Annotated in this window: 69 protein-coding genes, 16 tRNA genes, 1 other RNA gene and 1 pseudogene (1 of these 87 cut by a window edge); 42 read left to right on the top strand and 45 right to left on the bottom strand. The window is 15.5% G+C overall.

What is annotated here, in order from left to right:
* Positions 1–293: 293 nt before the first annotated feature.
* Positions 294–722 (top strand): annotated as a pseudogene (locus MP021_RS00805) (pseudouridine synthase); the annotation flags it as partial.
* A gap of 198 nt (positions 723–920) precedes the next feature.
* Here the strand turns inward: MP021_RS00805 and MP021_RS00070 are convergent.
* Together MP021_RS00070 and MP021_RS00075 are read right to left on the bottom strand one after the other, a co-directional pair.
* Positions 921–1,005: transfer RNA gene (locus tag MP021_RS00070), tRNA-Ser, on the bottom strand.
* Complete coding sequence (locus tag MP021_RS00075) at positions 967–1,632, bottom strand: PP-loop family protein (protein ID WP_259286570.1); 666 nt, start codon at positions 1,630–1,632, stop codon at positions 967–969. Before MP021_RS00075 ends, MP021_RS00070 begins: the two co-directional genes overlap by 39 nt.
* Positions 1,633–1,635: 3 nt before the next feature.
* On the opposite strand from MP021_RS00075, the gene MP021_RS00080 reads away from it, so the two are divergent.
* Positions 1,636–1,842, top strand: a complete 207-nt coding sequence (locus tag MP021_RS00080; protein WP_259286571.1) for a hypothetical protein — start codon at positions 1,636–1,638, stop codon at positions 1,840–1,842.
* On the opposite strand, the gene MP021_RS00085 is transcribed toward MP021_RS00080, so the two are convergent.
* The 4 genes from MP021_RS00085 to MP021_RS00100 all read right to left on the bottom strand — a co-directional run bounded on the left by MP021_RS00085 (position 1,795) and on the right by MP021_RS00100 (position 4,745).
* A complete protein-coding gene (locus MP021_RS00085; protein WP_259286572.1) occupies positions 1,795–2,997 on the bottom strand; it encodes a c-type cytochrome in 1,203 nt (400 codons plus the stop codon). The two genes, MP021_RS00080 and MP021_RS00085, sit on opposite strands and share 48 nt — an antisense overlap.
* Position 2,998: 1 nt before the next feature.
* Positions 2,999–3,271 (bottom strand): hypothetical protein, encoded by a 273-nt coding sequence (locus MP021_RS00090; RefSeq protein ID WP_259286573.1) that lies wholly within the window; start codon positions 3,269–3,271, stop codon positions 2,999–3,001.
* 126 nt (positions 3,272–3,397) lie between these two features.
* Positions 3,398–3,739, bottom strand: coding sequence for a hypothetical protein (locus tag MP021_RS00095; RefSeq protein ID WP_259286574.1), 342 nt, complete (start codon positions 3,737–3,739; stop codon positions 3,398–3,400).
* Positions 3,717–4,745 (bottom strand): PCRF domain-containing protein, encoded by a 1,029-nt coding sequence (locus MP021_RS00100; protein ID WP_320412284.1) that lies wholly within the window; start codon positions 4,743–4,745, stop codon positions 3,717–3,719. The genes MP021_RS00095 and MP021_RS00100 overlap by 23 nt, the downstream gene beginning before the upstream one ends.
* Here MP021_RS00100 and MP021_RS00105 point away from each other — a divergent pair.
* Together MP021_RS00105 and MP021_RS00110 are read left to right on the top strand one after the other, a co-directional pair.
* Positions 4,708–4,779 (top strand) — tRNA-Lys (locus MP021_RS00105). The genes MP021_RS00100 and MP021_RS00105 overlap by 38 nt on opposite strands.
* Positions 4,780–4,803: 24 nt before the next feature.
* The gene (locus MP021_RS00110) at positions 4,804–5,349 is read left to right on the top strand and encodes an RsmD family RNA methyltransferase (protein WP_259286617.1); all 546 of its coding nucleotides are present in this window, start codon (positions 4,804–4,806) and stop codon (positions 5,347–5,349) included.
* Here the strand turns inward: MP021_RS00110 and MP021_RS00115 are convergent.
* The 3 genes from MP021_RS00115 to MP021_RS00125 all read right to left on the bottom strand — a co-directional run bounded on the left by MP021_RS00115 (position 5,336) and on the right by MP021_RS00125 (position 6,725).
* On the bottom strand, positions 5,336–6,400 hold the full coding sequence (locus MP021_RS00115; RefSeq protein ID WP_259286575.1) for an aminotransferase class I/II-fold pyridoxal phosphate-dependent enzyme: 1,065 nt from the start codon (positions 6,398–6,400) through the stop codon (positions 5,336–5,338). The genes MP021_RS00110 and MP021_RS00115 overlap by 14 nt on opposite strands.
* Complete coding sequence (locus MP021_RS00120; protein WP_259286576.1) at positions 6,393–6,650, bottom strand: 50S ribosomal protein L25; 258 nt, start codon at positions 6,648–6,650, stop codon at positions 6,393–6,395. Before MP021_RS00120 ends, MP021_RS00115 begins: the two co-directional genes overlap by 8 nt.
* 3 nt (positions 6,651–6,653) lie before the next feature.
* Positions 6,654–6,725: transfer RNA gene (locus MP021_RS00125), tRNA-Gln, on the bottom strand.
* Between the two features lie 288 nt (positions 6,726–7,013).
* Between MP021_RS00125 and MP021_RS00130 the strand changes: the two genes are divergently transcribed.
* Together MP021_RS00130 and MP021_RS00135 are read left to right on the top strand one after the other, a co-directional pair.
* On the top strand, positions 7,014–8,639 hold the full coding sequence (locus MP021_RS00130; protein ID WP_259286577.1) for an amino acid--tRNA ligase-related protein: 1,626 nt from the start codon (positions 7,014–7,016) through the stop codon (positions 8,637–8,639).
* 5 nt (positions 8,640–8,644) lie between these two features.
* Positions 8,645–8,718 (top strand) — tRNA-Met (locus tag MP021_RS00135).
* A 14-nt stretch (positions 8,719–8,732) separates the two neighbouring features.
* On the opposite strand, the gene MP021_RS00140 is transcribed toward MP021_RS00135, so the two are convergent.
* Positions 8,733–8,819: transfer RNA gene (locus MP021_RS00140), tRNA-Ser, on the bottom strand.
* A 3-nt stretch (positions 8,820–8,822) separates the two neighbouring features.
* A tRNA-Arg gene (locus tag MP021_RS00145) sits at positions 8,823–8,895 on the bottom strand.
* A gap of 7 nt (positions 8,896–8,902) precedes the next feature.
* On the opposite strand from MP021_RS00145, the gene MP021_RS00150 reads away from it, so the two are divergent.
* The 4 genes from MP021_RS00150 (at position 8,903) to MP021_RS00160 (ending at position 12,046) form a co-directional block, all read left to right on the top strand.
* Positions 8,903–10,078, top strand: a complete 1,176-nt coding sequence (locus MP021_RS00150) for an aminotransferase class V-fold PLP-dependent enzyme (RefSeq protein ID WP_259286578.1) — start codon at positions 8,903–8,905, stop codon at positions 10,076–10,078.
* A gap of 3 nt (positions 10,079–10,081) precedes the next feature.
* Positions 10,082–10,483: an iron-sulfur cluster assembly scaffold protein gene (locus tag MP021_RS00810; RefSeq protein ID WP_414646678.1), complete on the top strand. Its 402-nt coding sequence runs from the start codon at positions 10,082–10,084 to the stop codon at positions 10,481–10,483.
* Positions 10,484–10,489: 6 nt separating this feature from the next.
* Entirely contained in the window at positions 10,490–10,762 is a 273-nt protein-coding gene (locus MP021_RS00155) for a 2Fe-2S iron-sulfur cluster-binding protein (protein WP_259286579.1), read from the top strand.
* A gap of 231 nt (positions 10,763–10,993) precedes the next feature.
* Positions 10,994–12,046 carry a S1 RNA-binding domain-containing protein gene (locus MP021_RS00160; RefSeq protein WP_259286580.1) on the top strand — a complete coding sequence of 351 codons (1,053 nt, stop codon included), beginning with the start codon at positions 10,994–10,996 and terminating at the stop codon, positions 12,044–12,046.
* A 25-nt stretch (positions 12,047–12,071) separates the two neighbouring features.
* On the opposite strand, the gene MP021_RS00165 is transcribed toward MP021_RS00160, so the two are convergent.
* Positions 12,072–13,352 carry a glutamate--tRNA ligase family protein gene (locus MP021_RS00165; RefSeq protein ID WP_259286581.1) on the bottom strand — a complete coding sequence of 427 codons (1,281 nt, stop codon included), beginning with the start codon at positions 13,350–13,352 and terminating at the stop codon, positions 12,072–12,074.
* A gap of 104 nt (positions 13,353–13,456) precedes the next feature.
* On the opposite strand from MP021_RS00165, the gene MP021_RS00170 reads away from it, so the two are divergent.
* From MP021_RS00170 to MP021_RS00185, 4 genes are read left to right on the top strand one after another with little or no spacing between them, the layout of a single operon-like run.
* The gene (locus MP021_RS00170) at positions 13,457–15,037 is read left to right on the top strand and encodes a nitrite/sulfite reductase (RefSeq protein ID WP_259286582.1); all 1,581 of its coding nucleotides are present in this window, start codon (positions 13,457–13,459) and stop codon (positions 15,035–15,037) included.
* Between the two features lie 11 nt (positions 15,038–15,048).
* Positions 15,049–15,417, top strand: a complete 369-nt coding sequence (locus MP021_RS00175) for a hypothetical protein (protein ID WP_259286583.1) — start codon at positions 15,049–15,051, stop codon at positions 15,415–15,417.
* Between the two features lie 5 nt (positions 15,418–15,422).
* Positions 15,423–16,127 carry a phosphoadenosine phosphosulfate reductase domain-containing protein gene (locus MP021_RS00180; RefSeq protein WP_259286584.1) on the top strand — a complete coding sequence of 235 codons (705 nt, stop codon included), beginning with the start codon at positions 15,423–15,425 and terminating at the stop codon, positions 16,125–16,127.
* Positions 16,109–16,870, top strand: coding sequence for a hypothetical protein (locus tag MP021_RS00185; RefSeq protein WP_259286585.1), 762 nt, complete (start codon positions 16,109–16,111; stop codon positions 16,868–16,870). The genes MP021_RS00180 and MP021_RS00185 overlap by 19 nt, the downstream gene beginning before the upstream one ends.
* Positions 16,871–16,874: 4 nt before the next feature.
* On the opposite strand, the gene MP021_RS00190 is transcribed toward MP021_RS00185, so the two are convergent.
* Positions 16,875–17,207: a hypothetical protein gene (locus MP021_RS00190; protein WP_259286586.1), complete on the bottom strand. Its 333-nt coding sequence runs from the start codon at positions 17,205–17,207 to the stop codon at positions 16,875–16,877.
* 3 nt (positions 17,208–17,210) lie between these two features.
* On the opposite strand from MP021_RS00190, the gene MP021_RS00195 reads away from it, so the two are divergent.
* A complete protein-coding gene (locus MP021_RS00195) occupies positions 17,211–18,470 on the top strand; it encodes a radical SAM protein (protein ID WP_259286587.1) in 1,260 nt (419 codons plus the stop codon).
* A gap of 22 nt (positions 18,471–18,492) precedes the next feature.
* Positions 18,493–18,906 (top strand): rRNA maturation RNAse YbeY, encoded by a 414-nt coding sequence (locus tag MP021_RS00200; protein WP_259286588.1) that lies wholly within the window; start codon positions 18,493–18,495, stop codon positions 18,904–18,906.
* Here the strand turns inward: MP021_RS00200 and MP021_RS00205 are convergent.
* Together MP021_RS00205 and MP021_RS00210 are read right to left on the bottom strand one after the other, a co-directional pair.
* Positions 18,895–18,967, bottom strand: a tRNA-Thr gene (locus MP021_RS00205). The genes MP021_RS00200 and MP021_RS00205 overlap by 12 nt on opposite strands.
* On the bottom strand, positions 18,958–21,576 hold the full coding sequence (locus tag MP021_RS00210) for a class I tRNA ligase family protein (RefSeq protein ID WP_259286589.1): 2,619 nt from the start codon (positions 21,574–21,576) through the stop codon (positions 18,958–18,960). Before MP021_RS00210 ends, MP021_RS00205 begins: the two co-directional genes overlap by 10 nt.
* Here MP021_RS00210 and MP021_RS00215 point away from each other — a divergent pair.
* Complete coding sequence (locus tag MP021_RS00215; RefSeq protein WP_259286590.1) at positions 21,551–22,642, top strand: mechanosensitive ion channel family protein; 1,092 nt, start codon at positions 21,551–21,553, stop codon at positions 22,640–22,642. The genes MP021_RS00210 and MP021_RS00215 overlap by 26 nt on opposite strands.
* 14 nt (positions 22,643–22,656) lie before the next feature.
* Here MP021_RS00215 and MP021_RS00220 read toward each other — a convergent pair whose 3' ends face one another.
* Genes MP021_RS00220 through MP021_RS00230 form a run of 3 tightly spaced genes read right to left on the bottom strand, consistent with a single transcriptional unit; the run spans position 22,657 to position 23,322 of the window.
* Positions 22,657–22,809, bottom strand: coding sequence for a 50S ribosomal protein L33 (locus tag MP021_RS00220; RefSeq protein WP_259286591.1), 153 nt, complete (start codon positions 22,807–22,809; stop codon positions 22,657–22,659).
* Positions 22,809–22,955: a large ribosomal subunit protein bL28 gene (locus MP021_RS00225; protein WP_259286592.1), complete on the bottom strand. Its 147-nt coding sequence runs from the start codon at positions 22,953–22,955 to the stop codon at positions 22,809–22,811. Before MP021_RS00225 ends, MP021_RS00220 begins: the two co-directional genes overlap by 1 nt.
* Before the next feature lies 1 nt (position 22,956).
* A complete protein-coding gene (locus MP021_RS00230) occupies positions 22,957–23,322 on the bottom strand; it encodes an SsrA-binding protein (RefSeq protein WP_259286593.1) in 366 nt (121 codons plus the stop codon).
* An 18-nt stretch (positions 23,323–23,340) separates the two neighbouring features.
* Here MP021_RS00230 and MP021_RS00235 point away from each other — a divergent pair.
* The 4 genes from MP021_RS00235 (at position 23,341) to MP021_RS00250 (ending at position 25,790) form a co-directional block, all read left to right on the top strand.
* Positions 23,341–23,412 (top strand) — tRNA-Ile (locus MP021_RS00235).
* 5 nt (positions 23,413–23,417) lie between these two features.
* A tRNA-Gly gene (locus MP021_RS00240) sits at positions 23,418–23,490 on the top strand.
* Between the two features lie 133 nt (positions 23,491–23,623).
* The gene (locus tag MP021_RS00245) at positions 23,624–24,205 is read left to right on the top strand and encodes an ATP-dependent Clp protease proteolytic subunit (protein ID WP_259286594.1); all 582 of its coding nucleotides are present in this window, start codon (positions 23,624–23,626) and stop codon (positions 24,203–24,205) included.
* Positions 24,198–25,790, top strand: a complete 1,593-nt coding sequence (locus MP021_RS00250; protein ID WP_259286595.1) for an AAA family ATPase — start codon at positions 24,198–24,200, stop codon at positions 25,788–25,790. The genes MP021_RS00245 and MP021_RS00250 overlap by 8 nt, the downstream gene beginning before the upstream one ends.
* 183 nt (positions 25,791–25,973) lie before the next feature.
* On the opposite strand, the gene MP021_RS00255 is transcribed toward MP021_RS00250, so the two are convergent.
* Positions 25,974–26,216 (bottom strand): hypothetical protein, encoded by a 243-nt coding sequence (locus tag MP021_RS00255; RefSeq protein ID WP_259286596.1) that lies wholly within the window; start codon positions 26,214–26,216, stop codon positions 25,974–25,976.
* Positions 26,217–26,283: 67 nt separating this feature from the next.
* On the opposite strand from MP021_RS00255, the gene MP021_RS00260 reads away from it, so the two are divergent.
* The 11 genes from MP021_RS00260 to MP021_RS00310 all read left to right on the top strand — a co-directional run bounded on the left by MP021_RS00260 (position 26,284) and on the right by MP021_RS00310 (position 36,211).
* A tRNA-Val gene (locus MP021_RS00260) sits at positions 26,284–26,355 on the top strand.
* Positions 26,356–26,381: 26 nt separating this feature from the next.
* Entirely contained in the window at positions 26,382–28,535 is a 2,154-nt protein-coding gene (locus MP021_RS00265; RefSeq protein WP_259286597.1) for a class I tRNA ligase family protein, read from the top strand.
* Positions 28,536–28,596: 61 nt separating this feature from the next.
* Positions 28,597–29,382, top strand: coding sequence for a methylenetetrahydrofolate reductase (locus MP021_RS00270; protein WP_320412285.1), 786 nt, complete (start codon positions 28,597–28,599; stop codon positions 29,380–29,382).
* 3 nt (positions 29,383–29,385) lie between these two features.
* Complete coding sequence (locus MP021_RS00275; protein ID WP_259286598.1) at positions 29,386–29,601, top strand: hypothetical protein; 216 nt, start codon at positions 29,386–29,388, stop codon at positions 29,599–29,601.
* The gene (locus tag MP021_RS00280; protein ID WP_259286599.1) at positions 29,602–29,832 is read left to right on the top strand and encodes a cold-shock protein; all 231 of its coding nucleotides are present in this window, start codon (positions 29,602–29,604) and stop codon (positions 29,830–29,832) included.
* Between the two features lie 22 nt (positions 29,833–29,854).
* Positions 29,855–30,044: a transfer-messenger RNA gene (ssrA, locus tag MP021_RS00285) on the top strand.
* Between the two features lie 257 nt (positions 30,045–30,301).
* Positions 30,302–30,373: transfer RNA gene (locus tag MP021_RS00290), tRNA-His, on the top strand.
* Between the two features lie 25 nt (positions 30,374–30,398).
* Complete coding sequence (gene metE / locus MP021_RS00295; RefSeq protein WP_259286600.1) at positions 30,399–32,696, top strand: 5-methyltetrahydropteroyltriglutamate--homocysteine S-methyltransferase; 2,298 nt, start codon at positions 30,399–30,401, stop codon at positions 32,694–32,696.
* Positions 32,697–35,726 carry a DNA polymerase III subunit alpha gene (gene dnaE, locus MP021_RS00300; protein ID WP_259286601.1) on the top strand — a complete coding sequence of 1,010 codons (3,030 nt, stop codon included), beginning with the start codon at positions 32,697–32,699 and terminating at the stop codon, positions 35,724–35,726.
* A complete protein-coding gene (gene rpsP / locus MP021_RS00305; RefSeq protein WP_259286602.1) occupies positions 35,704–35,943 on the top strand; it encodes a 30S ribosomal protein S16 in 240 nt (79 codons plus the stop codon). The genes dnaE and rpsP overlap by 23 nt, the downstream gene beginning before the upstream one ends.
* Positions 35,918–36,211 (top strand): 50S ribosomal protein L19, encoded by a 294-nt coding sequence (locus MP021_RS00310; protein ID WP_259286603.1) that lies wholly within the window; start codon positions 35,918–35,920, stop codon positions 36,209–36,211. The genes rpsP and MP021_RS00310 overlap by 26 nt, the downstream gene beginning before the upstream one ends.
* Positions 36,212–36,225: 14 nt before the next feature.
* On the opposite strand, the gene MP021_RS00315 is transcribed toward MP021_RS00310, so the two are convergent.
* Both MP021_RS00315 and MP021_RS00320 read right to left on the bottom strand, forming a co-directional pair.
* Entirely contained in the window at positions 36,226–36,471 is a 246-nt protein-coding gene (locus MP021_RS00315) for a c-type cytochrome (RefSeq protein WP_259286604.1), read from the bottom strand.
* On the bottom strand, positions 36,462–36,758 hold the full coding sequence (locus tag MP021_RS00320; RefSeq protein ID WP_259286605.1) for a hypothetical protein: 297 nt from the start codon (positions 36,756–36,758) through the stop codon (positions 36,462–36,464). Before MP021_RS00320 ends, MP021_RS00315 begins: the two co-directional genes overlap by 10 nt.
* Before the next feature lie 28 nt (positions 36,759–36,786).
* On the opposite strand from MP021_RS00320, the gene MP021_RS00325 reads away from it, so the two are divergent.
* Complete coding sequence (locus MP021_RS00325; RefSeq protein WP_259286606.1) at positions 36,787–37,059, top strand: hypothetical protein; 273 nt, start codon at positions 36,787–36,789, stop codon at positions 37,057–37,059.
* Here MP021_RS00325 and MP021_RS00330 read toward each other — a convergent pair.
* From MP021_RS00330 to MP021_RS00345, 4 genes are all read right to left on the bottom strand, one after another.
* Positions 37,057–37,129: transfer RNA gene (locus tag MP021_RS00330), tRNA-Ile, on the bottom strand. The two genes, MP021_RS00325 and MP021_RS00330, sit on opposite strands and share 3 nt — an antisense overlap.
* A 15-nt stretch (positions 37,130–37,144) precedes the next feature.
* A complete protein-coding gene (locus MP021_RS00335) occupies positions 37,145–38,893 on the bottom strand; it encodes a sigma-70 family RNA polymerase sigma factor (protein WP_259286607.1) in 1,749 nt (582 codons plus the stop codon).
* Positions 38,893–39,684, bottom strand: coding sequence for a GTP cyclohydrolase, FolE2/MptA family (locus MP021_RS00340; protein WP_259286608.1), 792 nt, complete (start codon positions 39,682–39,684; stop codon positions 38,893–38,895). The genes MP021_RS00335 and MP021_RS00340 overlap by 1 nt, the downstream gene beginning before the upstream one ends.
* 1,038 nt (positions 39,685–40,722) lie before the next feature.
* Positions 40,723–40,796 (bottom strand) — tRNA-Pro (locus tag MP021_RS00345).
* 175 nt (positions 40,797–40,971) lie between these two features.
* Between MP021_RS00345 and fdxA the strand changes: the two genes are divergently transcribed.
* Together fdxA and MP021_RS00355 are read left to right on the top strand one after the other, a co-directional pair.
* Complete coding sequence (gene fdxA / locus MP021_RS00350) at positions 40,972–41,292, top strand: ferredoxin FdxA (RefSeq protein ID WP_259286609.1); 321 nt, start codon at positions 40,972–40,974, stop codon at positions 41,290–41,292.
* A 4-nt stretch (positions 41,293–41,296) separates the two neighbouring features.
* Positions 41,297–41,369: transfer RNA gene (locus MP021_RS00355), tRNA-Asn, on the top strand.
* Positions 41,370–41,384: 15 nt separating this feature from the next.
* Here the strand turns inward: MP021_RS00355 and MP021_RS00360 are convergent.
* From MP021_RS00360 to MP021_RS00390, 7 genes are all read right to left on the bottom strand, one after another.
* Positions 41,385–41,469 (bottom strand) — tRNA-Leu (locus tag MP021_RS00360).
* Positions 41,470–41,496: 27 nt separating this feature from the next.
* Positions 41,497–42,453 (bottom strand): GTPase, encoded by a 957-nt coding sequence (locus tag MP021_RS00365; RefSeq protein WP_259286610.1) that lies wholly within the window; start codon positions 42,451–42,453, stop codon positions 41,497–41,499.
* On the bottom strand, positions 42,443–42,688 hold the full coding sequence (locus MP021_RS00370) for a 50S ribosomal protein L27 (protein WP_259286611.1): 246 nt from the start codon (positions 42,686–42,688) through the stop codon (positions 42,443–42,445). Before MP021_RS00370 ends, MP021_RS00365 begins: the two co-directional genes overlap by 11 nt.
* A complete protein-coding gene (rplU, locus tag MP021_RS00375) occupies positions 42,657–43,025 on the bottom strand; it encodes a 50S ribosomal protein L21 (protein WP_259286612.1) in 369 nt (122 codons plus the stop codon). The genes MP021_RS00370 and rplU overlap by 32 nt, the downstream gene beginning before the upstream one ends.
* Positions 43,025–43,333 (bottom strand): cytochrome c biogenesis protein CcsA, encoded by a 309-nt coding sequence (gene ccsA / locus MP021_RS00380; protein WP_259286613.1) that lies wholly within the window; start codon positions 43,331–43,333, stop codon positions 43,025–43,027. The genes rplU and ccsA overlap by 1 nt, the downstream gene beginning before the upstream one ends.
* Positions 43,334–43,605: 272 nt before the next feature.
* Complete coding sequence (locus MP021_RS00385; protein WP_259286614.1) at positions 43,606–43,917, bottom strand: hypothetical protein; 312 nt, start codon at positions 43,915–43,917, stop codon at positions 43,606–43,608.
* On the bottom strand, positions 43,910–45,331 hold the full coding sequence (locus MP021_RS00390; RefSeq protein ID WP_259286615.1) for a hypothetical protein: 1,422 nt from the start codon (positions 45,329–45,331) through the stop codon (positions 43,910–43,912). Before MP021_RS00390 ends, MP021_RS00385 begins: the two co-directional genes overlap by 8 nt.
* 11 nt (positions 45,332–45,342) lie before the next feature.
* Here MP021_RS00390 and rpsB point away from each other — a divergent pair, with 11 nt between their 5' ends.
* Positions 45,343–46,017, top strand: coding sequence for a 30S ribosomal protein S2 (gene rpsB / locus MP021_RS00395; RefSeq protein ID WP_259286490.1), 675 nt, complete (start codon positions 45,343–45,345; stop codon positions 46,015–46,017).
* Positions 46,010–46,534, top strand: a complete 525-nt coding sequence (locus MP021_RS00400; protein ID WP_259286491.1) for a ribosome recycling factor — start codon at positions 46,010–46,012, stop codon at positions 46,532–46,534. The genes rpsB and MP021_RS00400 overlap by 8 nt, the downstream gene beginning before the upstream one ends.
* Here the strand turns inward: MP021_RS00400 and MP021_RS00405 are convergent.
* From MP021_RS00405 to MP021_RS00420, 4 genes are read right to left on the bottom strand one after another with little or no spacing between them, the layout of a single operon-like run.
* Positions 46,518–46,958 carry a hypothetical protein gene (locus MP021_RS00405; RefSeq protein ID WP_259286492.1) on the bottom strand — a complete coding sequence of 147 codons (441 nt, stop codon included), beginning with the start codon at positions 46,956–46,958 and terminating at the stop codon, positions 46,518–46,520. The genes MP021_RS00400 and MP021_RS00405 overlap by 17 nt on opposite strands.
* Positions 46,945–47,067 (bottom strand): hypothetical protein, encoded by a 123-nt coding sequence (locus tag MP021_RS00410; RefSeq protein ID WP_259286493.1) that lies wholly within the window; start codon positions 47,065–47,067, stop codon positions 46,945–46,947. Before MP021_RS00410 ends, MP021_RS00405 begins: the two co-directional genes overlap by 14 nt.
* Positions 47,058–48,455 carry a cbb3-type cytochrome c oxidase subunit I gene (locus tag MP021_RS00415; RefSeq protein WP_259286494.1) on the bottom strand — a complete coding sequence of 466 codons (1,398 nt, stop codon included), beginning with the start codon at positions 48,453–48,455 and terminating at the stop codon, positions 47,058–47,060. Before MP021_RS00415 ends, MP021_RS00410 begins: the two co-directional genes overlap by 10 nt.
* Before the next feature lie 6 nt (positions 48,456–48,461).
* Positions 48,462–49,205, bottom strand: coding sequence for a cupredoxin domain-containing protein (locus MP021_RS00420; RefSeq protein WP_259286495.1), 744 nt, complete (start codon positions 49,203–49,205; stop codon positions 48,462–48,464).
* 6 nt (positions 49,206–49,211) lie between these two features.
* On the opposite strand from MP021_RS00420, the gene MP021_RS00425 reads away from it, so the two are divergent.
* Complete coding sequence (locus MP021_RS00425) at positions 49,212–49,889, top strand: 2,3-bisphosphoglycerate-dependent phosphoglycerate mutase (protein WP_259286496.1); 678 nt, start codon at positions 49,212–49,214, stop codon at positions 49,887–49,889.
* A gap of 61 nt (positions 49,890–49,950) precedes the next feature.
* Positions 49,951–51,570 (top strand): chaperonin GroEL, encoded by a 1,620-nt coding sequence (groL, locus tag MP021_RS00430; RefSeq protein WP_259286619.1) that lies wholly within the window; start codon positions 49,951–49,953, stop codon positions 51,568–51,570.
* A gap of 2 nt (positions 51,571–51,572) precedes the next feature.
* On the opposite strand, the gene MP021_RS00435 is transcribed toward groL, so the two are convergent.
* The gene (locus tag MP021_RS00435) at positions 51,573–52,832 is read right to left on the bottom strand and encodes a GTPase (RefSeq protein ID WP_259286497.1); all 1,260 of its coding nucleotides are present in this window, start codon (positions 52,830–52,832) and stop codon (positions 51,573–51,575) included.
* Positions 52,833–52,844: 12 nt separating this feature from the next.
* Here MP021_RS00435 and ssb point away from each other — a divergent pair, with 12 nt between their 5' ends.
* Positions 52,845–53,318: a single-stranded DNA-binding protein gene (gene ssb / locus MP021_RS00440; protein ID WP_259286498.1), complete on the top strand. Its 474-nt coding sequence runs from the start codon at positions 52,845–52,847 to the stop codon at positions 53,316–53,318.
* A gap of 6 nt (positions 53,319–53,324) precedes the next feature.
* On the opposite strand, the gene MP021_RS00445 is transcribed toward ssb, so the two are convergent.
* Positions 53,325–53,409, bottom strand: a tRNA-Leu gene (locus MP021_RS00445).
* Entirely contained in the window at positions 53,389–53,667 is a 279-nt protein-coding gene (rpsO, locus tag MP021_RS00450) for a 30S ribosomal protein S15 (protein ID WP_259286499.1), read from the bottom strand. Before rpsO ends, MP021_RS00445 begins: the two co-directional genes overlap by 21 nt.
* A gap of 12 nt (positions 53,668–53,679) precedes the next feature.
* On the opposite strand from rpsO, the gene MP021_RS00455 reads away from it, so the two are divergent.
* Positions 53,680–53,994 (top strand): thioredoxin domain-containing protein, encoded by a 315-nt coding sequence (locus MP021_RS00455; RefSeq protein ID WP_259286500.1) that lies wholly within the window; start codon positions 53,680–53,682, stop codon positions 53,992–53,994.
* Entirely contained in the window at positions 53,994–54,209 is a 216-nt protein-coding gene (locus MP021_RS00460; RefSeq protein WP_259286501.1) for a hypothetical protein, read from the top strand. Before MP021_RS00455 ends, MP021_RS00460 begins: the two co-directional genes overlap by 1 nt.
* Here the strand turns inward: MP021_RS00460 and dnaB are convergent.
* The 6 genes in view from dnaB to MP021_RS00490 are tightly spaced (at most 17 nt apart) and all read right to left on the bottom strand, a layout consistent with a single transcriptional unit that may run on beyond the window.
* On the bottom strand, positions 54,206–55,516 hold the full coding sequence (dnaB, locus tag MP021_RS00465) for a replicative DNA helicase (RefSeq protein ID WP_259286502.1): 1,311 nt from the start codon (positions 55,514–55,516) through the stop codon (positions 54,206–54,208). The genes MP021_RS00460 and dnaB overlap by 4 nt on opposite strands.
* Positions 55,517–55,533: 17 nt before the next feature.
* Positions 55,534–55,929, bottom strand: a complete 396-nt coding sequence (locus tag MP021_RS00470) for a hypothetical protein (protein WP_259286503.1) — start codon at positions 55,927–55,929, stop codon at positions 55,534–55,536.
* On the bottom strand, positions 55,923–56,168 hold the full coding sequence (locus tag MP021_RS00475; RefSeq protein WP_259286504.1) for a hypothetical protein: 246 nt from the start codon (positions 56,166–56,168) through the stop codon (positions 55,923–55,925). The genes MP021_RS00470 and MP021_RS00475 overlap by 7 nt, the downstream gene beginning before the upstream one ends.
* A complete protein-coding gene (locus tag MP021_RS00480) occupies positions 56,152–56,502 on the bottom strand; it encodes a 30S ribosomal protein S6 (RefSeq protein ID WP_259286505.1) in 351 nt (116 codons plus the stop codon). The genes MP021_RS00475 and MP021_RS00480 overlap by 17 nt, the downstream gene beginning before the upstream one ends.
* A gap of 4 nt (positions 56,503–56,506) precedes the next feature.
* Complete coding sequence (rplQ, locus tag MP021_RS00485) at positions 56,507–56,857, bottom strand: 50S ribosomal protein L17 (RefSeq protein ID WP_259286506.1); 351 nt, start codon at positions 56,855–56,857, stop codon at positions 56,507–56,509.
* Positions 56,858–56,865: 8 nt separating this feature from the next.
* Positions 56,866–57,671, bottom strand: partial view of a DNA-directed RNA polymerase subunit alpha gene (locus MP021_RS00490; RefSeq protein WP_259286507.1) — the 3' portion only. 118 nt of this gene lie beyond the right edge of the window; 806 of the gene's 924 nt are visible here — the last part of the coding sequence; the start codon falls outside the window, past its right edge; it ends in the stop codon at positions 56,866–56,868.

The raw sequence follows: 57,671 nt of genomic DNA on the forward strand, positions 1-57,671 counted from the left end.
CCACTTGTAGTTCAAGCGATATTTTTAAAATTTTTTTTAAATATAGTTTTATTTTTTTTTTTTTTAAAAAAATTTTTTTAAATTTTGATTTAATTTATATTTTATATAAGTACTTTTTTTATTTTTCTTCTATTAATATTAAATATAAAGTTTTTTATAATCTTATTTTAGGATTTTATTTTAATAATATTTTTATAAAAATATTTTTTTATAAAAACATAACAAATAAAACCTTTTTAGGTTTTTTTTTATATTATATTCCCATTTATTATGAAAATAATTTTTTTTTTATATTAAATAAACCCTTTAATTTAATTATTCATAATTTAAAAAAATATTTAAATAATTATTTAATAAATAATTTATTGTATTATTATGGAAAAAAAATATTTTATATTTTTAGAATGGGTTTAGTTAATAGGTTGGATAGAAATACAAGCGGGATTATTGTTGTTTCTAAAAATTTTTCATTTTATATTAATTATATTGTTCAAATCTTTTACAATTTAATATTTAAAAACTATATTATTTTTTTGTTTGGAAGGGTGGAGAATTTTAATATTTATACTTATTTTTTTTTTAAATTTTATAACTTAAAGAATTTTAATAATAATCAAATATCAATTTCATCATTTTTTAGTTTTAAAACATTTAATATATTTGATTATTATTTAACTGTTTTAAAATGTAGGATTTTTTCAGGAAGAATACATCAAATACGTATACACCTTAATTATATTAAAAAATATATAATTTGTGATGATATATATAATAGTTTTTTTAATTACTTTTTTTTAAATTATATATCTAGACACTCAATACATCTTTATTATTTAAGTTTTTTTTTTTTAAATTTTAATATTATATTATTAAATAATTTATATTTTGATATGTTTAATTTTTTAAAAATTTTAAATACCAAGAGATGGAGGGATTCGAACCCTCGATTCATTTCTGAATTTTCCCTTAGCAGGGGAATACTTTAAACCTCTCAGTCACATCTCTATATATAAATTTTATTATATTTTTTGAAAAATTCTTTATATTTAATTTTAAATTATTCATAATGTTTATTCTTATTTTATTTCTTTTATTTTTAAATTTTATATTTTCTTTCTCTTCTAAAAAATAATATTTTTTTTTTATAATTAATTTTTTTATGTATTTTTTTTTTATTTTTAGCATTGGTTTTATTTTTTTTAAATTTATATAATTTTTATTATTTTTTATTTTTAAAAGTTTTTTTTTTAAAATTATTTGTATTATAAAATTTTCTATAACCTCATTTTTATTTTGAAATACTCATATATTTTTTACTTTTTTTTTTTTAATTATTTTTTTTATTTTTTTATATCTTTTTACTCTTAAGTATTTTTCTATATTTTTAATTTTTTTTATTTTTGTTTTTATTAAATTACTATTTTTTATTTTTTTTATTTTATTTTCTATTTTATTTAAATTATGGTTTATATTTATTGTTTTTATATTTTTAATCATTTTTTTTATTTCTCTATAATTTAAATTTGAATCACTACCCATGCTTAAAGAAATTATTAATTTTTTTTTGTTATTTATTTTAAGTTTATTGTATATTTTATAATATATTTTATTTTTTTTTTTTATTTTATACATCAAATGGATAAGAGATTATTATATAAAAAATCTTTAAAATCTAAATTTAAAACTTTTTATAAAAAAATAAAAAATTATTATTTAAAATATGATAAAATTTTATTTTTAAATAAAATTGATATTATAGGAAAAAAAATTTTTAAATTTAACAAATTTATTAAACTAAAAAAGAAACTTTTTGTATTTTTTAAAAATAATACTTTTATTTAAATTTTTATTACTTATAAAGTATATTATTATTTTATTTTTAATATTTCATAAATTTGGCATTATTGAGCAGTATTTATTTTTTAATGTATTATTTATGTTTGCTTTTTTAAATAAATTATTTAAATTATTTTCATAACTAAAATTTTTTTTAATTTTAATTATTTTTGGATATATTGGAAAATTTCCTAATTTTAACATTCCATGACATTTTTTACAATTTTTTTTATATATTTTTTTTCCAACTTTATATTTAATCTTATATTCTTTTTTATTGTATTTTTTTATATTAATTTTTAATATTTTTTTTTTATTTATTTTAGATTTTATGAATCTTGATATAGATAATAAATCTATTTTGCTTGCATACTGCAAACTATTATTTATAACTTCCACCATTTGTCCATTTATTATCTTTTTTTTATTTATACCATCTTTCAATATTTTATATAAATCTTTTATATTATTTTTATTAATTCCTTTATTATTTGATATATCAGATGTAAACCATTTTTCTATTTTATTGTAGCCTTTATATTTAAAATATTTATTTATTTTACCAACTCTGTTTATTTTTGTATGACACATTTCACAGTGGCCTAGAGTTTTTGATATATACTTACCTCTTTTTATATTTGATTTTTCTTTATTTTTATTATTTTTTTTTTTAAAAAATAAAACTCTTCAACCCACCATTATATTTTTATATTTTATTGGAAATTTTATTTTATTTATTTTACTTATTACATCCTCTTTAGGTATTTTTTTTATAGAATTAAAAATATTTAATATATCGTTTTTTTTTATTTTATTATAATTTATATAAGGAAAAGCTGGAAATAAAAAATTTTTTTTTTTTGATATTCCGTTTTTTATTAAATTTATAAAATTTTTTAAATTATAATTTCCTATACCGCACTTTTTATCGGATGTTATGTTTGGCGTGTTTATTATACCAAAATCAGTTTTTATTATATTTCCGCCCGAAAATGGTTTTCCGCCATTTAAAGTGTGGCAAGACAAACAATTAGATAATCTTATTAAATATTTACCTTTATTTATATTTATATTTTTTTTTATGTTTATTTTTATTTTTTTTTTTTTAATATTTTTTATTAAAAATATTATAAATATTTCTATAAATATATTTATTAACATTTTATTTTATTTTATTTAAATTTTTAAAATTTGGTATATTTTTTAAATATTTACATATTTCAATTATATATTTATTTTTTATATTTTTTGTTATATTATTCATATTTATATTATATTTTATATAAATTTTAAAGTTTTTAATACTATTATAATTTTTTTTTATTTTTATTGATATTATATTTTTTATTTTATTTTTTATTATTTTATGACAATTTAAACAAGCCTTAATTTTTTTTATTATATTATAAGACTTATTTATTATTATTTTTTTCATTTTTTAAAAAATTTATTTTCTATTATTATTTTTGATTTTTTTTTTAACAACTTTTTTATAACTTTAAATATTTCTTTTATTATATTTTTATTTTTAAAATCCGTTAATGATCTTATAGGTTGTCTTTTATTTTTTTAAGTTTAAATTTTTATATTTTATATAAGGGGGGTTTAATAATATTAAATTATATTTATTTTTTTTAATGTTTTTTATTTTATTGGTGTTTTTTTTTATAATTTTTCATAAATTATGTTTGCTTTTTATTGAATTATTTATTTCTATTGATATTATTTTGAAGATTTTAAAGTATTTTTTTATACTTTTTGATATATAATTATTTCCTGAATATATTTCTATTAAATATTTTTTTTTTAATTTTTTAATTATTTTTATAATTTTTTTTGTTATTTTTTTATTTATAAATGTATTTATTATTTTTTTAATATTAATTACCCTTTTTAATAACATTTTTTATTTTTTGAATAAGTTTTTTTAATTTTCCATTCATAATAATGTCTAATTTTATTTTTATTTTAAATCTATGATCTATAACTGTGTTATTTTTATAATTATAAGTTCTTATTTTTTCAACTCTTTTGCCTTTTCCTAGTAATTTTTTTTTAATAATATTACTTTTATTATTTTTTTTTATATTTTTAAATTCATTAATTTTTAATTGCATAACTTTTAAAGCATGTTTTTTATTTTTATGTTGAGATCTTTCTTTTTGACATTCTACAATAATATTTGTAGGTATATGCCTCAAACGAACTGCTGAGTTTGTTTTATTAACATGTTGTCCTCCGGCTCCAGAAGATTTGAATGTTTCTATTTTTAATTCAGACTTTTTAATTTTGTTTTTTATTTTTTTTTTTTTTTTATATACAGCAACTCTGCAAGTTGAGGTATGTATTTTACCTTTATTTTCTGTTTTTGGTTCCCTTTGAACTCTATGAACGCCTGATTCATATTTTAAATTTTTATAAATATTTTTACCTTTTATTATTATTATTGACTCTTTACAAGCTTTCATATTTGTTGTGGTTTCAGATATTATTTTCTTCTTTCATTTCATTTTTTCAAAATATTTTTCATACATTTTTTTTAAATCTGATATAAAAAATGCCGACTCCTCGCCTCCAACGCCGATTTTTATCTCCATTATTATTTTTTCTGTTTTTTTATTTTTTTTAAATATTTTTTTAATTAAAATTTTTAAATTTTTAATATATTTTTTTTTATAATCTATTTCTTCTGTAGCTAGATTATAAATTTCTTTATCTTGTGATATAATTTTTTTTAAATCTTTTATATCATTTTTGCATTTTTTTATATTATTATAAATTTTTAAGAATTTTTTAAATTTATTATTTTTTAAATTTTTTATTTTATATTTTTTTATATATTTTTTTATTTTATCTTTAAGTTTTAATCTGGGGTCGTTAGCTCAGTGGTAGAGTAGCGGACTTTTAATCCGTTTGTCATAGGTTCAAATCCTATACGACCTATAAATTTTAAATATTATATTTATAATTTCAGGAAAATTTAAAAACTCTAAAATAATTTTTCCTATAAATTTTTATAAAATAAAATATTTTAATCCAACACCCTTTCATATAAAAAAGAAATTTTTTAATTGAATTGGTGATATAAAAGGATTTTACTGTCTTGATCTTTTTGCTTGCACGGGAGCTCTCGGTTTTGAGGCAGCATCGAGAGGTTGTAAGATGTGTATTCTTTTAGAAAAAAATAAAAAATTTTTTTATTTTTTAAATAAAAATAAATTTAAATTAAATATAAAAAATTCTAAAATATTGAATTTAAATTCTCTTTTTTATATTAATTATATAAATAAGATATATTATAATTTAATATTTATAGATTCACCGTATATAATATTTAAAAAATTAATTAATTCTTTGAAATTTAGTTTAAATGTATTAAAAAAAAACTCTTATATATATTTAGAATCAATTTTTAATTTAAATTTAATAATGAAATTTTTTGAAAATAAAATTTATTGCTTAAGATATGATTTTTTTAAAAAAATTAATTTTTATCTATTTAAAGTTTTTTAATTATAAATTTATTTATTAATTTTATCATTAAATTAGATTCTATGGTTTTACCTATTGTTATTCTTAAATAATTTTCAATTTTAGGTATTTCAAATTTTCTAATAAAAATATTTTTATTATTTAAAAATTTAATTAATTTATTTACATTTATTTTTTTATTTGTTGTAAATATAAAATTAGTATAAGAATTTATAGTAATAAAATTTAAATTTTTTAATTTTTCTATTAAATAATTTTTATTTTTTATTATTTTTTTTTTTATTTTTTTAAAGTAATTATTATTTTTAAATATATTTTTTATTGAAATTTGAGATAATATGTTTACAGGATAACTATTTAAACTATTTTTTGATATATTCATTTTTTTTATTAATTTATGAGAGCCGCAAATTGCGAACCCTACTCTGATACCGGCTAACGCCCTTGATTTTGAAAATGTTTGGTTTATTATTATATTTTTTATTTTATTTAAATATTTTATTAAACTTAAATTATTAAAATCAACATATGTTTCATCAATAACAACTAATGATTTATTTTTTTTAATTATAATCTTTAATTTTAAATATTTTATTAATTTTCCTGTAGGTGCATTAGGGTTGTTTATTATAATATTATTTTTATTATTTTTTATAAATTTTAAATTTATTGAAAAATTTTTATTCAATTTTATTATTTTATAGTTTATTTTATATAATTTTATAAAACTTTCATAAAAAGAGTATGTTATATCTAATAAATATAATATTTTTTTACTTTTAAAAAATGTTAAAAATATATTTGCTAAAACATCATCAGATCCATTTCCTATGAAAATTCTACCCTTTTTTATGTTATAATATTTTGAAACTTGATATTTTATTAATTCAGAAGAATCTTCTGGGTAAAATTTTAATTTATTTCCTAGAAATTTTACTTCCTTAATTATATTTTTTATTATTTTTATGTCTGGATGGTAAGGGTTTTCATTAGTATTAAATTTTATATTTTTATTAATTAAAGGCTGTAAACCCTTTTTGTATGGCTTTATTTTAAATAATTTTTTAATCATTTATTAAAAAATCTATATGTATAATTTCTTTTTTATATGGATGCCTTTTAATATCTATTATTAAAACTTTAAAACTTTTATTTATTATTATTATTTTCAATATATTATTTTTTTTCAATGTATCATAATAATAATTTTTTTTTTTAAATTCTATTCTTAAATTTTTAAAATTTTTTTTATAAATAATTCCTTTTATTTTATTTTTATTATTATTTTTTTTATATAAATTAACTATCAACACTTTCATCATTTTTAAAGAGAGAAGGATTCGAACCTTCAATCCTGGGTTCAAAGACCAGTGCCTTGACCATTTGGCTATCTCCTTGTCGGGATGATGAAATTGGTAAACATAGCAGACTTGATTAAATTTGGGTGCCGTATAGTGATGTGCGAGTAGAATTCTTCAAATTCGGCGAAACCCCTGTAAAAAAATACGAGGTAACACCGAGCCAAGCCTTTTTAAGGAAGGTGTAGAGACTATACGGAGAATATCAAAACATATTTTGATAAAGAAATAGTCCAGCGCACCATTTTGAAAAATAAGTGTGATAGAAAATCTGCCGTCTTTTACAAAGACTTGCCGGTTCAATTCCGGCTCCCGATATTTTTATAAATGGATAATTGTGGAATTTTAAATATTAAATTTTTAAATAAAGTTGTCAACATTTGTGGTTGAATTTTAAATTTGAGGCATCACAACCTTTTTATTTTTTTGGATTTAAAAGATATAACTGGTGTTATTCAAATAGTTTTGCAAAAAAAAAAAAATCTTAAATTTTTAAAAACTGGACTATGCTTAAGCGTTTTTGGTGTTGTTTCTTTAAGAGATTATTTTAATTGTAATTATTTTTTAAGTAATGGTAATATTGAAGTTTTTTTAATTAATTTCTCTTATATAAATTTTTTTTTAAAAAAAAGGTTTATAAATAATATTTATTTTATTGATAAATTTGATTATAAAAATAATTTTTCAAAAAATTTTTTTTTACATAATAATATTAAAATTAAAAATTTTTTATTTTATAATTTAAATTTTTTCTTTAATTATGAAAAATTTTTTTATATAGAAACCCCTACACTTAATAGATTTTTTTCAGAAGGTTCAAATGTTTTTATTGTTCCTTTTAGATTAAAAAATATTTTTTTTGCTCTTTCACAATCTCCTCAAATATTTAAACAGCTTATAATGATTTTTGGTTTTAATAAATATTATCAATTCTCAAAATGTTTTAGAGATGAAAACTATAGAAGCGACAGATCTGTAGAGTTTATTCAACTTGATTGTGAAATATCATTTTTAAATTTAATTGATATAGTATTTTTTTTTGAAACTTTATTCAATTTTATTATTTTTAAAATTTTTAATTATAATAATTTTAAGAATTCTATTATTACTTATAAACAATGTTTAAAGAATTTTTTTAAAGATAAACCTGATATAAGATTTAAATTAAATTTTTATATTTCATTATTTTTTTATTATATATTTTTTTTTAAATTTGAATTTCATATTTTTAATTTATATAATTTTTTTTTTTTATTAGGAAAAAACTTTAAAAATTATACTTTTTTTTTAAGTTTTTTTTTTAATAATTTTTTTTTATTATTTATTATTAATAATTTTTTTCATATTAATATTTTTCTTAAAAAATGATTTATAAAAATATTTTTATTTGAAATTTTTAGTTATTTTAATTTAAAAAATATAAATATTATTTTTAATTTAAATAAAAAATTTAATTTTAAAAAAATTTTATTTTTTAAATTTTTTTTAATTAATAATTTTATTAATTTTAATTTTTTTTTTATTTGAATTATAAATTTTTTATTATTTAAATTTTGTTACAATAAATATATATTTAATTGTAATTTATTTTCAAAATTATTAAGTTTTGATAATATTTTCTTAGATTTTAAACCGACAGTTTGTAATACAAAATCTTATGACCTCACAATAAACAGCCTCGAGGTGGGGGGCGGCTCAATAAGAAATGATAAAAGTTTTTTACAAAAAAAATCACTTTTAATATCTATTAATATTTTTGAATTGTCTTATAATTTTAAATTCTTTATAAATTCTTTAAAATATGCACCCCCAATACATGGGGGTGTGGCTTTTGGTTTAGATAGATTTTTAATTGTAATTTTAGGAATTAATAATTTTAAATATATCTCTATTTTATCTAAAAGTAACTCTTATAATTGTTTTTTTTCAAAAACTCCAAATTTTATATTTTAAAACATCGCGAGGTGGAGTAGTAGGTGAACTCATCGGGCTCATAACCCGAATATCGTAGGTTCGAATCCTACCTTCGCTATTTTATATCATATTAGAAGACGGTAGGATTCGAACCTACGATGTTTTTAAAAACATTTTTGATTTCAAGTCAAACGCAATAAGCCTCTCTGCCACACCTTCATCTGCGACTGACAGGATTTGAACCTGTTACATCCTGGTTCGTAACCAAAAACTCTATCCAATGAGTTACAGTCGCAATTATTATGTTTTTTTTATATATATTATTTCCAATATATATTGATTATAGTTCAACAACACCATTAGATCCTAGAATTTTAGAAAAAATTATTCCTTATTTTTATTATAAATTTGGAAATTACAGCTCTAAAAATCATGTTTTTGGTTGAACATCTTATAATATTGTTGAAAATTGCAGAAGAAATATTTCAAAATTTTTAAATTGTGATTCTAGAGAAATAATTTGATGTTCGGGTTCAACAGAATCAAACAACTTAGCCGTTAAAGGGTATTCTTTATTCTATAAAAATAAAAGTAAATACATTTTAAGTATTAAAACTGAGCATAAATCTATATTAAAATCACTAAATTATCTTTTAATGGAGGGTTTTAATATTATTTATTTAAAATTAAAAAACAATGGATTGATAGATTTAAATAACTTAAATAATTTTTTAAAAGAAAAAATAATACTTTTAACTGTATCTTATATAAATAATGAAATAGGTATTTTTCAAAATGTTTTATTTTTATCTAAATTTTGTAAATTAAATAAAATTGTTATACATATAGATTGTTCACAAGCTATAGGTAAAATTTTATTTAATTTCGAAGACATAAAAATTGATATGGCTTCCATATCATCCCATAAAATGTATGGACCTAAAGGCGTCTCAATATTATATATTAGAAGAAAATCAAATATATATTTTAAACCTATTTTTCATGGGGGTGGGCAGGAAAATAATTTAAGATCCGGTACAATTCAAACATCTTCGATTGTCGGTTTTTACGGATGTATTAGTTTGATAAAAAAATTAATTTTTTTTGAAAATTTAAAAATTAGAAATTTAAGAAATATTTTTTTAATAGAGCTTTTAAAAATAGATTCTATATATATAAATGGCGATATAAAATATAGAATTCCTCAAAATTTAAATATTAGTTTTAATTTTATTGAAGGTGAATCTTTAATAATATCTATAAATAATATATCTTTATCAACGGGTTCAGCATGCTCTTCCAATTCTTTAGAATCCTCACATGTACTTAGATTTTTAAAAAATTCTAATTTTATAAATAGCTCTATTAGATTTACATTTGGTCGTTTTAATAAATTAACCGATATTTACTTTTCTTTAAAATTTTTATATTTTAATATTTATAAATTAAGAAAACTTTCACCATTTTTAATTATATAAAAAATGTCTTATAATAATAAAATTTTATTTTTATTTAAATATAATTTCTATAAAAATTTAAACTTATTCTCTAATAATTCAAACAATCTAGGTAGTAACTATATTGGCAGTTACTCTTGTGGTGATATCATATATTTGCAAATTCTTTACAATTATTTTAATATTTTTATTTTTAAATTGAAATATAAAATATACGGGTGTGGGTCAGCTATTTCTTCTGTTTCTTTAGTTTTTTATTACATATTTAATAAATTTTATTATCAAATTTTTTATTTGAAAAATTTTCATATTTCCAACAAATTAAATTTACCTATTTTAAAATTTCATTGTTCCGTTTTGGTTGAAAATATTATAAATTTACAATTTTGTATTTATAAGAACAGTTATATAATTTATTTTTTATAAATAAATATGAAAATAATAATTTTGCCTAATAAAAAAATTTGCAAATATGGTAAAATTTTAAAATTTAAAAAGTTATATAAAGAGAATTTATGTGAATTTTTAATAAAAAACAATATCAATATAGATAACAATTGTGGGGGTTTTGGAAAATGTTTATCATGCTCTGTTTTTATTAATGAAGGTTTTTCTTTTTTTGAAATAAGTTCGCTAAAATTAAGTTATATTTTATCTTGTCAATTATATAATATAAATTGCAATATTATTGTATCTATTTTATAATTTTTTTGATAAAATTTTAATAAATATTCATTTTATTTTTTTTATTTTACTTTTCAATTTTATTATTATTCCAATCTTTAAATTTTTTATATTTTTTATATTTTTTTTTACCTTAATATTTAAAATTTTTATATTTTTTATTTTTAAAATAGTAAAATTTTTTATATTTTTTATTTTTAATATTTTACCTGAAATTTTTAAAAAAACTTTTTTAAAATATTATTTTTACTCATGATGGTTATTAAAAATCATTTAAATTTTTTAAATTTTTTAAAAAATAAACCTCTTATTAAAAATTTATATAAAAAAAAAATTTTTATAGCTAAAGTTTTAGACATAAAAAAGAAGTTTATCATACTTGACGGAAATTTAAAGTCAGAATTCTCTATAAAAAAAAAAGAATTTACAAGTGAAGAAACTTTAAGTGTTAAAAAGGGTGATTATGTTGAAATTTTTTTAATTAATTCAGAAAATAATTTTAATAGAATAATATCTTCTAGAATAAAATTTTTAAATTTTATTTTTTGAAATAAAATTTTTAAAATTTTATATAAAGTTAAAAATAACATATTAAAAGGTGTTTTATTTAAAAAAATAAAAGGAGGTTACAATGTTCTTATAGATGGATTTAAATGTTTTCTTCCCCATTCTTGTTCTGATAAAAAAATATTAAATATTTTTTATTATCTTGATAAATATTTATATTTTTCTATAATTAATTTTGATAGATTAAAAAAAAATATTGTTTTATCTAGAAAAACTTTAATTGAAAGGGTTATTAATATAAAAAGAAAAATTTTTTTTAATAATATAAGAATTGGTGATATTTTAAAAGGTGTTGTTAAAACAATAAGAAGTTATTGCGCTATTATAGATACAGGTTATATTGATTGTATAATATATTCTAGAAATATTGTTTGAGGTAAATATAGATTTTTAAATAGTTTTTTTAAAATTAATCAATCGATTATTGCTGTAGTTTTAAAAATTGATAAAATTAAAAATAGAATTTTTCTTGGTATTAAACAATTTTTAAATATTCAAAAAAAAATTCACTATTTAAATGGTTTTTTAAAATATGCTAGAATATTTAAAATAACTACAAATAACATATATGTTATTTTTGCTAAAAATATGATAGCATTTACAAATAATTGAAGTGGTAAAAATATATTTAAATTTTTAAAAATTAATGATTATAAAAAGATTATAATTAAAGGTTTTAATTATAAAAAAAAAAGAATTTTTTTTAAATTTAAATCTTCCCTTAGCTCAAAAGGATAGAGCAGTGGCCTTCTAAGCCACAGGTTTATACGTTCAAATCGTATAGGGAAGATTTTAATTTAATTTTATTTTTTTTAATTTTTTTATTTTTATCTTTGCTTATTTTTTTATTATTTTTTTTTTTATTTATTATTTTTATTTTTTCACTATTAGAATTAATTTTTAAATTATTTTTAAATAAATTTTTTAATAAAATTTTTATAAATTCATTTTTAAAATATTTACTAATTCATTTTATATTTTTATTTTTAATTTTTTTTTTATTTTTGTTTTCATATTTTATGAATCATTTTTTTTTATAATAAATTAATTTGTAATTTGTTTCTTTTAATAAAAAAATTTTTTTAAAAATTTTATTTTTTTTTTTTATTATTATATTTCTTGTTAATATTAAATTTTTTTTTATTTTTTTAATTTTTTTTTTTGAAATATTTTTAATTTTTATAATTTTATATTTCTTTTTATTTTTTTTTTTTATTAATTTTAACTTTAAATTATTTTTTAATATTAATTCTATATGATTAAATTTTATATTATTTTTAATAAAACTATTTAATGTTTTTACTTTTATATCTTTTGAATTTTTTATATATTTATTTTTAATTATTTTTTTTAATATTGATTTACTTAATACGTTATTTTTTAATATAAAAACTTTAACTTCTATTTGATTTGTTTTTTTTTTATTATTAAAAAATAAATTTATTATTATATTATATATTGATTTATTTTTTTTAAACTCTTTTGTACATATTGAATATATTATATTTTCTATTTTATCTGAAATGTTATGTGAATAATCATAACTAGGATATATAAATCAGTTATACTTTAATTTATAATGTTTACTATATATGATTCTATATATTTTTTTATTTTTTAATATTTTTATTATTTTTTTTTTTTCTTTATAAAAACCTTTTCTAAATTTTCTTATTATTTTTAAATTATTTTTATTTAATATTTTTAATTTTATTTTTTTTTTTATAAATATTTCTTTATATTGGTATAATTTATAAAAATATTTACTTGTATATAAAATATTTTTATTTATATTTTTATCATTATTTTTAATAAACCATTTTAAATTTTTTTTTAAATTATTTAAATAAACAATTTTATTCTTTTTACTATTAGTGTCATCAATACGTATGTTTGTAAAACCGTTATAAATTTTAGAATTTTGAGAATTTATTATAATATTTTTTAAATGACCTATATGTAAATTCCAGTTTAATTCGGGTGCAAATCTGGTTATTAGGTTTTTATTTTTTTTTCATAATATATTTTTAATAGTTTTTTTCATATAATTAATTAATAAATTTATTTTTTATATTCTTATTTATAAATTTTTTATTAAAATTTTTAAATTTTAAAGTGTTTACTTAATTTTTGTTTTATTTTTGTTTTATGCATTATTATAATTTTTATTATAAATTTATTATAATTAATTCATTTAATATTTTTAATAAAAATTTAATAAATTATATTACAGGTTTTTATAATGAAAATGAATTTAAAATTTTAAGGCTACATCAAGGTTTATATAGACAAAATTTATCATATATGCATAGAATTGCAATACATTGTGGAATTTTAAATTTTGATCAACTTATTAATTTATCTTATCTTTCTATTTTTTATGATAAAAAATATTTTCATTTTACAACAAGAACTAATATTCAATTAAATTGAATTAAACTATTAAATTTATTTGAATTTTTAAAAAAATTAAATTTTTCTTTTTTACATTCTAATCAAACTTCGGGGAACTGTATTAGAAATATAACATCTTCAAATAAAAATTTATTAATTATTAATTGTTGGAGTGAATTAATAAGACAATGGTTTAATTTAAATTTTGAATTTTTATTTTTACCAAGAAAATTTAAAATTGCTATATTAAATCAAAAAAAAGATGATATTTTTTTAAAAATTCATGATTTAGGTTTTTTTATAAAAAAAAATTCTTTAAATAAAATTATTTTTAACATAATTATTGGGGGTGGGCTCGGGCGTACACCTTTAATGGGTTTATATATATTAATTAATTTACATTGAAAAAATATTTTAAATTATTCTGATAAATTAATAAGAATTTATAATATTTATGGTTTTAGAAATAATATATATAAATCTAGAATAAAAATTTTAATTAAATCTTTAGGTGTTATTTCTTATATTAATTTTCTAAATAAAGAATTTAATTATTCAAATAAAATTATATTTATTATCAATGAAAAAGAAATTAATTTTTTCTTTTTAAAAAATTTTATTTTTGAAAATAATAATTTTTTAAAAAAAATTATTTTTAATTTTTTTTTTTTAAATTGAATAAAGTCAAGCTATAAATTTAATTTTATTTTTATACCAATTAAAAATAACAATAAATCACCAGGGGATATTAATTTTTTTCAAAATAAGATTTTATATTTATTTTTTAAAAATTTTAAAAATTTAAAAATTTTAAATAGACAAAATGTTGTTTTTTTAAATTATTTAAATATATATAATATTTATTTAAAAATAAAAAAGTATTTTTTTAACATATTTAATTATAATTTTTTAACGGATATAATTTCATGTCCAGGAAAAGATTATTGCGTTCTTGCTAACGCAAAATCAATATCGATATCTAAAATAGTACAATCAGTATTTGTAGATTTTAACACTTTGAATATGGTGTCTAAAATTTATTTAAATATTTCAGGTTGCACGAACTCATGTGGACACCACCATATTGGAAATATTGGTTTTTTAGGTGTTAATAAATACAATAGTGACTTTTATCAATTATTTTTAAATAATAATATAAGTGAATATAATAATTTAATTTTTTCTAAAAATTTTTTATCTTCTTTTATATATTTTAAATCCATTTTTTATTTAATTAAAATTTTAAAAAATATTTTAATAAAAGAAAAAAAAATTTTTTTTAATAATTATTATTATTTTTTTAATTTTCAAAAAAACTTAAATTTTAAAGTATAAAAAATCTAAAAATGTTTTATACTTTAAAATTTAAGTTTTTTTGAAATTTAAATTATTATTTTTTAAAAAAATTTTTTAATTTTTTTATATTTTATTTTTTTGATTCATTAAATAAGTATTTTTGAATAAATATAAATTTTTTAAAAAAAAATTTTTTAATAAAAAATAATAAAATTATTTTTTTATTTTTTAACACTTTTAATAATTTTTTTTTTTTTAGCATTTTAAATATAATAATAAATACATATTTTTTAAAATATAAAATTTTTATAATTGGTTATTTGAATTTATATCAAATAAATTATATAAATTTTTTTAATAATTTTTATTTTATAATTAATAAAAATATATTTTTAAAAAAAAATAATTTATATTTTTAATTTTTATGAAAAAAAAATATTTTTCTGATTTTAATCCATTTTTTTTAAAAATTTTAAATTTTAATTTTAGAATTGAATATATAATATTTAATTTTAAAAAAATAATTTTTTCAAATAGTTTAAGTTTTGAGGATTTATTTATATTGTATTTTTTCTATTTAAAAAAAATTTCTAATATAGATATTTTTTTTTTAAATACTGGTAAAATTTTTTTAAATTTTATAAATTTTATAAATAAAATTAAAAAAAAATATAGTATAAAAATAAATACGTTTTTTCCTAATTTATTTTTAATTAATAAATATATTAAAAAATATAATTTAAATTCATTTTATAATAATATAATATTAAGAAAAATTTGTTGTCTTATAAGAAAAATAGAAATATACAATAAAATAATTTACAATTTTGATATCATAATCACTGGGCAAAGGTACAGTAGGGGTGGGGTTGATAATTTAAATTTAAATTTTGATAATTCTAGAAAAATTATAAAATATAATTTATTATATTTTTGAGATTATAAAGATATTTTTTATTTTATAGAAAAGTTTAATATTAAAACAAACTATATTTATAATTACGGCTACTCAAGTTTAGGGTGTGAGCCATGCACTAGAAAGGTTTTTATAGAAGAAAACATAAGAACCGGAAGGTGGTGGTGGGAGTCTTTTAATAGTAGCAAAAAGGAGTGCGGTTTACATTTATAAAATATTTTATAATATTTATAATAGGTTTAGGTTTAAATTACTTAAATTATATCTTATTTAAGTTTATTAATATTTTTTTTATTTCAAAAATTATATTTTATGATTCTATTTTAAATATAAATTTTTTAAATTTTTTGCCTTTATTTTCAAAAAAAATAATTATAGGAAAAAAATTTAATCAAAAATCAATATTTAAGAAAACTTTTTATTTAAAATATAAATTATCTTTAAAAAAGTTTTTAATAATTTCTCGTTTTAAGTCCGGAGATATTAATTTTTATGGAAGAATAAACTGTGAAATAATCAATATAAAATCTTTTAGATATTTCTTTTTTATAATAACTGGTATCACAACATCAATATCATCTTTAAATATTTTAAATTTTTTTTTAACTTATAGAATAAATTTATCTAATATAATTTTTATAACATATTTAAATAATATAAATATATTTAAATTTTCTAAATGTTTTTTAAATAAAACTATTATTTATTATATGATAAATAATAATATTTTTTATTTTATTGATTATTTGATTTTTAATTTTGATATTTATTATATTTTTTTATGTGAAATTTCTAATTTTTATTCAGAGCATTTTTTTTTTTTTAATTTTTATGATATTTCAAAATTAAAAATATATAATAATTTTTTATTTTTTAAATACCCAAAATATTTAATTTTAAATAATTTTTTAAATTTTATAAATTTGATAAATTTTTTTATGTTTTTAAAATTTTAATTATTTAATTTATTATTTTTTTAAAATTTTTAAGATTTCCCAAGTTTTTAAATAATTTTATTTTTAAATTTTTATTTATTTTTAATAAATTTTTTAATATTTTTTTTATAGATTTAATATGAAAAGATTTTCATATTAATAATGGAATTATTTTAAATTTGTTAATTTTTTTTTTTATAAATTTATTAAAATTGTATATTATTTTATTTATAAAAAAAAATTTAACTTTATTTATTACAAATAAATTTTTTATTTTATTTTTATAAATTTTAATTAAATTATAGTTTTTATTCTCATGTAATAAAATTATTTTTATTAATTTTTTATTATATTTCATTTTATGAAATTTTTTATAAAAACTTTTGGTTGTCAAATAAATAATTATGATTCAAATAAATTAATAAAAATTTTAAAAAAAAAATTTTTTTTTATAAAAAATTTAAGTTTCGAAATTTTAGTAATAAACACATGTTCTGTAAGGGAATTTTGTCAAAAAAAAATATTTTTTTTTTTAAAAAAAAATAAATATTTTAAATTTTTAAATATTTTAACAGGTTGTTCTTCAAATATATTTTTTAATATTTTTATTTTAAAACATTATATTAATATAATATTAAATTCTAATTCTATTTTTTATTTATTAGATTTAATATATATGTACTATTTTTATAAATGCAAACAAATTATTTTTATTAATTATTATAATAAATTTAAAAATTTAAATTTTATAAAAAATAATTTAAATATAATTATAATGGAGGGGTGCAATAAATATTGCTCTTATTGTATCATACCATATGCTAGAGGAAGAGAAATATATTTTAATATTTTAAAAATATTAAAAGATATTTTTATATTAAGTTTAAATATCAAAGAAATTTATTTTTTAGGTCAAAATGTTAATTCTTATAAATATTTTTTAAAAGATAAACTTATAAATTTTTATTTATTATTAGAAATATCTTATGAAATATTTAATAATTATAAATTTTATTATATTACTTCAAATTTTAAGTATTTAATTTTGAATTTAAAATTTTATAAAAAAATAGATAATTTACATTTGCCTTTGCAATCAGCCTCTAATTATATTTTAACTATTATGAATAGAAATTATAAATTTAATTTTTATAAAAAATTAATTTATTATATAAAAAAATTTTTACCTTTATTTAATTTTAATACAGATATAATTATATGCTTTCCTGATGAAAATAATAAATTTTTTAATAAAACTTTAATTTCTATAGAAAAAATTCTATTCGACAAAAGTTATGTATTTATTTATAATAAAAGATCATATACTAATTCAATTTTTTTTTTTAATAATTTAAAATTAATTTTAAAAAAAAAAAGAATCTTAAAATTAAACTTAAAATTAAAAAATAATATTTATTATATAAATAAGTTAATTATAAATAAAATATTTTTTTGTATATTAAAAAATATTTTTTTATTAAGCAATAAATTATATTTTATTTATTATTGCGGAAGAATTATTTTATTTATATATAGATTTAAATATATTAAAATAAATATTTTATTAAGATTAAAATTTTTTAAAAAAATAAATAATTATTTTTTTTCAAGTATTCATTAAAGATTAATTTTTTAAATAAATAATGCTTTTTTTTAATAATAACAATTTAAAAAATATATTTTATAAAAAATTATTTTTAAAATTATTAAATGTTAGTGTTTTTAAAAAAATATTAATATTTATAAATTTTGTTAATTTATTTGATATTTATTTAATAAATAAAAAATATAAATTTAAAAATAATATAACGGATTGTCTAACTTTTAATTATTATAAAAAAAGTTATATTTTTTTATCTTATTCTTTTATAAATAGAAATAGTAAAACAAATAAATTGAAAATAACATTTTTAATGTTTTACAATATTATACACTGCTTTCTTAACACTCAAAATATCAAATATTATAAAATTAAAAAAAATAAAAAAAATATTTTTTTAAAAAAAAAAATATTAATAAAATATGGTTTTTTTTTAAAAAAACAATACCGATTATAGGATTTGAACCTACCATCTTTTGATTACAAATCAATTGCTTTACCAAATAAGCTAAATCGGCTCTATTTTTTGTTTGAATATAATTAAAAAACATTTTTTGCATAAAATATTTTTTTTATTTTTTTTAATTATTTTATATTTACATCTTATACATTTTTTTTTTTTTAAAATTTTTATTAAAACCCCCCTCACCATCTTCTTTAAATTTTTTGATATTTTTAAATATAAAAAAATATTTTTTAAAAATTTTATATTTTTATATTTATTATAATAAAAAAATATCTTAACATTTTCATTTAAATTTATATTTTTTTTATTTTTTATTTTTTCGAATATTTTATAAAATTTTTCTTCTAATTTATTAATTTTTTTTTTATAATAAAAAAAAAAATTATTTATCATTAAAATTTTATTGTAATAAATTTTATTTCAAGAATATTCAGATAAATAACAGTTTATAGGGAATATTATTTTTATAAAATTTTTTAAAATTAAATAAAATAATAATTGAATATTTTTTCTTTTTTCAGAATTTACATTCTCCAAATAAAGACAATCTTTCAAAAAATAAATTTTTTCATTAAAATATTTTATAAAATTTTTAACTTTTTTAAATGCTTTTTTAAAGTTATAGTACTTATAACTTTTTATTATTTTTCTATAATATCTTTTTAAAATATAAATCAATATATATTTATATTTTATTTTTTTTTTTTTCATATCAATAATGTTTGAAAGAATAAATTTTATAAAATTTTTTATTTTATTATTTGTTAAAATACTCTCTTCAACACTTTCTTTTGATATAATTAAATTCTTATAATAATCAGAACTACAAATCCATATTCTAATAACATCTTGTTCTAAATAATTAGTTAAATTTTTATAGCTTTTATAATTTTTTAAAGATTTGCTTATTTTTTCCTTATTAAAATTTATTACAAAACCATGAACAATTAAATTTTTATATGGTTTTTCTTTATTAAGCATTATTGATATCAAGATTGAAGATTGAAATCACCCCCTGTATTGATCCTGCCCCTCTAAAAACATGTCTGCTGGAAAATTTAAAAACTTTTTATATTTTTTTCTTAATATATTTCAATTTGTACATCCAGAATTAAATCAAACATCTATAGTTTCTTCTATTTTTTTAAAATATATATTTTTATTTTTATATATGTCTTTTAAGTTTAATATATATCATATTTTACTTCCATAGATTTTTATATAATTTGAAATTATTTTTATAAATTTAATAATTTTTATATTTTTTTTAAAATTATTTTTATGGTATAAAAAAGTAAGGGGTGTTCCTCATTTTCTTTTTTTAGAAATATTTCAATCTTTTGTATTTATAGTTTTTTTAAAAATTTGTTTATTTTTTTTTGGAAAAAATTTTATTTTTTTAAAATTTATTAAAATCTTTTTTATAAATCATTGATTTACAATTTTATATATTACCGGTTTATTATGCCTTCAACAATACATATATTTATGATTTATAATATTTATATTAAAAATTTTATTATTTTTTATTAAAAAATTTATTATAATTTTATTAATTTCTTCTAAATTTTTATATTTAAATATTTTTTTATAAAAAAAACCTTTATTTGATATAATATTTATTAAAACCCTTTTCTTATTTTTTGTTCCACTAAATATAACAAAATCATCAAAACCGTTTGTTGGGGATAGGTGTATTATGCCAGTCCCTTTATTTTTTACGTTTAAATTAAAATTTAATTTAGATTTTCTATTTTCTGTATCATGTAAACAAAATAAAGGATTCAGAAAGTTTAAATTCTTTAAATTAAAACCAATAATTATATTAACGATATATAATTTAAATTTATATTTTTTAATATATTTATAATTAGATATAAAAAAACCCTTTATTGTATTTATTAATATGTATATAAACTCATTATTTAAAGATAATAACTGATTTGATAAAATTGTCCAGGGAGTTGTTGTTCATATTAAAATTCCACCTATAATATATTTTTTTTTTAAATTAAATAATTTTAATATTTTTTTTAATTTTATAAATAAAAAAATTATAAATACAGTTAAATCTTTTTTTATTTTATAATTAATCTCATACTCAGATAAAGTTGATAGACAATTAAAACATCAATATATAGGTATAGTATCTTTATAAATATATTTTTTTTTTATAAAATTATTTATTATTTTTAATTCTTCTGAAATATTTATATAATCCATAGTTTTATAATATTTTTTTTCATTAATTAATCCTAAATTTTTAAATATTTTTTTTTGTAAATTTATATTAAAATTTACATATTTTTTTAATAAATTATTCGATTTTATATAATTATTATTATTAATTTTTTTTCTTTTCTTTTCTAATTTTATTTCAATCGGTAACCCAAAACAGTCCCACCCCATGATGTATGGCGTTTTATACCCAAATAGAGTTTTACTTTTTAATACTATGTCCTTTAAAATTTTATTAACAATATGCCCCATATGAGCCCCACCGTTGGCGTATGGTGGACCATCATGTATTATGAATTTAGTTTTATTTTTTTTTACATAAGAAGTTTTTCAATATTTTTTTATATTTTTTTCAAAATTTTTTTTATAAATATTTTTATTATAATTTATTTTAAATATGTTAATTATTGAATTGTGAAACATAATAAAAATAAAATATTTTTTTTTTTTTAAAAAAATATTTTTTTATTTATTAAAAGTAATATTTAAAATAAAAAATATTAATAATTTATTTTTTATTTTTTTTATTATTTTTTATTTTTTTATTTTTTTTTTGAGGAATAAATATTATAATTTATATAAAAAAATAAAAATTTATAGATATTGTTTTTTTAATATATTTTTTTTTTTATTAATTTATATTTTATCTGAAATAAAAAAAAATATTTTTTTTTTAATAAAAAATATATATTTTAATATAGGTAACGAAAAATTAAATTTAATATCTTTTTTATTTTCTATTTTTTGAATATTTTTCACATTATTTATAAATATTTATAATAGCTTTTTTTTTAATATTTTATTTAAAAAAATAAAATATTTAAGTTTAAATTATAAAATATTATTTTTTAAAATATTTATTTTAATTTTTTTTTTTGTATTTTTGTTATGAGGTTTTTCTTTTATGAAATTAAATAATTTAATTTTAAGTTTATTAGGAGCTTCCGCGGGCATTGGTTTAAGTGTAAGTATTCAAAAATTAATTAACAATTATATTTCAAGTTTAGTTATACTTTTTGATAAAAACTTTAAAATTGGAGACGCTATAAGCGTGAACGGTTATCAGGGCGTGATAACGCAAGTTAATAACAGATATACTATCTTAAGAAATTTAGACTGTAGTGAAATTTTAATTCCCAATGAGAAAATTTTAAATGAAGTTACACAGAATCAATCATTGTATTTTTCCAAAGGTAATTTAAGAATAGCTATTCAAATATCTTATAATAATGATTTTAAATTAGCTTTAAAACTTTTAATAGAATCTTTAAAAAATGTTGAAAGAATATTAGATAATCCGCCAGCAATGTCCTACATAACTAACCTGAACATGTCGGGTGTGGATATGGAGTTAAGTTTTTGAATACTTGACGCGGTCAGGGGTGTGGCTCTTGTTAAATCTGACATTTATATAAACTTGTTAAACTATTTTGAATTAAATAATATAGAATTATCTTATTATAAAAAAATTATTAAAATAATTGATTAAATCAATTTATATTATTATATTTTTTCAAAATGCATTAAATGTTTTTTTTTTAAAAAATCAAATTTTTTTATCTGTATTTTTTTATTAGATTTTTTGGATCTCTTTTTAATATAAAAACATTTAGATGATTTAGATAAAAACTTAGATATATTTTTTTTTTTTTTCATTATATTTTTTTTATTAATTTATTTTTTTTTATGAATATTGTTTTAAATTTTTTTTTATTAATGTAAAATCTTCTTTTTGTTTTTTTATTAGAAAAGGAAATATTATTTCCTGTAATAAATTTATTTTTTTTTATCTTTCTTAACATTTTAAAAATTTATTTTTTTTATTATAATAACAATATTTATTTTAATTATATTTTTTTTTAAAAATATATTAAATGGAACTATTTTAAAATTTTTAATTTTATTTAATATAATTTTTATTTCTCTTCTTTTTAATAAAAGCTTTCTATTTCTTTTAATATCATTATTATTATTTTTTTTATTTTCATTTATTATACTATTTTTTAAAAAAATTTCATTTTTTATATTTATTATATAACTATTTTTAATTTCTATAGAGTTGTAAATTTTTAAATTTTTAACCTCCCACCCCATTAGAACTATACCGGCCGAATATTTATCCGTTATGTAGTATCTGTTATTTATTATTTTTTTATTAATTATATTCATTGTTTTTATTAAAATTTTAGCGAATTAGCTTAGCGGTTAAAGCTTCGGAATCATAATCCGACAAGCAGGGTTCGATTCCCTGATTCGCAAACAAAGCAAGGGTAGCTCAAAGGTTAGAGTACAACTTTGCCAAAGTTGAGGTTACGAGTTCAAATCTCGTTCTTTGCTAAAATATAAATTTTAAATTAATAATTTTATTTTTATACAATAGTGCGGTAACATAGTGGTCATGTACCGATTTGCAAAATCGGTTTAGATTGGTTCAATTCCAATCCGCACTTATACATTTTTAAAAATTAAAATGAATTATATACCAATCGTTACAGATAAAAACTTTAAAGAGGGTTATAATTGTGATATTTATTCTAAATTTTTAAAAGATATAATTATTTTTTTAAATGGAAATATTTGTGAAAACAGTTCGAATACAATAATAACACAAATGCTCTATCTCGACAGTTTAGATTCTGAAAATGATATAAAGCTATATATAAACAGTAACGGGGGGGACGTGTACAGTGGTTTAGCTATATATGATATAATGCAGTATATAAAATCTGATGTTTCAACTATTTGTAGCGGTACAGCCTGTAGTATGGCTGCATTTTTATTATCTTCTGGAACAACAGGTAAACGTTTATCTTTTCCAAATTCTAGAATAATGATACACCAACCTTTGGGTGGTGCGCATGGGCAGGCTAGTGACATAAAAATACATGCCAGGGAGATAACATATTTAAAAAATAAAATAAACATATTGTTATCTAAAAATACAAATAATAAAATTAAAAAAATTAAAAAAGATACAAATAGAGATTATTTTATGTCACCATTAAAAGCCCTTAATTATGGTATTATAGATTTTATAATTTTAAATGAGTAAAATTAATTTTTATGATTATTACTATTATAGTGATTTAATAATTTGTTCATTTTGTTTAGAATATATGATAGGATATTTTGATATCATAAATCACGATGAAGAATATTTTTTTAATACAAAATATTATTATTATTATATTAGTGATTACTATTTTATAATTGGTAATTTTAATTTCATATGCACTGACTGTATTGTTTTATGTAATAATATAATTTTTTTAAATAATTATACTTTATATAAAAATAATAATGATATAAATGAAATTTTTGATTTTTATGATGAATATTTTGAATGCTATAAAAGCTGCTTCACTTGTTATTTATTTTATATAGATTATTTTTATTATTACAGATGTTGAGATAATATTTTTTGTGAATTTGAAAAAGATTACTTTTATTACGAAATAAAGTATTTTGATTATTATGATTTTTATAAATATTGCTATAATTCACAATGCAAGTGTTGTTTAAATTTTTTTTTTTTAAATTCTAATTTTTGTGAATGTTTTGAGGATTTAATTTACTATAAAATAAAAAATAAAGAAATAAGCACCTATTACGATTTTTATATTAAAGAAGAAGAAGATCTTTTTGAAATAATAAGTCCAGAAGAAATCTATTTATTTTTAAATAAATTTGTAATTGGTCAAGAAAAAGCTAAAAAGTTAATTTCTGTATCTATATATAATCATTATAAAAAAATAAAATTAAATTTAGATTTAAATTTAGATTTATCTAAAAGTAATATTCTTATGATAGGCCCTTCGGGTTGTGGCAAAACATTTTTAATGAAAACTATTTCTAGAATAATCGACATACCTGTGGTTTTAATAGATGCCACAACATTAACAGAGGCTGGTTACGTTGGTGAAGATGTTGATAGTATGGTTCAAAAATTATATAATGAAAGTTTTTATGATATAAATATGACTGAGATAGGAATTATTTTTATAGATGAAATTGATAAAATAAGTTCTAAAAGTTTTAATTTAAATAAAGACATATCGGGAGAAGGTGTTCAACAAGCCTTGTTAAAAATTATTGAAGGTAGCTACTGCACTGTAGCTTATGAAAACGAGTATGGTGATCAATTTTTTTTTACAATTATAACTGACAATATTTTATTTATTTGCGGCGGCGCTTTTCCTAGCATAAATATAGAGGAAGATTATAATGAAAAAAAATCTGAAAAATTTGTTATATTTGATACAGAACCTTTAATAAATTTTGGTCTGATACCAGAGCTAGTTGGGAGGTTGTCATTAATAATAAAATTTAGTAATTTAGATATTTTTTTTTTAAAAGAAACTTTAATTGGTTCTGAAAGCTCTTTAATTAAATATTATAACAATTTATTTATACCAGAAAATGTAAAATTAAAAATATTAGATGGTTCCATAAAAACAATTATTAACATATCTTTTAAAAAGGGTGTTGGTACTAGGGGGTTGAGGAGTGTCATTGACAACATATTACTAGATGTGATGTATAAAATGCCTGTTATGGATAATTTAAATGAAGTTATTATACATAACTATATTTTCTATAAAGATTCTAACGGACCCCTATTAAAATATGAATTTTAAATACTCTGTTTGTAGATCTATTGGGTCTTTTAAGAATTATAATAAAAAACTTTGCTCCAATATATATATAATTTCTTGATTTAAAAAAGGAGAGGGTTTTATATTTTACAAAAGTTTTTTAAGTAAAAATATAATAAATATTATAAAATTTATAATTTTTTATTTAAAATTAAACCATTATATTTATGATATTTTTATAAACATAAAACCAGATAAATATAAAAAATTTGACAACTGTATAGATTTAAGTTTATTTTTTTCTATATTTTTATCTTTTTTTAATTTAAATTTAAACTCTAAAATATTAGTCCTCGGAGGTTTAGATTTTAAAGATGGAAAAATAATAAAAATTGAAAATTTGTCATTAAAATTTAAATTCATAAAAAAAAAATTTAAAATATTAATAGTTTCTAAAAAAAATAACATATATAATAATGATAAACTAATTATATTAAATTTTGAATATTTATATGAGGTTTACGAGTTTTTAAAAAGATGTTTAGCTCAGGGGGAGAGCAGCGCTTTTACAAGGCGCTTGTCGGGAGTTCAAATCTCTCAACATCTACCTTAAAATAAATTTTATATATTTTAATGTTTTTAAAAAATATTAATTTTTTATCTATGATACCATATCCTTCAGGAAGAATTCATTTAGGGCATGTGAGAAATTATATAATAAATGATTTGTTTTCAAGATATTTTAAATATAATTTTAAAAAAACACACATGTTTATGGGTTGGGATAGCTTTGGCACGCCTGCTGAAAATGCATCTTTAATTTTTAACTCTAAACCTTTAAAACTAATAAATAAAAATATTATTTATATGATTAAACAAATAAAATATATTTCTTTTTGTATAAATTGAAAAAATATTTTTAAAACATGTAATTATAAATATTATTATTTTGATCAATTTTTAATATTAAAAATTTTAAAAAAAAATTTGCTATATATCAGCAATAAAAAAGTAAATTGAGATTCCACCGATAAGTCTGTTTTATCTAACGAACAAGTTTTAAATGGTAGAGGTTGAAGATCTAATTGTATTATAAAAAAAAAAAACATATTAACATATTATTTAAAAATTTTTTTTTATAAATTAGAAATATATAATGAGTTGTGAAATTTAAAATGACCTTTAAACATAAGGGTTATGCAAAAAAAATGAATTTTAATAAAAAAATTTTTTCTATACTATTTTTTATTTTTTTTAAATTTTTTTTTTAATTATATTAATGAATTAAAAAATATATACTTTTTTTTATTAAATAATTATTTTTTTATAAAATTAAAAATATTTAAAAATTTCTTTAATAAAAAATCATTAAATTTAAATATAGGTTTTTTATTAAAAAATAGATTATCAATAAAATTAGAAATTTGAAATTTAAAAATAAAAAAAAATATAATCTTTAATTATAATAAAAAATTTAATAAATTTTTATATTATAATAACTTTAAAATTTTTATAGAATATTTTTTAAAAGGTTTTAATATTTTAGATTTAAAATTTAATTTTAAAAAAAGAGGTATAATTCATATAAGCAGTCTTTGAAATATGAAGGGTTGGGGCGTTTCAAGGCAGAGGTTCTGGGGCGCGCCTCTGCCATCTTTTTACTGTAATTTCTGTAATAAAAGTTTTTTAATTAAAATTAATAATTTACCCATTGTAATATATAAAAATTTAAGGTTTAATAATTTATTTTATTATAAATATTTTAGTTTAAAAAAATGTTCAATTTGTAATAATTTTTCTTTTAAAGAAAATTATACAATTGATACCTTTTTTAATTCTAGTTGATATTATTTAAAATATTTTTATAATAGAATGTTTATAAATATAAACATGCCAATAGATGTTTATATTGGTGGTGTTGAACATTCTATTTTGCATTTATTATATATGAGATTTATAATAAAATTTTTAAGAGATAAAAAATATTTAAATTTTAGTGAACCCTCATCAGAAGTGTTTACTCAAGGTATGATATTATCAAAAAATATTTATGATAAAAATTATTCTAAAATGTCTAAATCAAAAAATAATTTTATAAATCCTGAGAATATTATTTTTGATTATAATTTAGATTCTTTAAAAATCTCAGTTTTAAAAAATTCTTTAAATAAAGATTTAATTTGAAGCAAAAATAATATTAAAATTAGTTTTTTTATTTTAAAATTTATAAATAAATTATTTTTAAATAAAAACACTTTACTATTTGATAAAAATAGGTTTTGAAAAAATTATGTAATTTCTTATAACTATAAAATTGTTTATAAATTTATAAATAAAAATTTTAAAAAAATTGTTAATTTTTCAGAAAATATAAAAAATAATATTAATTTTTTAATTTTTTTAATAAAAATTATAAAGAAAATTGAAAAATTTAAAATATTAAATTTATTTATTTTAAAAAATATAATTTTTAATTTTAAAAAAATAATAAATTACTTTTTGCCTCTTTCGATAAATGTTTTTTGATTTAAATTAAAAATCAATAAAAGCTTTAAAGTAAATTATTATTTTATTAATTTTTATAAAATATTTTTTTTAAAAATTTATTTTAAAAAAATATTTATAGATCTAAATAATAAAAAAATAGGAAATATTTTTTATAAAAATTTTTTTTTAAAAAAAAGTATTTTAAATTTTTTATTTTTCAAAAAAAATTTTTATAAAAAATTTATATTAAAAATCATAAAATTAAATAATGCATTATTAATAAACACACACATACATTAGTTTTTTAATAAAATAATAATGTTTTTAAAAATTTAAAATATTTAAATAAATCAAATTTTCATTAGAATTTTATATATCTAAAAAAAACTTATTAAAATTAATAAATTTTAAAAAAATTATTAATATAAAAGTTCAATTTATAACAATAACTTACAATAATTTTAAATTAAATAAAAAAATAATTAATTATTTTTTAAAAAAAAAAAAAAAAATAATTCCTCACATCATATGTAAAAATAATATAAAAAAATTTAATTATTTAATAAATATGTATTATATAAATAATTTAAAAAATTTTATGATAATAAAAGGTGATGTTAAAATATCTAATTTTTATTATTGTTATAATTTTTTAAATATTATAAAAAATAATTATAAAAACTTACTCAATATTTATTTGGGTATATATTCAGAATTTCATCAAAATAATTTAAAAAATATTTATGATTTTAAAAATAATATAATAAAAAAAAATATAATCTTTAAAAGCATTTTTATAAGTCAATATATTTATGATTTTAATTCATATTGTTATTTTTATGACGATTTAAGTAAAATTAAAGAAAATATAAAAATAATTCCAGGAATAATGCCGATTAATTGCTTAAAAAAGATAATATCTTTTTCAAATATATGTAAATCAAGTCTACCTGTATGGTTAATAAAAAAATTATCAAATAATTTTTTTAAAAAAAAAAATTTTAATAAAATAAATATTGAAATTAATTGCAATATTATATTTAAAATTAAAAAATTTAAAATAAATTTTATTCATTTTTATACCATGAATAACGCAAAAATAATAAATAATATTTTTAGTTTTTTAATAAATAATTTTAATTTTTAAAAAATGTTTAAATGTTTAAAATTTTTAGGTAAGATTTTAAAATCAATCTTATCTATTTTTACTAATAAAAATCTTTATAAAAAAAGTATAAGTTTACTTGTTTTAAAATATTTAAAAAATAAAGTAAATAATGAAAATAAATTAAGCTTTTTAATTAATAAAAAAAAATTTTTAATATTTAAAATAAAATATTTTTTTTTCAGATTTTTATTAAAATAAATGAAAGGTATAGTAAAATGATTCAATGACGCTAAAGGTTATGGTTTTATAGTTTCAGAAAAAAATAATGAAGATATTTTCGTACACTTTTCCTCAATAATAATGCAAGGTTTTAAAACCTTAAAAGAGGGTCAAAAGGTCGAGTTCGATATTCTGGATACAGGCAAAGGTAAGCAGGCTTCTGATGTTAGAATGTCGGATTGTGAGGCTGTTGAGGGGGTGCCTGTATAAAAATTAGAATTAAATAAGATTAGGGGGTGGCATGGTTTTGACAGTGGTTTTTAAGATTTAAGTGCATTAAAAAATAAAATAATTGCATAGGATTCAAATCTGTTTTATAAAATTTTATAAAATATTATTTTTATAAAAAATATAAATAATTTATTATGTGGTGCTTATTTTTAAAAACCATTGGACGCGGGTTCGACTCCCGCCACCTCCAATTAAATTTTTTAAAAATTTTTAATATTTTTATAATATTTTATATTTATATTTTTTGTAATTTTTTTTTTTTTAAAAATAATACTTATTTTTATAAAAAATTTTTTAAAATTAAAGTTAAAAATATTTTTTATTTAAAATTATTAATTTATAAAAATTTAAAAGATGATTATTTAAATTTTTTAAATTATAAAATTTTTAAAATTAAATTTTTTAAATAATTTTAAAATATTAAAAATAAAGATTTAAAAAATTAATAGTAATTGTAGCTTAAAGGTAAAGTCCAGGATTGTGGTTCCTGTTGATATGGGTTCAAATCCCGTCAATTACAAAAAATCTAAATAATAAAATTTTATATGATTACTAGTCACATTATAGGTCAATCTAGAATTGGTTTTAATAGAGATTTAAAAAAATCTCTAGAACGTTGTTTTGAATTTAATGAGTGTTTTGAAAAAAATAAAAATTATTTAAATGAATTAAAAAAAAAAGTATTATATAATAATTGAAATTTAAAAATTAATAATAATATTAATTATATAAACATAGGTGACTTTTCTTTTTATGACCATATTTTAGATAATATATTTAATGTTAATTGCACCCCCAAAAGGTTTAAAATTAAAAATAATGAAAATTTTTTTAAAAATTACTTTATTTTAGCAAAAGGGGATACAAATAATCAGCCTCTGGAAATGAAGAAATGGTTTAATACAAACTACCATTATTTAGTTCCTGAGTATGATTTAGATACAAAATTTTCATTAAATTTAAGTATATTAAAAAATGATATCTACTTTGCAAAAATATTTAAAAAAAAAATAAAATTTATAATAATAGGACCATTAACTTTTTTAAAACTAGGAAAAATAAAAGATAATAAATTAAAAAACAGATTATTATTATTACCTGAATTATTATTATCTTATTTTAGTTTAATAAATGAATTAAATAATAATGTAGACTTAATACAAATAGATGAACCTATATTAATATTAAATTTAAGTGAAATATGGTTAAAATGTTTTAAAAATACATATAATATTTTATGTTCATATTTCACTAATATAATGATGGCTACATATTTTGAACAAATAAATGCAGCATATTTAAAGTATTTAGAAGGCATAAATTTTTTTTCAATTCATTTAGATCTCATCAATTATAAAAAAATAAATAATTTTATAAAAAACAAAAATATTAAATATAATCACATATCTTTAGGTATAATTGATGGTAAAAATATATGAAAAAATAATTTAGAAAAATCATTTTATATTATTAATGATATAAAAAAGAGTATGATGATATCAACAAGCTGCTCGTTGATGCATGTACCTTTAGATTTAAATTCAGAAAAATTTAAAAATAAAAAAAATAAAATTATAAAAAATTGAATTTCTTTTGGTAACCAAAAATTAGAAGAAATTAAAAATTTATCAGAAATATATAAATTAAATTTATATAATAATAAAAAAAAATATATGAATAAAAATTTTATAAAAAATATTTTTTTTGTTATGAATAAAAAAAAATCTAAATTAGTATTTGTCAAAAATATACAAAATAAAATAAAAAAAATAAATATTAATGATTTTAAATATAGAATTAATTATAATTTAAGAAGAAATATACAAAAAAAATATTTTAAATTAAATACATTTACAACAACAACAATAGGGTCCTTCCCCCAAACACCCAAAATAAGAAAAATAAGAATTGATTATAAAAATAGCGCAATATCTAAAAATAATTACGAAAATTTAATAAAAAAAGAAATTTATTTTATTATAAAAAAACAATTAGATTATAAATTAGATATACTTGTACACGGTGAACCGGAAAGGGGTGATATGGTTGAATATTTTGCACAATCTATTGAGGGCTTCTTAACAACAAATAACGGATGGGTGCAAAGTTATGGTTCCAGGTATGTTAAACCACCAGTTATATATGGAGATATACATATAAAAAATTATTTAACATTAAATTGGGCAAAATATTCTCAAAGTCTCACTCAGAAACCCCTAAAGGGAATGCTGACTGGCCCTCTAACTATGATAAAGTGATCCTTTAGAAGAATTGATCAACCAAATTATATAACAACTATACAGATGTCTTTAGTTTTAAAAAAAGAAATAAAAAAATTAGAAAAGATAGGTATAAAAATTATACAGATTGATGAGCCAGCAATAAGAGAGTTTTTACCTATAAAAAATGATAAATATAAACATTATTTTAATTGAGCTATAAAAACATTTATATTAATTTTAAGTGGAATAAAAAACAATACACAAATACACACCCATATTTGTTATTCAGAATTTAATAATATTATTAATTTTATAAAAGATTTAAATGTAGATGTTGTGTCTATAGAAACATCTAGATCTAATATGTCTATTACAACAACACTTAATGATTATGCTAACGATATAGGTTTGGGTGTATATGACATACATACAAAAAGAAAAATGGAAATAAATTATGCTATATATTTAATTAAAATAATAATAAATAATATTGATATAAAAAAAATATGAATAAATCCTGACTGTGGCTTAAAAACAAGAAAATGATTAGAGATAAGTAAATCTTTAAAGAATATAGTTTATTGTTCTAAAATATTTAAAAATTTAAAACTATCCTTTTAGATGAGAGATTTTACACATTTCAGGTTATATACAGAATGCTCCATATATAAAAGCATAGCAAGGGTGGAAGATATTTTAAATAAAGTTAAAAATGATAAACAAAAATGTATATGTATAACAGACACTAATAATCTTTTTAATGTTCCAAGGTTTTATAACGAATGTTTAAAAAGAGGTATAAAACCAATAATAGGTTGTGATTTTAAATTAAAATATAAAAAAAAATTATATAACATAGCTTTAATTTTAAAAAATAATTTTGGTTATATAAATATTTGCAAATTAATAAGTAAATCTTTGATATATAATAAAGGTTTTTTGAGTTATAATTTTTTAAAAGGCGTTTTTAAAAAACATTTATTTTTGATTTTTAATTTAAACTATAAAAATTTCAATAAATCTAATAGTTATAATTTTATAAAAAGTAGCATAAAAAACATATGTAAAAATTTTAAAAATCATTTTTATTTAGAAATACAAAAAAATAAAAGAAATTACAAAAAAATAATAAATATATCTAATTCTTTAAAAATTCCAATATTGGCAACAAACCCTATATATTTTTCAAAAAAAAAAGATTTTTTAGCTTATAAAGCAAAAATATGTATTTTTAATAAAAAAAAAAAAAAAATATTTAAAAATAATTTTTTTAAAACATCAAAAAATATAAATAAAATATTTTATAAATTACCTAATTCTATAAAAAATGTTTATGAATTACAAAAAAAATGTAATTTTATAATGAATTTTAATAAAATAAAAATACCTCTTTTTAAAATTAAATCAAAAATTAATAATAATTTTTATTTTTTAAAACTTTTAAAAAAAAAATTAAAATTTTTTTTAAAAGATAATAATAAAAAAGATAAAAATATTTATAAAAAAAGATTAATCAATGAAATAAGAACCGTAATAAAAATGAATTTAGTAGATTATTTTTTAATAGTTGAAAATTTCATAAAATGATCAAAAAAAAAAAAACTCCAAGTAGGCCCTGGAAGGGGTTCTTGTACAGGGTCGCTTATTTCCTTTTTATTAAATATAACAGAATTAGATCCGATAAAATATAATTTGTTGTTTGAAAGATTTTTGAACTTAGAAAGACAAAATATACCAGATTTTGATATTGATTTTTGTCAGTTTGATAGGGAAAAAATTATAGAATATATAAAAATAAAATACGGTATTGAATCAGTTTGTCAAATAGTTACATTCAATAAAATGGCGCTAAAAAACTCTATAAAAGATATTGGTAAGTTTTTAAAATTTAATTATTATTTTATAAATGAAATAAATAAAATTATAGAAGAATCTTATATTAAAATTAATACTTTAGAAATACTAAAAAATAATAAATTTTTTTTAGAAATTTATAATAACAATAATAAAGTAAAAAAATTAATAAACCTTTCTATTAAATTAGAGGGTTTGATAAAAAATTTTGGAACACATGCTGGAGGTGTTGTTATAAGTTCAAACAGCATTTTTTGTCATATGCCCATATTTATACAAAATAATATCATTGTAAGCCAATATTTTAAGGATGATATAGAAAAAGTAGGTATATTAAAATTTGATTTTTTAGGATTATCAACATTAAGTATAATTAAAAATTGTTTAAAAAGAATTAAAAAAAAAATAATATTAAAAAAAATAAAATTAAACGATGAAAAATGTTTTAAAAACCTAAAAGAGGCAAACACCATTGGCGTTTTCCAATTAGAGAGTTGGGGAATAAGAAAATTTTTAAAAAAAATAAAACCTGACAATTTTGAAAACATAATAGCTATAATTTCATTATATAGGCCAGGACCCATTAAATTAATTAATGATTTTTATTTAAGAAAAATAAAAAAAAAAAAAACTGTATATATAGATAAGAAATTAAAATATATATTAAAAGAAACACATGGAATAATAGTTTATCAAGAGCAAATAGCTCAAATAGTTAAAGAGGTGGCAAACTACACACTAAATGAGGCTGATGTTTTTAGAATTATGATAAGTAAAAAAAAATTTAGTGAAATGATAAATCAGAAAAAAATATTTATAGAAAAATCTATAAAAAATGGCTTTAATTATAATAAAGCCAATATAATATTTAATATTATAAAAGAATTTGCTAATTACGGTTTTAATAAATCGCATGCCGCCGCCTATGCAATGCTTTCTTATTACACTCTATGGTTAAAAACTTATTATGTTGATTATTTTATGTCGTCAAATATGTCATTTTTTTTTAAAGATTCAAATAAATTAAATTTAATTATAGCTGACTCTATAAAAAATGATATTAAAATATTACCTTTAAATATTAATAAATCTTGTAAAGATTTTATAAATTTAAAAAATCAATTTTATAAAAAAATAAGATTAGGTTTTAAGGGTTTAATAGGTTTAGGCGAAAATATAATAAATCATATAATATTTATAAGAAAAAAAAAAAAATTTAAAAGTTTTTTTAATTTCTACAAGAGGGTTGATAAAAGATTGGTAAACTACAAAAGTATGGAAGCTTTAATAAGTGGGGGTTGTTTTGACTCATTAAATTGTAATAGAGCTAATTTGATAAAGAAATTAATAATTTTATCTAAAATTAATTTTAAAAAAAATGAAAAAATAATAAATTTAAAAAATATTTATTTTAAAAAAAATTATTTTTGAAAATTTAAAAAAAAAATATTAGAAGAAAAACTTATTTTTGGTTTTTTTGCCATTAATAGTATATATAATATATATAAAAAAAGATTTTTAAATTTTATGAATTTAAATGAAAATATAATAAAGGGAATAATATTAAATATAAAAGAAGAAATTAATAATAATTTTTTTAATATATACTTAATTAATGTAGAAAATAAAATTTTAGAAATTAAAATAAATAAAAATATATTTATAAAAAATATAAATATTATAAATAAATATAAATTTATAATAATTTTAATAATAAAAAAAAAAATAAATAATAGCGCGGCGCTTTTAGCCGAAAAAATAATAAATTTTAAAAATGTTAAAAATAAGATTTTTTAGAAAAGGTTTAAAAAGAAGACCATTTTATTCTCTAATAGTTATAAATTCAAAAAATCCAAGAAATGGTAAATTTATAGATAAAATTGGGTTTTTTGACCCTTTTTCTAAATTAAAAAAAATAGATTTAAATAAATTTTTATATTGAAAAAGTATAGGAGCAAAACCTACAAATTCTGCATTAAAGATAATAAATGAGTTTATTAAAAATAATAAATAAAAAAATAATAAATAAAAGTTTCAATACAGGTGATTGAATTTATTTAAAAAAAAAAAAAAGTATTTTTGATAAAAAAATTACAGAATTTGATGGTTTTATTATTTCAATAAAAAGAAAAAATATAAACCCTATAATAACAATAATAAAAAAATTTAATAACATTGTAATTAAAATAATATTTTTAATTAATTCGCCGCTAATTATTGATTATAAAATTTTAAAAAGTAAAAAAAAAGTAAAAAAATCAAAAATTTATAATATCTTTTAAAAAATATATAAAAATTATATTTTATTTATAAAAAATAAAATATTTTTTATATCAAAAATCGACAAATTATTGATTTGTGAGCTCATTAAAAAGTTGTTTCTGAAAATGATATTTTTATATTTATTAAAAGATCATAATAAATAATCTATATGTTGATTTTTTATTTTTGGATAAAAATTTTTAATTTTCAAAAATTTGAAAATATTGTGACAAAAAAAACAATTATGTATTTTAATAAGATTTTTGCCTTTTAAAAACATTTTAAAAAAAATAATATATTGAATAATTCTTTATAATTTATATAATTAGAAATTAAATTCATATAAAAAGAATTTCTTTTAAAATTTTTATATAAAATTAAACTATATTTTAAATACAATATGTTTTGATTCATTATATTGGGCGCTTTGTATAAAAATTTATAATTATTAATAAATAAATTATAATAATGACAATTAAAACAAATTAAAATTTTTTTAAAATTATAAATTTTTCTGTATTTTTTTAAAAAAAAAATATTTTCTTTATCAATAAATATAAAAAACAAAAAATAAAAAAGTTTAATAATTATTTTTATGAATAAAATTTTTTCGCCCATAAAATTTATAAAAGATTATAATTGTTGTTTTTGTCATAATTTTAAAAAAAATAAAAAAATTTTACCAAATTTTTATTATATATCTAAAATATATAAAAAAAACTATAAAGCAAAAAAATATTTATTTAAAAAAATAAAGTACGGCAGTAAAAATATTTTTAAAAAAAATATTTTAATGCCATCATTTTTAAATATAAAGAAAAAATATATATACTATTTTATAAAATGATTAATAAATTTTTATATTTAGGTTTAGAGGGATTTGAACCCCCGACCAATCGATTATGAGTCGATTGCTCTAACCGCTGAGCTATAAACCTTTTAAAATATATGAATTATATATTGTAAAAATATTTTCTCATTTTTTTTAAAGAGTCATTTTGTAAAGATCTGGTTTTATTTTTAGACATATTATACATTTTACCAATTTCTTTTAAACTACATTTTTTAAAATTATTTAAACCATATTTCATGCTTAAAAAATCAGGATAGCTTTTATAGTTTTCAATTTTAATTATTTTAGATATTTTATTTTTTAACATTTTATCAAAAATATCTTTTTCAAAATTTGAATTATTATTATTTTTATAATCAAAATATCCCTCATATTCTTCTTCATCTATTATTTTGGTCATTGAAATAGGTATTTTATTATAGATTAATATTTTTTTTATTTTAATTTTTTCTATATTCAAATTTTTAGATATACAATCTATACTTGGTTCAATATTATATTTTTTTTTATAATTTTTACAAAAAAAGTGTATTTTTTTAAAAGATTCCGATATATATTGGGGTATTTTTATTATTCTATTACTTTTATATATAAAATTATTTATAGATTTTCTTATATTATATCTTGCAAAATTTTCAAAACTATATTTTAAATTCATATTATAAGAATTTACTGATTTTATTAAAGAAATGCTACCTTCTTGAAAACAATCATTATAAAAATTGTTTTTTTTATATTTTTTTGTTAAATTATTTACAATATTTAATTTTAATTTTACTATTTTATTTCTTATAATATCAATTTTTAATTTTTTATTTTCTATATAATTAAAAATTTTAAATAAAGAGTAAAAATTCGTTGAATACTTTTTTTCTAAAAATTTTATTTTTTTACTTTTTTTTTTTAAAAATTTTAAAAAATTATTTTTAAAATTTATGTCAAAATATTTAAAATTAATTATGTTTTTTAATCAATTTAAATTTGATCCATATTTTAAAAAATAAAAATTAAATTCTAAATAATTTAAATCTATTAAATTACAAACATTATCATATATTTTTGATTTTATTTTAAAAAATATTTTATTTTTTTTATTTAAAAAATAATAAAATTCATCAATCATTTCTAAATTAATTTTAAATTTTATAAATTTTTTTTTTAAAAATTTTAGAATTTTAAACTTTTCATAATAATTTTTATTTACTCTAAAACTATTTATATTTAATATCAAAAAATTTAATACAGTAAATATTTTTTTTATTATTAAAAACATTTTATCTTTAGAAAGATCTTCATATAAATAATTATTTTTTTTTTTATTTTTATTAAAATAAGGGTAATTTAAAAATATTAAATTAGATTTAATGCTTTTTATTTTGTATATTAAATTATTTAATCTAAAATTTTTATTTAATTTAAAAATATTGCTAACAATAAATATATTTTTAGAAAAAATTTTTGATATTTTAATTAAATTTTTATCTATATTTTTATAATATTTTAGAACATTATTTTTTTTTAAATTTTTAAAATTTTTATTTTTATTATAATAATAATATGTATCATTATAATCATTATAATTTTTATATTTATAATTATTTAATAAAATCTCACTGTAAGGTAAATCTTCAATAATTTTTATTTTTAATAATTTTATTATAGATATTATTTTATTTAAATCATTTAAATCTATATTTTTAAAAATATAAAAAAATTTATTATAAGTTAAAATATTAAAATTCTTTTTACAATAATTTATTATCTTTATTATATTGTTTTTATAATTTTCAAGATTTATATTTTCTAAAAAGTGTAGATTTAAAAGTTTATCTAAATAATTTATTTTCATTATTTAAATTTTTTTGATAAAGCATAAACATCATGATTGTGTATAGATTCTAAATTTTCTATTTTTAAAAAAAAATTTTTTTTTTTAAAACAAAAATAAATATTTCTAATTAAATCTTCTATAAATTTAGGATTTTTATAAGAAAATTCTGTAATATATCTTTCATCCTTTCTTTTTAAAATAGATCATAAAGAAGATGATGATTGATTTTCTAAAATTTTTATAAAATTATTTATATAAAAGTTTTTTTTTTTAATTATAAAAAAAAAGGATATAAGACATCTTTGATTATGAGCATTAGAAAATGATATAAGTTTAGAGCAGGGGCATAAAGAATTTACTACGGTTACAATTCTTATAAAAAAATTTAATAATAAATTTCTTTTTTCTAATAAAAAAGTTAATTTGTAATTATATAAGGTTTTAAGTTTTGTTAAAGGTGATATTTTTTTTAAAAAATATAAAAAACAAACTTGTATAAAAATATCATTACTTTCTAAATTTTTTACAAAAATTTTATAAGAATTATAAAAATATTTTAAACTTAAAGGCTTAAATAATAATTTGTTTAAAATAAAAATAATTCTAGACATGTGCACACCCCTTTTATATTTAATTAAAGAAACGCTTATGTTTCATAAACCTATTGTTCTTTGTAATCTTCCGCTATTTAAATTTAATGTGAAAGGATAGTGCAGATTTTTTATGCCGACTTTATTTATAAACAATTTATTTACATTTAAAACACTTTTAATTTCTTTTTTACTTATAGTTATATTTTTATAAAACATGAAAATTGTTAAAAAAAAAAATATTAAAATAATTATATGGAAAAAAATACTAAAAATAAATAAAAATTATATTAAAAATTTTAAAATAGTTTTTGAAGTAAAAAATTTATATTTTAAAAAAAATATAATATTATTAAATGCTTTAAACAGTTCGCAGCATTTTTTTGGTTTTTATAAATCAAACATAAAAAATACAGGATGAATTGATAAAATAATAAAGAATTTTAATAAATTTAAAATAATTTGTTTTGATAACATAATATATCCATATAGTTCTACAAATATTAATAGTTTAAATGTATTAAAAAATAAAAAACTAAATAAATTTTTAAAAATTTTTGATATAAATCATATAAAAATAAAAATTAATTTATTAAAAAAGATAAATATAAAAAATTTTTATATAAATATAGGTTTTAGTCTTGGAGGATTAAAAAATATATTATTATCTATAATTTATTTTAAAAAATTAAAATTTTCATTAAATATAGCAACGACTAAAAAAAATTACATAAAAAATAAAATAAAAAATAATGAAAATTTAATATTTTTAAAAAATATTAAATTTTATAATAATAAAAAAAACAATTTCATCAATATAAATAATTTAAAATTATTGAGAAAATCAAACAACATAGACTATATTTCAAAAATAAATATTGTAAATAAATGTAAAAAAATAATAAAAAAAAATTATATATTTAATAAATATAAAAAAAATATATTTAAATATTTAAATTATAAAAGTAATAAATTTATAAAATATTTTAGTATAAACTCTTATATAAATATTTTAAAAAATTTAAAATTTTATTTAAAAATAAAAAAAAACATAAATTTTAAAAATTTAAAAAATATAATAATACATTTTAAAAACGATAAAAAATTTAATAAAAAATGTTTTTTAAAACTAATAAAATTTAATTTAAAATTAAATAGAAAAATAAATTTTAAGATAATAAAATCAAAAAATGGTCATGATTCTTTTCTTTTATATAATTTAAAATATTTTAATATTTTAAAAAATATAAACAATTTTCGGAGTGATAAGATTCGAACTTATGACCCCCTGATCCCAAATCAGGTGCGCTAAACCACTACGCCACGCTCCGTGAAAATAATAATAAAGATTAATTTTAAATATTATATTAATTTAAAATGAAATGATGTCTTAAATGTATTTTTTTATTTTCTTTATTTATAAATAAACTAATATTTTTATTGTAAAATCTCAAACGCAATCGTTTATTTTTTTTAGAAATTGATTTTTTGCTTTTTTGAACACCCATGACATATATTGTAACAGAAAATTGTATAAAATGTAAATACACAGACTGTGTAAGTGTCTGCCCTGTAGACTGTTTTAATGAGGGTGATAAATTTTTAGTAATAAATGAAAATTTATGCATAGATTGCGCAATATGTGTACCAGAATGTCCGGTGGGGGCAATATATTCTGATTTAGATTTAAAGGAAAATCAAAAAATATTTTTAAAAATAAACTCTGAATTATCTAAGGTTTGACCAAATATAAAAAAAATAAAAATAAATAAAAATATTAAAAAGTGAATAAATATAAAAAATAAATTACACCTATTAAAACTTTAAATTATCCCTGATAGCTCAGTAGGTAGAGCAACGGACTGTTAATCCGTTGGTCCCTGGTTCGACCCCAGGTTAGGGAGGGTTTTATATGATTTTACGTAAAGTGGGATTCGAACCCACATAGAAATTTCTTCTAACAGATTCTAAATCTGCCGCATATACCAGTTTCGCCATTTACGCATCCAATATTTGTATTTTAAAATTAATTTAAATAAATTTTTTAAATATATAAAAATTTTTATAATTAAAAGTGTTAAAAAAAATAAAATTATATCAATTTAAAAAAATTTTTAATTTAAAAATAATTACACTTTTATATTTAGAAATTAAATCTATTTTATTGAAAATTAAAAATCTAGGTTTATAAAAAATAGATCTATTATATGTATATATTTTATTGTTAAATAATTTAAAATTAAAAAAAATATTAAATATAAAAAAAAAGTTTAAAAAATGAAAAAATATTTTAGATAACTTATAAGAAATTTTAAATTTTAAAAAATTATAAAAATAATAATTTTTTAAAAATCCAGGATTATCTAATATAGATATTTTTTTATTTTTATATAATTTTATATAAAAAAAATTTTTTTTCAAAGTTGTATAATAATAATTAGAAACTTTTATATTATTTTTGAAAAAATTAGAAATAAAACTACTTTTTCCCGTGTTTGTCAAACCTATTAAACAAATATTAAAATAGAAGTTGTTAAACAAATAAAATGATTTAGAAATTCCAGAAACATCTATATTATATTTTTTATTAATATAATAATAATTTACAAAACCCTTAGTGCCCCGACCACCCTCTATAATTAATTTTGCAACCTTTCTATTTTTAAAATTAATAAAACTATTATTTGTAATATTAAAAATTTTACATTTGTAGGGCACTCTTAATAAAATATTTTTTCCATTTTTTCCATTTTTAAATATTTTATATGAATTTTTACCATTTTCTGAAAAAAATTTATTGTTATTTATATAATAATTAAAATTACTTTTTAAAATTTTATCAAAAAAAAAATAAATGTCACCACCTTTACCGCCATTTCCAAAATTTTTTTTTAAAATCTTATTTTTCTTTAAAAAAATTTTTTGACCAACCCCCCCGCTTCCTGAGCTTAAATATAATTTAACAAATTCTAAAAATTTATAAAACATATATTATTCTTTTTTTATTTTTTTTTTTTAAAAAAATATAACCAAAAATTAAAGAATATATTGTATAATCTTTACCCATAGAAGTGTTTAAACCTGAATAGAAACTGCTACCTTTTTGTCTAATGATAATATTCCCGGGGTGGACAAATTCTCCAAAACTTTTTTTAAAACCTAAATATTTAGGTTTAGATTCCCTACCATTCCTAGAAGAACCTCCAGATTTTTTTTGAGCCATTTATTTTAAAAATATTTAAAAAATATTTAAAATTAAAATTTTCAATAATTATTTCAGTATATTTTTTTTTAAAATTATATTTTTTTTTAAAACCTTTTCTTTTTTTAAATTTTAAAATAGTAATTTTTTTTAATTTTTTATGATTTAAAATTCTTGCAATAATTATAATTTTATTTAAAAAAAAATTATTTAAAAAAAAATATTTATTGCAACTAAATAATATTATATTATTTATTAATATTAAAGAATTCAATTTTATATTTAAATAATCAATTTTTATTATTATATTTTTAAAAATTTTATATTGTTTTCCTAAAATCTCTATAATGAAATACATTAAAAAATATATAAATGCATACTATTTTTATAAATAAAATTTATTAATAAAAAATTAAATAATATTAATATTAAATTAAATACATTTAATATATTTAAAAAATAATTATATTTAATTGAATTTAAATGTATTATTAATAAACAATTAATTCATAATATAAGAGATCACAACTCTTTGATATCTCAATTCCAATATGAACCTCAAGAAGTTTTTGCTCAAATAGAACCTATAATATTGCCTAAAGTATAAAAAAAAAAAGAAAATAAAAATTGAGAACTTAAAAATTTTAATATTAAAAATTTATTCAAAAAATAATAAAGAAAAATAAAATAAAATAATGAAAATATAGATATATTATAAAATATAGAATAACTGAAAATTAAAAAAATAATATGGTAATTTATAAAAAAAGAATCTAATATTAAATTTTTACTTTTTATTAAAAAAAAACTTTTAAAATTATTTATTAAAAAAATAAAAAAAATAAAAAAATAAAAAAAATAAAAAAATAAAAAAAAAAATATATTATATTTTAAAGTAAAAAAATATAATATTTTAAATATAAAAAAAAAAATAAAAATTAAATAAATAAAATATAAAAAAAAATTTTTTTAAATATAATTAAAAAATTAATATTAAAAAATAAAAAAAATCATATAAAAAAAATAACAATTAAAAAAATATTTAAAAAAAAAAAATAAAATAAATATTTTAAAAAAAATAATTTAAATATAAAAATTTTTAAAATCAATAAAAAATAAAAAATTATGATAAAAAAATTTTTAATATAATAAAAATTAATAAATATTATAAAAAACATATAATTTAAAAAAATTAAAAAATAAAGAATAAAAAATTTAAAGATAAAAAAAATTAATTTAAATTTAAACATAAATTAAATCTAAAAATAATTTTAAAAAAAAACATAATAAAAAGAAAAATATTATTAAAAATAAAAAAAAAATAAAATAATCCTTTCCTAAAAAAAACAAAATAAAATTTTTTTTATAAATAATTTTTAAATCTAAAAAAAAAAAATAATTTATTTTTTTTAAATTTTTTATAAAAAAATTTTTATAAAAAAAAAAATTAAAAATATTTAAAAAAAAGTAGTTTAAATATATAATATTTTTATTATAAGACTTTAAATTAATATATTTTAATAAATTTAAATTAACAATATTTAAAACATTCTCGTTGATTATTTTTTTTAAATAAAATATTTTTAAAAAATCTTTACTTAAATAAAAATTAAATTTTAAAAATTTTTTAAAAAAAATAGGAATATTAAAAAAAACATTTCTTTTATTATAAAAATTAAAATCTATAAAATAATAAATAACTTTATTTTCTATAAATTCATTTAAATATAAATTATAAGTAATAAATTTTTTATTAAAATTTTTAAAATAAAAAAAAAATTTAAAAGAAGGCCCCATATTAAAAATTAAATTATCTTTAAAAAAAATTTTTTTTAAAAAAAAATAAATTTTTTCTATAAAAAAAATATTAATATGATTTGAAACTTCTATAAAATTATTATTATTTAATTTACTATCAATTTTTAAAATAAAATTATTTTTTAAAAAATATAATTTAAAAAAATCGCCATTATAAGTTTTTAAAAAAACTTTTTTAATATTTTTATTATAAATATCAAAAATATAAAAATTTAAATCAAAAAAAAAATTATGATTTTTTTTAAAATTATAAATTGAATTATTTTTAAAATAAAAAGAATAATTAAAATTTAAAAGTATTTTTATAAAACTATTTTTATTTTTTAAAAAAATAAAAGATTTATAAAATTTTAATAAATTTTTTTTATTATAAAATATTTTTAAATTTTTAAAATTAATAAAAAAAAAATTAAATAAAAAAAAATGTTTTTTATTTTTCAAAACCGCCGAATTTAAAATTCAATTTTCAGGAATTCAAACATTAAAAAATACATCATTTTTTAAATTTTTTAAAATAAAAAGTAAAAATAAAATAAAAAAAAAATGTATAAAAAAATAAAATTTTTTTATATTTTTTTTTAAAAAAAAATTAAAAAATATACAAAAAAGTAATAACAAAATTATAATAAAAAATAAAAATTTTATAAAAAATTTTTTAAAAAAATAACCAATATTAAAAAAAAAAAAAAATTTATTAAAAATATAAATATTTTTTAAATATAAAAAATTTTTATTTAAAAAAGTAAAAAAAAATATATAAAAATTTAAAAAAATAAAAAATATATAAAAAAAATAAATAGAATTAAAAAGTAAAATTTTTTTTTTAAAAATTTTAATTATTTTCATAAATTAGAATAATGAGAAAAGAGTTTATTATAAATGAAATGATAACAAACAATATCCACTTGGGTCATAGGAAAAATTTATTAAACCAGTCTATGAAAAAATTTATTATAAATATAAATAAAAAAATAAATATAATAAATTTAGAGATAACTTTAAAATCATTAAAAAATATATCACTTATATTAAAAAATACAAAAAAAAACAATAAAAAAATTCTTATTGTTTGTGTTGAAAAAAAAACAACAAAAATAATAAAATCGGCATCAAAAAAAATAAATATGCCCTTTGTGTGTAAAAGATGACTGGGGGGGACCTTTACAAATTTTAAAACTTTAAAAACAACAATAAATAATATTAATTATTTAAAAATGATAATAAATGATAATAATTCAAAAATTAAAAAAAAAAAAAAAGAAATATATAAAAAAAAATTTAAAAAGTCGATGAGTTTTTTAGAGGGTTTAATAAATATGAAAAATTTACCTGAATATTTATTTGTAATAAATGTAAAAAAAAATAAAAATGCTTTAGAAGAAGCTAAAAAAATGAATATTTCTACAATAGGGTTAGTTGATACAAATAATTCAACAAAAAATATAGATCATATAATACCAGGAAATGATGATTCTTATAAATCAATTTTTTTTTTTATAAAAAAAATAGTAGAAATAATAAACAATGTGTAATAAAAATTTTGAAAGTCTAAAAAATAGAATAAATGAATTTATAGAATTATTTAAAGAAAAAATTAAAAAAATTGATTTAATAAACAACTATAAATTTATAATAAATAAAATAGAAATACAAGAAAATAAAAATAATTTTAAAAAAAAATTATTAGATTTATCCGAAATAGTCAAAGATGGTGAAAACAATATAATAATAAAACCATTCAAAAAAGAAAACATAAAAATAATAGTAGATAAATTAAAAAAAATAAAAAAAGATATAAATTTAACAACTTTTAAAGATTTTATAAAAATTAATAAAGAAATAATAACAATGGAAAAAAAAAATAGTTTAATAAAAATTATAAAAAATGAAAAAGAATTATTAAAAATTTTGATAAGAAATTTAAGAAAAAAAGAAAATAAAAAATATGAAAAAGATTCAAAAGAAAAAAAAATAATTCAAAAAATAATAGATGATAATATTAAAAAAATAGAAAATATTAGTTCAGAAAAAATTAAAAATATAAAATAAAAAATATTAAAAAAATATTAAAAAAATTTTTTTCAAAAATTAAAAAGTTATAAATAAAAAAAAAATTAAAATAATATAAAAAATAAAAATTTAATTCAAAAAATAAAAAGTAAAAAATAGAGTGATCAAAAATATAAATATAATTTATAAAATTTAAAAATTTAAAAAAAAAAAAATTAAAAATTTTAAAAATAAAAATATTTTTTATATATTTATCAAAATTAAAAAAAAATATTAAAAAAAATTTAAAAAAAAAAAAAATTTTAAAAATTTCATTATAACAAAAATTATAACAATTCAGATAACCAAAATAAAAAATATTATAATTTAAAAAAAAAATCTTTTTTAAATTATAACCTAAAAAAATAAAAAAAATATTATAAATTATAAAAAAAAAATTTATAATAATATTAAAAAAAAACATTAAAAAAATTTTTAAAAAATAAGTATATAAAAATAAAATAAAAATAATAAAAATAAAAAAATTTAAAAAAAAAAAAAAAATAAAAATGATAAAAAAAAATTAAAAACATAATATAGGAAGAAATATAAAATAAAAATAATATATTTGAGAAAAACCCAAAAAAAAAGAATTATATGTTATAAATTTATTATAAAAACTATAACAAATAGGATAATCAAAATATCTTCTGGGCATGCCCTTAAAACCTAAAAAGTGCATTGGGAAAAAAGAAAAATTTAAAAAAAAAAATGTTGTTCAAAAATGTAATTTAGATCTAAAGGTATTAAATTTAACTCTAAATAAAATTGGTGACCAGTAGTATCAACAAGAATATATAGAGAAAATTGAAGATGAAACCATTATATAGTGGAAATGAGCCACAACAAAATATGTTCCATGATAGAAAATATCTAAAGGTGCCGAAGACAGCAGGAGTCCGCTAAATCCACCCACTATAAAAAAAAAAATAAAACCTAAAGCAAATAAAAATGGTGTTTCAAAATATAAAAAACCTCTTCAGATGGTGAATATTCAATTAAAAACTTTTATACCTGTAGGTATAGATATAAGCATAGTACAATACATAAAAAAAGATTGAGCTAAAAAGGGTACACCACTAACAAACATGTGGTGTCCTCAAACAATTAATGATACAATAGATATGGAAATTATGGCATATATCATGCTTGAGTATGAAAAGATTTTTTTTTTAGTAAAAACAGAAACTATCTGAGATATTATGCCAAAAGAGGGCAGAATAATAATATAAACTTCCGGGTGGCCAAAAAATCAAAAAATATGTTGATACATTACAGGGTCACCATTAAAAACAGGATTAAAAAAAGAAGTATTAAAATATTTATCAAAAATTATCATAGTAACAAGACCAATTAAAACAGGAACGACAATAAGACTAAGATAAGATGAAATAAGAAATGACCATAAAAATATTGACATCTTTAATAATGATAATTTAAAAAATTTTAATATTGTTAAAGAAATATTTAAAGAGTTAAATATAGTAGAAAAAGATAAAAAATATATTGAAAAAATAATAAAATCAATATTAAAACCTGATTGTATAGATAAGGGTGTATAAAGAGTTCAACCTGAAGATAAATTTCCAAAAGGTAAAAAAAAACTAAAAATAATAAATATAGATGAGAATAAAAGAAAAAAGAAAAAAAAAAAACCGGATTTTAAAAAAAATAAATTTTTATAAAATAATAAATAAGGAATAACTCAATAACATAAACCATTAAATGACGGTATTAAAAAACCAAATATCATTATTAAACCATGTAATGTTGTTAAAGAGTTAAAAAAATCAGTTTTAAAAATATTATTTGAAAAATTTATTAATTCTAATCTTAAACCAAGTGCCAATATTCCTGAAAATATAAACATAAAAAAAGAAAAATTGAAATAAAAAAAACCTAACAATAAATTATTATTCATTGATTTTTAAAAATTTAAAATTAAAATTTTTTTTAAAAACATAGAAATTTTTCATTTTTTATAAGAATTGTTGGAAATAAAATTAACAACAAAAGGCATATATGAGTGGTTTTTACCACACAATTCACTGCAAAAACCAAAATATTTTCCAAATCTATTAGATTTAAAATAAAAATTCTTTAAAAATCCTGGAACAAGATCTTGTTTTAATGAGATGGAAGGGATATATAAGGAGTGTATAACATCATTTGAAATTAAAATTAATCTTATTAAGGTATTTATAGGCAATATTAAATTATTATCAACTGATCTTAAATAAAAAATATTAAAATTTTTATTTAAATTAAAAATTTTAAATAGACAAGTTGATAATATCGAAAAATAACTTATATTTTTATTAAAATTATCTAAGTAAACAAAATACCATTTTCACTGATAAGATATTATTTTGATATTAAAACAAGATCCAAGTGATTTTTTTATCTTTAAAAATAAAAAAATAGATAAAAAAAAAAATAATAAAATAAAATAAAATGGCACAATAATTCAAAAAAATTCAAATAAAAAATTTTTTAAAAAATAAAATTTATTATTTTTTAAAAAATAATTATATAAAAAAAATAAAATAAAAAATACAAAAAAATATAAATAAAATAAAATAAAAAATAAAAATAAAAATATATTAAGCTTATGAATAAAAATAAAAAAATTATTTATAGGATAAATTAATTTTATTTTTTTAAAAATCATTTTTAAATGAAAAAAACTTTCAAAATTGTTCTGGTTAGACATGGGGAATCTACGGGAAATATAGAAAACAGATTCACAGGCTGGTTGGATGTTGATCTTACAAAAAATGGACATATGTTATCTTATAGTGCTGGAATAAAATTAAAAAAATTAAAATATAATTTTGATATTTGTTACACCTCTATGTTAAGAAGGGCGATAAAAACTTCGTGAGCAATATTAGATGCTTTAGATTTATCACATATAAAAATAGTAAAAGATATAAATCTAAATGAGAGACATTATGGGGAATTATCAGGTATGAATAAATTAGAAGCTGTTGTTAAATATGGTTCTGAAAATATAAATAATTGATTAAATGCGTATAATAAGAGACCGCCATTTTTAAAAGAGGGGGACATTAGATTAAAAAGATTAAAAAAAAAATATAAAAATAAAAAAATTCCAAATACAGAATCTTTAGATGATCTTTTAGTTCGCGTATTAGGGTTTTGGAATGAAAAAATAAAAAAAAAAATAAAAAAAAAAAAAATTATTATAGTTGCGCACAGTAATATATTAAAAATATTAATTAATTATTTAGATAATAAAAAAGAAAATAGTTTTTTGGAAAATTCAAAACCAATAATTTATGAATTTGATAAAAATTTAAATAAAATAAAAAGTTATAACATATTAGTATAAATATTTAATTTTAATAAAATAATGATAACTCCATGGTTTAAAATAAAAATTAATTTAAAAAATAAAAATGAAAGAATTATTATTTGGAAATAGCATCAGAAGGAAAATGATGGATGGGATAGAACTGTTGACCGAAGCAGTGAAAATAACATTGGGCCCAAAGGGTAAAAATGTGATATTGGAAAGAAATTTCAACACACCTTTAATAACAAAAGACGGTGTCACTGTTGCCAAAGAAATAGATTTAAAAGATAAATTTGAAAATATGGGAGTTCAAATATTAAAGGAGGTTGCTTCTAGAACTAGTGAGAACGCAGGTGATGGTACAACAACAGCTACAGTTTTAGCATATTCTATGATAAAGGAAGGTTTAAAATATATAACATCGGGATTAAATCCTATAGATTTAAAAAGAGGTATTGAAAAAGCAACCACAGAGGCGGTGAAAGAATTAAATAAAATAAGTAAAAAATGTGACACCACAAAAGAAATTTCTCAGGTGGCATCCATATCTGCAAACAACGACGATAATATAGGGAAATATATCGCAGAAGCTGTTGAAAAAATTGGAAAAGAAGGAATAATAACTGTTGAAGAAGGAAAATCGCTAGAAGATGAATTAGAAATTGTTGAAGGTATGCAATTTGAAAGAGGTTACATATCTCCATATTTTATCACAGACCAGGAAAAACAGGTTGCGATATTAGAAAATTCATTTATTTTAATATATAATAGAAAAATATACAATATAGAAGAATTAATAACAATATTAGAGGCGGTATCAAAATCAAAAAGACCCCTCTTAATAATGTCAGAAGATGTTGATAGTGAAGTTTTAGCAACTCTAATATTAAATAATTTGAGAGGGAACATAAAAATTGCTGCAGTGAAATTGCCCGGGTTTGGCGAAAGAAGAAAAGAAATACTGGATGATATAGCTATTTTAACTGGAGGTACAGTTATAACTGAAGAATTAGGACTTTCCTTAAAAAAAGCAAGCCTGTCCGACTTAGGTCAAGCCAAAAAGATAGAAATTCAAAAAGAAAACACCATAATAATAGAGGGTGCTGGGGACCCTTATGACATATCTAATAGAATTAAAAATCTTTCCAATCAAATAAATAAAAGTAAATCACAATACGAATCAGAAAAACTTCAGGAAAGATTATCAAAACTTTCTAATGGTGTAGCCCTAATAAGAGTTGGGGCGGCAACAGAGGCTGAGATGAAAGAGAAAAAAGCAAGAGTTGAAGACGCCCTACATGCGACAAGGGCAGCGATAGAGGAAGGGATAGTTCCTGGAGGTGGTGTGGCCCTATTTAAGATAAAAAACATTATTTCTAAACTAGAGGGTGAAAATGAAGATCAGAATAGTGGAATAAAAATAGTTTTAAAATCTATGGAAGAACCCATCAAACAAATCATAAATAATGGAGGAGAAGAAGCGGGTGTAATTTTAAATAATATATCAAATAATAAAAATATAAATTATGGTTATGATGTTGTTAAAAGAGAATATTTTGACTTAATATCTAAAGGTATTGTTGATCCTACAAAAGTTACAAGAACAGCACTTCAAAATGCCTCATCTATTGCAGGTTTAATATTAACAACTGATGTAGGGATTGTTAATATAAAAAAAAATAAAGATGATGAGGGTGACGAAGAGGATGTTGAGTAGCTTTATAATAAAATAATTTTTAAAAAAATACTTTTTAATTTAAAAAATTTAATAAAATTAAATCTAAAATTTTTTAATAAATTAAATAATTTTAAATTAATTAAATTTTCACCATGAATGATAATTAAAGGGGGATTTTTGCCCCCTTGATGGACCCACTTAATATTAATTTTTAAATTATTATAATTTAATTTTAAAAAATTATTAAAATTATTAATAAAGATATTAAAATTTTTATTAAATTTAAAATTTAAATAAAAAAAATTATTAATTTTATTTATGTAATAATTTATATAAAAATAATTTATTTTGTAACATATAGAAAAAAAAAATATATAGAAAAAAAATAAATTAAATTTTTTTTTAAAAAAATTTTTAAAATAAATTTTTTCTAAAATATTTAATATATTTAATTTATTTATTAAAAATATTAAATATTTAAAATTATTTAAAATAAATTTTAAAAAAAATAAATTTTTAAAAAAAAAAAATGGATCTATAATAAAAATTATTATATCTGATATTATTATATTTTGTAAAATCTTCAAAAAATAAAATTTTTTTATTTTTTCATAAAAATTAAAATTTTTATTAATATTTATAAAATTAAAATTTATTTTTTTTAAAAATAAAAAAAAATTTACATTAAAAAAATTTTTAAATAAATTTTTAATTTTTTTTTTATTAAAAAAAAAATTTATAAAATGATTTAGTCTATTATTATTATAAATAATTATTATTTTTAATTTATTTAATTTTTTATTAAAATGAAAACATTTTTTTAAAAAACAAAATTTAGTTAAAATGGAATTAATTAAATAGGAGGAGTTAAAATCATTTGAAGAGCTTATTAAGTATGGTTTTTTAAAACCTAATTTGAAAAAATTAAAAATATTAATATTTAAATTTGAATTATCTATTTTATTAATAATTAAAAAAATATATTTTTTTTTCTTTTTTATAAAAATAGATAATATCTTATCTTCATAAAATATACCATAATAATTATCTAAAAAAAAAAGCAATAAATCAGATTCATAAACTAAATAATTAATATTTGTTTTAAAGTGTAAAAAAAAGTTAAATCCCACACTATCAATAATTATATAATTATAATTATTGAATATATTAAAAAAATTTTTATTATTTAAAGTTAAAAATTTAAAGTTATAAGATAAATTATCTTTAAAATAAATAATATTATTAAAAAAATGTGATTTACCAACATTAAATTTTCCTATTATAGATAATAAAGGAATCATTTTTTTTTTTCAATGTTAAACAAAGTAATATTAGTAGGTAAAATAGGTATGGAGCCTGAAATAAAATATTTTAAAAATAATATTGGAATAACAATATTAAAATTAATTACAACAGAAAATATAAACAATAAAAAAAATAATAATTGGCATAGAGTAATTATAAATAATATTAATAAATATTTTAAAAAAAATATGTTAATTTATGTATTAGGTAAAATCAAAACAAGGAGGTGGTTAAATTCAAAAAATGAATACAACTACATTACAGAAATATTTGCCGATGAAGCAAAAATAATCAATAATGATTATAAAAAAAATAATGATAATAATTTAAATGAAGAAAATAATGAAAAAAATGAAAATGAAGATAACTTAAAAAATAAAATTTCAAAAGACAATGAAATTATTAATGATGAAAATGAAGAAGTCAGTTATAAGGGTGAAGAGTATAAATATAATTATTCTACAAGTGAAGAAAGCTCTTAAGGCGCATATCGATGACGAGATTTGAACTCGTAAAGCAAAAATATGCCACCACCTTCTTAGGATGACGTGTTTACCATTTCACCACATCGATTATATTTAAATCTTCTATTAAATTATTATAAATATAAAATTTTTTACGTTTTAAGTAAATTAAAAATTTTTTTCTTTTATTTATAAAAATTGGAAGATTTTTTTTATTTTTTTTATCTTTATTATATTTATTTAAATGTATTTTTAAATTATTTATTTTAAATGTTAGTAAAATTATTTGTAATTCTGTGGAGCCCGTGTCATATAAATTATGAGCATACTTTTTTATAATATTTTTTTTAAAATTATTTAAAATCATGATTTTTAAAAAATGAAAAATTTAAATGATGAAATATTAAAAAAATTAATAAATATATTGAATTGTCCAATATTAATATATTTTTGATCAGAATGATGCGAAATTTGCAAAATATCAAAAAATATAATTAATGATATAGAAATAAAATTTAAAAATAAAATAAAAATAATAAGAATTAATATTGATTATAATTACTATACTGCAGAAAAATTTTCTATAAAAAATATACCGACAATTATAATAATATTAAAAAAAAAAATAATAATAAAAAAACAAGGATTATTTAATAAAGAATTCTTTAAAAAATTAATTAAAAAAATATTATAATGAATAAAATAATAATTTTTCTAGATAATATATGTAAAAAAAAATTTATAATAAATTCAAATTTAAAAATTTTTGAAAAAATTAAAATAAAGAATAATAATTTTAATTTAAAAAAAATTAACATTTCATTAATATCATATCAAATGTATAAAAAAAACAAAGAAATAAAAAAAATCAAAATTTTAAATAAATTTAACAAAAAATATATAAATTAAAAATCTGAAAATTTTGATTTATCATCAAAAAAATAAAGATTCGTTGTTCCAAGTGGACCATTTCTATGTTTACTTACTATTATTTCAACTATATTCTTATTTAAAAGATTTTTAGAATCATATATTTCATCCCTATATATAAATAAAACTATATCGGCATCCTGTTCTATGGAGCCAGACTCCCTTAAATCAGATATTAAAGGCCTTTTATTGGTTCTAGATTCAAGATTTCTATTTAATTGTGATATTGCTATTATTGGAACATTTAATTCTTTAGCTAAACATTTTAGGGATCTAGAAATTTCAGAAATTTCTAGAACTCTATTTTGGCTTGGATTTGTACTATTCATCAACTGTAAATAATCAACAATAATTAAACCTAAAGAACCATGCTCTTTTATTAAAAATTTACACTTGGTATATATTTGAATTATGTTAAGATTAACGGTTTCATCAATAAATATTTTTAATGAATATATTAATTTTAAATAATTTTTATTAAAATTATTTAAAATTTCAGAATTTAGAGTTTTATTTATAAAATCTTGATCTTCATTTAAAATACAGCTTAGAAATTTTAATAAAATTTGATTTGACGACATTTCCATAGAAAATATAATGACAGGCAAACTATATTTGTCTGAAACGTTTTTAGCTATATTTAAAGAAAAAGATGTTTTACCCATAGAGGGTCTACCAGCAACAATTAAAAGGTCACCACCGCTTATTTTTTTTATTATGTTGTCAAGATCTTTAAAGCCTGTTGATATACAAAAATTTTTTAAAAAATTTTTATCTAAAAAATATTTATTAAAAATATTACTTAAAAGGTAAGAATCGCTCTTTTCTTTTAAATGGTCTTTTATAATATCAAAAATATTCAATTCTATATTAAATAACATTTCACTTATATTTAATTTTTCTGATTTTAAAATATTGTTTACAATATTATTTGAAAATAATAAAATTTTTCTTAATAAATACATATTGTGAATTATATGAGCATAATAAACTATATTATAGGGGTTGGGTGTTTTTTGTAGTATATAGTTTAAATAATTTAAAAAATTAAAATTAGAGTATATTTTAATCCTATTATAAATAGAATAAATATCGAAATCAATATTTAAATTTAAAAATTCTAAAATAATAGAAAATATTATTTGATGATTTTTAAAAAAAAAATTATCAATACTCAAAAAATAATAAATATCGTTTCAAGAATTATTATAAAGTATCAAGCTAGCCAAAATATACTGTTCCGAGTGGGTGGAGTAAAAATTTTTCAAAATATTATTTTTTAACATTTTATTAAAATAAATAATTAAAATAATATTATTAAAATTTTAATATAAAAATTAAAATTCAATAAATTAATAATGTAAAATAGTAAATTATTAAATAAAATTTTTTTTATTAAAAATTTATAATATAAAATTTTATTAATTTTTAAAAATTCAAATAATCTAAAATTAAAAAAATTTTTTTTAAAAATAAAAATTTTTAAATTATAAAACTTTACTCTTTTTAATATTTTATTTTTAATTAAAATTTTAAAAAAAAAAATTTTTTTAAATTTATAAAAAAACTTTTTATCAATATTTGAAATAATAATTTTTTTAAAAAAAATTAAATAATTACTAATATATTTTTTATTAAAATTTAAAAAACTATACAAAAAATTAAAAATAAAAAAATTATTTAATAATAAAACTAACATTTTATAATTTTAAATTTAACACCACTATTAAAAATATGTTTAAAAGTATAAGGCAGTAGAGATAAAAATCTAAGTCTTTTTATATATTTTTTAATTTTATTTTTAATTCAAAAATTCATTTTTTTATACTTATTTTTAAAAAAAATTTTACCTTCCATATTTATAAATTTTTTTAAAAATTTATAATCACAATAACTCAAAAGCCTAAACTTTTTTTTTATTTTATTTTTTAACAACATTTTTTTTTTTTATTTTTTTTGAACAAAAAAAATTTATAAAATAATTATTTTTTTTTATTTTAGTTAAAAAATATCTTAAAATAAAAATATTTGATTTTAAATAATTAATTAAAATTTTTAAAAAAAAAAAATCAATTTTTAATTTTAATAATAAAAAAAAACCTCTTTTAAAACCTTTTATTTTATAATAAAAAGGTAAAACACCTCAATTTTCAATATTTAATATAATACAATTATTATGAATTATCATATTTTTTAAAAATAAAATAAATTCAAAAAAATTATATTTTTTTCTAAATTTATAAATAATTATAAAATCATATATTTTAAACATAATTTTAAGAAAAAATAATAAAAGATAATGGTGAGTTATCACCTTTTCTAAAACCATATTTATAGATTTTTAAATAACCGCCACACCTTGAGTGGTATCTTGGTCCTATTATTTTAAATAACTTAAAAATAGAATTTATATTTTTTATTTTTTTAATTAAAAATTTAAAATTAAAATCAGAAAAATTTTTGCTAATATTAATTAAAGGTTCTAAAAATATTCTAAGCTCTTTACATTTTAATAAAGTTGTTTTTAAAAACTCATACTTTATTAATGAATTGGACAAATTCATAAATAAACTTTTTCTATAACTATTATTAAAATTAAATTTTCTAAATTTTAAAAAATGTCTCATTAAATTAACTATGATAAGAAAAGATTATATTTTTTTAAAATATTGATTATTTCTAAAAGTGTTTTATTGCTAAAAAAAAAAATATTAATTATATCAAATCTGGTACATTTAATTAAATCATTAATATATAAAATGCCGAAATTAATTAAATGTTTACAAGTTCTAAAAGTTAAACCTGAATCTATTGTTGAAATAGACAAATAACTATTATAATTATTAAATAAAAAAAAATTATTTATATTTTTTTTTTTAAAAATTTTAAAATTAGAAAAAATATGTAAAAAAGATATTACAGAGTCGATTAAAGCTTTTTTAGCGCTTATTAAACCATTCGTTTCTATAAAAAAAATAATTTTATAGATATTATTATAAAATAAATCTTCTATTTTATTTATTGAATATGAAACCCTCAAAATAGGGCAGAAATATGCGTCAAGTAGGATACTGTTTTTTAAACTTGAACTGTTCTTATAAGTTTTATCAGAACTAAAAGGTATATAACCTTTACCTTTTTCAATTTTTAAAATTAAATCAATATTAAAATTATCATTTAAATTAGCTATAACATGATTAGGGTTTAAAATTTTAGTATACCTATTTAAAGTTATGTGTTTTCCTTTAACAATTGTTTTATTGCTGAAAAGCCTTAAAAAGGTTTTTTTCTTTCTTTTTAATTTAAAAACTAAATTCTTTATATTTAATATAAGATTTAATAAATCCTCTTTTAACCCAAACACATATCCAAATTCACTATTGGCATTAAATATTTTTATTTCTGTGACAGCATAACCAAAAGTGTTAACAAACAAAGAAT

It is taken from the genome of Candidatus Nasuia deltocephalincola (assembly GCF_024820135.1).